Source organism: Runella aurantiaca (genome assembly GCF_003339505.1).
GTDB lineage: Bacteria > Bacteroidota > Bacteroidia > Cytophagales > Spirosomataceae > Runella > Runella aurantiaca.
Genome location: NZ_QPIW01000006.1, coordinates 115,343 through 173,013, shown reverse-complemented (window position 1 = coordinate 173,013; position 57,671 = coordinate 115,343). Strand labels below are relative to the sequence as shown.

Annotated in this window: 44 protein-coding genes (1 of these 44 cut by a window edge); 14 read left to right on the top strand and 30 right to left on the bottom strand. The window is 45.6% G+C overall.

What is annotated here, in order from left to right; translation table 11 throughout:
* The 8 genes from DVG78_RS10035 to DVG78_RS10000 form a co-directional block, all read right to left on the bottom strand.
* A protein-coding gene (locus tag DVG78_RS10035; protein WP_114460948.1) for a TlpA family protein disulfide reductase crosses the window boundary here: on the bottom strand, positions 1–981 show its 5' portion. Its footprint begins 294 nt before the window's first position; the window shows 981 of its 1,275 coding nt (coding positions 1–981); the start codon lies at positions 979–981; its stop codon lies off the left edge, out of view.
* A 73-nt stretch (positions 982–1,054) separates the two neighbouring features.
* Positions 1,055–1,858, bottom strand: coding sequence for an SDR family NAD(P)-dependent oxidoreductase (locus DVG78_RS10030; RefSeq protein ID WP_114460947.1), 804 nt, complete (start codon positions 1,856–1,858; stop codon positions 1,055–1,057).
* A complete protein-coding gene (locus tag DVG78_RS10025) occupies positions 1,855–3,960 on the bottom strand; it encodes an alpha-glucuronidase family glycosyl hydrolase (protein WP_114461026.1) in 2,106 nt (701 codons plus the stop codon). Before DVG78_RS10025 ends, DVG78_RS10030 begins: the two co-directional genes overlap by 4 nt.
* Positions 3,961–4,301: 341 nt before the next feature.
* Positions 4,302–4,742 carry an IS200/IS605 family transposase gene (gene tnpA / locus DVG78_RS10020; protein WP_114460946.1) on the bottom strand — a complete coding sequence of 147 codons (441 nt, stop codon included), beginning with the start codon at positions 4,740–4,742 and terminating at the stop codon, positions 4,302–4,304.
* A gap of 53 nt (positions 4,743–4,795) precedes the next feature.
* On the bottom strand, positions 4,796–6,016 hold the full coding sequence (uxuA, locus tag DVG78_RS10015) for a mannonate dehydratase (RefSeq protein ID WP_114460945.1): 1,221 nt from the start codon (positions 6,014–6,016) through the stop codon (positions 4,796–4,798).
* Positions 6,017–6,098: 82 nt separating this feature from the next.
* A complete protein-coding gene (locus tag DVG78_RS10010; RefSeq protein ID WP_114460944.1) occupies positions 6,099–6,995 on the bottom strand; it encodes a DUF6807 domain-containing protein in 897 nt (298 codons plus the stop codon).
* A gap of 119 nt (positions 6,996–7,114) precedes the next feature.
* Entirely contained in the window at positions 7,115–8,272 is a 1,158-nt protein-coding gene (locus tag DVG78_RS10005; protein WP_114460943.1) for a Gfo/Idh/MocA family protein, read from the bottom strand.
* A 90-nt stretch (positions 8,273–8,362) separates the two neighbouring features.
* Positions 8,363–9,769, bottom strand: a complete 1,407-nt coding sequence (locus DVG78_RS10000) for a Gfo/Idh/MocA family protein (RefSeq protein WP_114460942.1) — start codon at positions 9,767–9,769, stop codon at positions 8,363–8,365.
* A 487-nt stretch (positions 9,770–10,256) separates the two neighbouring features.
* Between DVG78_RS10000 and DVG78_RS09995 the strand changes: the two genes are divergently transcribed.
* Positions 10,257–11,312 (top strand): LacI family DNA-binding transcriptional regulator, encoded by a 1,056-nt coding sequence (locus DVG78_RS09995; RefSeq protein WP_229598184.1) that lies wholly within the window; start codon positions 10,257–10,259, stop codon positions 11,310–11,312.
* Here the strand turns inward: DVG78_RS09995 and DVG78_RS09990 are convergent.
* The 3 genes from DVG78_RS09990 to DVG78_RS09980 all read right to left on the bottom strand — a co-directional run bounded on the left by DVG78_RS09990 (position 11,299) and on the right by DVG78_RS09980 (position 14,599).
* Positions 11,299–12,873: an NFACT RNA binding domain-containing protein gene (locus tag DVG78_RS09990; RefSeq protein ID WP_114460940.1), complete on the bottom strand. Its 1,575-nt coding sequence runs from the start codon at positions 12,871–12,873 to the stop codon at positions 11,299–11,301. The genes DVG78_RS09995 and DVG78_RS09990 overlap by 14 nt on opposite strands.
* A gap of 141 nt (positions 12,874–13,014) precedes the next feature.
* Positions 13,015–13,689, bottom strand: a complete 675-nt coding sequence (locus DVG78_RS09985) for a ClpP family protease (RefSeq protein WP_114068901.1) — start codon at positions 13,687–13,689, stop codon at positions 13,015–13,017.
* A gap of 421 nt (positions 13,690–14,110) precedes the next feature.
* Complete coding sequence (locus tag DVG78_RS09980) at positions 14,111–14,599, bottom strand: hypothetical protein (RefSeq protein WP_114460939.1); 489 nt, start codon at positions 14,597–14,599, stop codon at positions 14,111–14,113.
* A gap of 433 nt (positions 14,600–15,032) precedes the next feature.
* Between DVG78_RS09980 and DVG78_RS09975 the strand changes: the two genes are divergently transcribed.
* The 3 genes from DVG78_RS09975 (at position 15,033) to porV (ending at position 20,423) form a co-directional block, all read left to right on the top strand.
* A complete protein-coding gene (locus DVG78_RS09975; RefSeq protein ID WP_114461025.1) occupies positions 15,033–15,629 on the top strand; it encodes a SprT family zinc-dependent metalloprotease in 597 nt (198 codons plus the stop codon).
* 182 nt (positions 15,630–15,811) lie between these two features.
* On the top strand, positions 15,812–19,132 hold the full coding sequence (gene porU, locus DVG78_RS09970) for a type IX secretion system sortase PorU (protein WP_147277037.1): 3,321 nt from the start codon (positions 15,812–15,814) through the stop codon (positions 19,130–19,132).
* Between the two features lie 118 nt (positions 19,133–19,250).
* Positions 19,251–20,423 carry a type IX secretion system outer membrane channel protein PorV gene (gene porV, locus DVG78_RS09965; RefSeq protein WP_114460937.1) on the top strand — a complete coding sequence of 391 codons (1,173 nt, stop codon included), beginning with the start codon at positions 19,251–19,253 and terminating at the stop codon, positions 20,421–20,423.
* A 52-nt stretch (positions 20,424–20,475) separates the two neighbouring features.
* Here porV and DVG78_RS09960 read toward each other — a convergent pair whose 3' ends face one another.
* Together DVG78_RS09960 and DVG78_RS09955 are read right to left on the bottom strand one after the other, a co-directional pair.
* Complete coding sequence (locus DVG78_RS09960; protein ID WP_114460936.1) at positions 20,476–21,420, bottom strand: hypothetical protein; 945 nt, start codon at positions 21,418–21,420, stop codon at positions 20,476–20,478.
* A gap of 70 nt (positions 21,421–21,490) precedes the next feature.
* Complete coding sequence (locus tag DVG78_RS09955) at positions 21,491–22,012, bottom strand: hypothetical protein (RefSeq protein ID WP_114460935.1); 522 nt, start codon at positions 22,010–22,012, stop codon at positions 21,491–21,493.
* 42 nt (positions 22,013–22,054) lie between these two features.
* Here DVG78_RS09955 and DVG78_RS09950 point away from each other — a divergent pair, with 42 nt between their 5' ends.
* On the top strand, positions 22,055–23,086 hold the full coding sequence (locus DVG78_RS09950) for a LuxE/PaaK family acyltransferase (RefSeq protein ID WP_114460934.1): 1,032 nt from the start codon (positions 22,055–22,057) through the stop codon (positions 23,084–23,086).
* Between the two features lie 80 nt (positions 23,087–23,166).
* On the opposite strand, the gene DVG78_RS09945 is transcribed toward DVG78_RS09950, so the two are convergent.
* The 8 genes from DVG78_RS09945 to DVG78_RS09910 all read right to left on the bottom strand — a co-directional run bounded on the left by DVG78_RS09945 (position 23,167) and on the right by DVG78_RS09910 (position 35,468).
* Positions 23,167–24,546 (bottom strand): hypothetical protein, encoded by a 1,380-nt coding sequence (locus tag DVG78_RS09945; RefSeq protein ID WP_114460933.1) that lies wholly within the window; start codon positions 24,544–24,546, stop codon positions 23,167–23,169.
* Between the two features lie 32 nt (positions 24,547–24,578).
* Complete coding sequence (locus DVG78_RS09940; RefSeq protein ID WP_114460932.1) at positions 24,579–25,367, bottom strand: nucleotidyltransferase domain-containing protein; 789 nt, start codon at positions 25,365–25,367, stop codon at positions 24,579–24,581.
* A 133-nt stretch (positions 25,368–25,500) separates the two neighbouring features.
* Positions 25,501–29,022 carry a nitrate reductase gene (locus tag DVG78_RS09935; RefSeq protein ID WP_114460931.1) on the bottom strand — a complete coding sequence of 1,174 codons (3,522 nt, stop codon included), beginning with the start codon at positions 29,020–29,022 and terminating at the stop codon, positions 25,501–25,503.
* Between the two features lie 31 nt (positions 29,023–29,053).
* Positions 29,054–30,358, bottom strand: a complete 1,305-nt coding sequence (locus DVG78_RS09930; protein ID WP_114460930.1) for an MFS transporter — start codon at positions 30,356–30,358, stop codon at positions 29,054–29,056.
* 453 nt (positions 30,359–30,811) lie between these two features.
* A complete protein-coding gene (locus tag DVG78_RS09925) occupies positions 30,812–31,669 on the bottom strand; it encodes an ABC transporter ATP-binding protein (RefSeq protein WP_114460929.1) in 858 nt (285 codons plus the stop codon).
* A 97-nt stretch (positions 31,670–31,766) separates the two neighbouring features.
* Entirely contained in the window at positions 31,767–32,549 is a 783-nt protein-coding gene (gene ntrB / locus DVG78_RS09920; protein ID WP_114460928.1) for a nitrate ABC transporter permease, read from the bottom strand.
* A 41-nt stretch (positions 32,550–32,590) separates the two neighbouring features.
* Positions 32,591–33,796 (bottom strand): CmpA/NrtA family ABC transporter substrate-binding protein, encoded by a 1,206-nt coding sequence (locus tag DVG78_RS09915; RefSeq protein WP_114460927.1) that lies wholly within the window; start codon positions 33,794–33,796, stop codon positions 32,591–32,593.
* A 127-nt stretch (positions 33,797–33,923) separates the two neighbouring features.
* Positions 33,924–35,468: an alginate export family protein gene (locus tag DVG78_RS09910; RefSeq protein ID WP_199563224.1), complete on the bottom strand. Its 1,545-nt coding sequence runs from the start codon at positions 35,466–35,468 to the stop codon at positions 33,924–33,926.
* 545 nt (positions 35,469–36,013) lie between these two features.
* Here DVG78_RS09910 and DVG78_RS09905 point away from each other — a divergent pair.
* Positions 36,014–37,255: an anthranilate phosphoribosyltransferase gene (locus DVG78_RS09905; RefSeq protein ID WP_229598183.1), complete on the top strand. Its 1,242-nt coding sequence runs from the start codon at positions 36,014–36,016 to the stop codon at positions 37,253–37,255.
* A gap of 130 nt (positions 37,256–37,385) precedes the next feature.
* On the opposite strand, the gene mnmA is transcribed toward DVG78_RS09905, so the two are convergent.
* The gene (gene mnmA, locus DVG78_RS09900) at positions 37,386–38,489 is read right to left on the bottom strand and encodes a tRNA 2-thiouridine(34) synthase MnmA (protein WP_114460925.1); all 1,104 of its coding nucleotides are present in this window, start codon (positions 38,487–38,489) and stop codon (positions 37,386–37,388) included.
* Between the two features lie 915 nt (positions 38,490–39,404).
* Between mnmA and DVG78_RS09895 the strand changes: the two genes are divergently transcribed.
* The 5 genes from DVG78_RS09895 to DVG78_RS09875 all read left to right on the top strand — a co-directional run bounded on the left by DVG78_RS09895 (position 39,405) and on the right by DVG78_RS09875 (position 42,744).
* Positions 39,405–39,794, top strand: a complete 390-nt coding sequence (locus tag DVG78_RS09895) for a T9SS type A sorting domain-containing protein (RefSeq protein ID WP_114460924.1) — start codon at positions 39,405–39,407, stop codon at positions 39,792–39,794.
* Positions 39,795–39,822: 28 nt separating this feature from the next.
* Positions 39,823–40,230, top strand: a complete 408-nt coding sequence (locus DVG78_RS09890; protein ID WP_114068924.1) for a T9SS type A sorting domain-containing protein — start codon at positions 39,823–39,825, stop codon at positions 40,228–40,230.
* A gap of 51 nt (positions 40,231–40,281) precedes the next feature.
* Positions 40,282–40,674 (top strand): T9SS type A sorting domain-containing protein, encoded by a 393-nt coding sequence (locus DVG78_RS09885; RefSeq protein WP_114460923.1) that lies wholly within the window; start codon positions 40,282–40,284, stop codon positions 40,672–40,674.
* A 272-nt stretch (positions 40,675–40,946) separates the two neighbouring features.
* Entirely contained in the window at positions 40,947–41,942 is a 996-nt protein-coding gene (locus tag DVG78_RS09880; RefSeq protein ID WP_158549997.1) for a sensor histidine kinase, read from the top strand.
* Positions 41,943–41,988: 46 nt separating this feature from the next.
* On the top strand, positions 41,989–42,744 hold the full coding sequence (locus DVG78_RS09875; RefSeq protein ID WP_114460921.1) for a LytR/AlgR family response regulator transcription factor: 756 nt from the start codon (positions 41,989–41,991) through the stop codon (positions 42,742–42,744).
* 3 nt (positions 42,745–42,747) lie between these two features.
* Here DVG78_RS09875 and DVG78_RS09870 read toward each other — a convergent pair whose 3' ends face one another.
* The 4 genes from DVG78_RS09870 to DVG78_RS09850 all read right to left on the bottom strand — a co-directional run bounded on the left by DVG78_RS09870 (position 42,748) and on the right by DVG78_RS09850 (position 48,186).
* Positions 42,748–43,830, bottom strand: coding sequence for a GNAT family N-acetyltransferase (locus tag DVG78_RS09870; RefSeq protein WP_114460920.1), 1,083 nt, complete (start codon positions 43,828–43,830; stop codon positions 42,748–42,750).
* A gap of 90 nt (positions 43,831–43,920) precedes the next feature.
* Positions 43,921–45,000, bottom strand: a complete 1,080-nt coding sequence (gene fbaA, locus DVG78_RS09865) for a class II fructose-bisphosphate aldolase (RefSeq protein WP_114068929.1) — start codon at positions 44,998–45,000, stop codon at positions 43,921–43,923.
* Positions 45,001–45,111: 111 nt separating this feature from the next.
* Positions 45,112–46,644, bottom strand: a complete 1,533-nt coding sequence (locus DVG78_RS09860) for a glycosyltransferase family protein (protein WP_114460919.1) — start codon at positions 46,642–46,644, stop codon at positions 45,112–45,114.
* Positions 46,645–46,821: 177 nt separating this feature from the next.
* Positions 46,822–48,186 (bottom strand): dipeptidase, encoded by a 1,365-nt coding sequence (locus tag DVG78_RS09850; RefSeq protein WP_114460917.1) that lies wholly within the window; start codon positions 48,184–48,186, stop codon positions 46,822–46,824.
* A 109-nt stretch (positions 48,187–48,295) separates the two neighbouring features.
* Here DVG78_RS09850 and DVG78_RS09845 point away from each other — a divergent pair, with 109 nt between their 5' ends.
* Entirely contained in the window at positions 48,296–49,243 is a 948-nt protein-coding gene (locus DVG78_RS09845; protein ID WP_114460916.1) for a hypothetical protein, read from the top strand.
* Between the two features lie 39 nt (positions 49,244–49,282).
* Here the strand turns inward: DVG78_RS09845 and DVG78_RS09840 are convergent, their stop codons facing one another.
* The 3 genes from DVG78_RS09840 to DVG78_RS09830 form a co-directional block, all read right to left on the bottom strand.
* A complete protein-coding gene (locus DVG78_RS09840; protein WP_114460915.1) occupies positions 49,283–49,996 on the bottom strand; it encodes a hypothetical protein in 714 nt (237 codons plus the stop codon).
* 104 nt (positions 49,997–50,100) lie between these two features.
* Entirely contained in the window at positions 50,101–50,799 is a 699-nt protein-coding gene (locus DVG78_RS09835) for a TIGR04283 family arsenosugar biosynthesis glycosyltransferase (protein WP_114460914.1), read from the bottom strand.
* Between the two features lie 97 nt (positions 50,800–50,896).
* Positions 50,897–51,988, bottom strand: coding sequence for a BamA/TamA family outer membrane protein (locus DVG78_RS09830; protein ID WP_229598182.1), 1,092 nt, complete (start codon positions 51,986–51,988; stop codon positions 50,897–50,899).
* 62 nt (positions 51,989–52,050) lie between these two features.
* Here DVG78_RS09830 and DVG78_RS09825 point away from each other — a divergent pair, with 62 nt between their 5' ends.
* Together DVG78_RS09825 and DVG78_RS09820 are read left to right on the top strand one after the other, a co-directional pair.
* Positions 52,051–53,058, top strand: coding sequence for an aminodeoxychorismate synthase component I (locus DVG78_RS09825; protein ID WP_114461023.1), 1,008 nt, complete (start codon positions 52,051–52,053; stop codon positions 53,056–53,058).
* Positions 53,036–53,641: an aminotransferase class IV family protein gene (locus tag DVG78_RS09820; RefSeq protein ID WP_114460912.1), complete on the top strand. Its 606-nt coding sequence runs from the start codon at positions 53,036–53,038 to the stop codon at positions 53,639–53,641. The genes DVG78_RS09825 and DVG78_RS09820 overlap by 23 nt, the downstream gene beginning before the upstream one ends.
* A gap of 79 nt (positions 53,642–53,720) precedes the next feature.
* On the opposite strand, the gene DVG78_RS09815 is transcribed toward DVG78_RS09820, so the two are convergent.
* A complete protein-coding gene (locus tag DVG78_RS09815) occupies positions 53,721–56,702 on the bottom strand; it encodes an SdrD B-like domain-containing protein (protein ID WP_158549996.1) in 2,982 nt (993 codons plus the stop codon).
* Between the last annotated feature and the right edge of the window lie 969 nt (positions 56,703–57,671).

The window sequence follows — 57,671 nt, the reverse complement described above, 5'->3', positions numbered from 1 at the left end:
ATACGGAAACTCTGCCCGACAGGGGCCGCACCAACTCGCCCAAAAGTCTACATAAACGACTTTACCTTTGAAATCAGACAGGTAAAAATTCTTCCCGTCGATTGATGAAAATGCAATTTCATCCCCTTTTTGGGCGGCTTTGGTTAGCTCAGGTGCTGGTTTTTTCTCTTCTACTCGTGTGAGGACTTCGTAACATTTTTGAGTAGCCAATGCTGCATAACGCTCGGTTTGGGGCAGGCTTTTTAAGACATCAAGGGTATTTGTTACGGCCTCTTTGGGGGTAGTTGTGCAGTTGTCGCGCAGCAATCGACAAAGATAAAAAGGGAGCAAATTGCCCGTTAGGTATCGTTTTGCAAAAGCTACTTTATCATTCATGGCCGCCGACAAGTCGGCGTATTTATTGAAGGCGTGTTCTCTTGAATTAAAATAAGTGACAAATACGGGCAAAAAATCTCGGAAAGGGGCGGTTAAAAAAGCCTCTTCATCGGCGATTTTTTTGGGGTCTAGCGCCTCGGTCATTACGTTGGGCAGCGCCGACATTTTAAGGTTTTTGGTATCGGCATTGCTACGGGTTACGGTGTAGTTGAGCAGCCAATACCAATAATTCCAACGGGCGGTATTTTCGATGTAACGTTTGAAGGCATCGGAAAAAGCCGAAAAGTTGGGATGGGTTTTTAAAAATGTTATCTGTTGGTTTCGGGCCTTAAACAGTTCGATTTCACGGCTATCGACGGTTTGGGCAAACAGGAGTTCGTACTGTTTTTTTTGGTCGAAATCATTGGCAAATTTTTGCTGAAATTCTGCCCAAAAGGCTTTTTGCTCGGCATTTTCCCACAATGCATTGTACTGCTTAATCACACTTGGAGCTGTGCCCTGTTGGAAAATATCAACCGAATCCCGGCTGGCAAAAGCAGTTATGGTTTGGGCCGAGAGATAACTTGTCAGCAAAAAACATCCGAAAAACAAAAATAAAAACCTCATCTTAATAGGTAGTTAACTGGGTTGGTGGTGCGATAAGTACCTTTGTTAGAAAGCATTTATCGTACCACAAATGTTAAAACCCGATAGAATTTCCTCCATCGACTGGCAATGAAGCGCCCGTGATGTAAGCAGCGGCCTCGGAGGCCAAAAAGACGGCGGCCCAGCCAATGTCTTGAGGCTTACCAAATTTGCCCATGGGTGTTCGGTTGAGGGCGCGGTTCATGCGGTCGGGGTCGCTGCTCATGGCGGTTTTCATCATGTTGGTTTCGATGAAACCCGGCGCAATGGCGTTGACCCGAACGTTGTATTTTGAAAATTCGGAAGCCAACACTTTCACCATGCCTTCTACACCCGATTTGGACGCGGCATAGGCCACCACGCGGTCGATGCCGTAATAGGCCGCCATGGACGAAATCATCAAAATAGAACCGCTTTGGCGGGCGATCATGCGTTTGGCACAGGCGCGGGTCAGGGCAAAAACGGCGTTGAGGTTGGTATGGATAATGCGGTCAAAATCAGCATCGGTAACTTCCAACGCAGGTTTTTTCATGTTGATGCCCGCATTATTGACCAAAATGTCAATTTCACCGTAGGTGTTTACAATGGTTTCAACCAAGCCTTCGAGGGCATCCAGTTCGGTCACGTCATTGACCACATAATGGGCCGACTTGCCCAACGCCGCCGTGGCCTCCTGAAGCGCGTGCTCGCGCCGGCCGGTGATGATGACCGTCGCACCGGCGTGGGTCATGCACTGAGCAATATCATAGCCAATGCCACTGCCGCCGCCCGTTATCAGGGCAATTTTTCCCTCCAATGAAAAAACGGATTGGGGGCTTACTAAGGTGAGTTCTTCGGTTAACTGTTCTTTCTCTGTCATCGCAAATGATAAATTTCCACTAATTTTTTAACTTCATTTAAGGTTCTTTGCGGAGGCGTTAAGGGCTTTGGAAGGGGCATTTTTGAATGTTCTCCAAAGTATAACACGCACGCATCTCGCCACCACAGGGCTTCTTTTTCCTGTATTTTCAATCTTCCTTTTACGTTCTCAAAGATTTCGGGGTCAATGTCTGCTTTGAGGCTCTCCCAGGTTTTTTGCAGATTACCGACCTGCACCACGCCATCGTAATAACGCACGCACAACTCGTCCCACAGACTGCGACCCGTGCTCAGTTTTTTAGTCCAAGGTACATGATGAAACCAGAGGAGGTAATCCAACGGACATTGGTCCGGATTGCCCCATTTTTTCTGCACTTCAGGACTGTAAAGTTGCAGGGCATTGCTCACTTTGCCCGTTCGGTCAAACCCTAAGCCGATAGAATCAGCGCGGTGGTAATACACCGATGTCCAATCGGGGCGGGCACTTTTGGCGAGCCAAGGCTCGGGGCCGTAGTGATGACTTTCGCCCATCATGTGAGACGTTCCCAAGGGGTAGGTATAACTCACGTAGATAGGATGTGATTTCAACATCATGTCGGAAATTTTCTGCTCCGTTGGTTTGGTTTGGGTCAGAGTCATCCGAATCCATTCTGAAGCTATCTGCTCAGACGACAGCGTGTGATCCCACGCCAAACGGCCAAAAGCGTACCAATTGCTTTGGTTAAACGGATGTCCGCACCAGTTGTCGTCTGAGCCGGTATTGGCTACGCCGGCCATGAGCGAATTGGAAGCATTGTAAAGACTTCCGTCAATGACTTTGGCCACGGTAGAGCCCTGTCCTTTGGCGTAAGTATCGGTATCCAAACACTCTTTGAACATCGGTGCGAGATACGTCAAATGCGTTGATTGACCCAGATATTCCTGCGTAATTTGAAATTCCATGCCCAACGTCGTTTTGGGAAAAGCCCCAAACATGGGGTGAAAGGGTTCGCGAGGCATGAAATCAATGGGACCGTTTTTGACCTGAACGATCACTTTGGGGTCAAAGGCTCCGTCGAGGGGTTTGAATTGGGCATAACCTTCTTTGAATCTATCTCCGTTGGGGTCGGCATTGTACACGAATGCCCGCCAGATGACGATGCCGCTGAACGGACGCATGGCTTCGGCCAGCATGTTGGCGCCGTCGGCGTGGGTGCGGCCATAATCCTGCGGGCCGGGTTCACCTTCTGAATTGGCTTTGACCAAATACCCACCAAAATCAGGAATGTATTGGTGAATCTCTTTGGTTTTGTCGTTCCACCATTTACGCACTTCGGGGTCGAGCGGGTCGGAGGTTTTGAGTCCGCCGAGGGTGCGCGGCGAGCGGAAATTGACCGAAATAAAGACTTTGATGCCGTAGGGACGAAGTACATCGGCAACGGCTTTGATTTTTTCCAAATATTCAGCGGTCAAAAACCGCGAACTGGCATTGACGTTGTTGATGGACGTGGCGTTGATGCCTATCGACGCATTGGCACGGGCATACATTACGTAGCGCGGGTCGACGCGGTGGGGCAGTTCGTTCCATTTCCACATGGACGAGCCTGCATAACCACGCTCCACGGTGCCGTTGGCATTGTCCCAGTGGTTGAGCATCCGGATCTTTACCTTAGGACTGCTCGTGATGGAAAGTTTGGCGAGTGATCTGCCCGTTTGAATGGCTCTCAACAATTCAAATGTCCCGTACAATACGCCCGCTTCGGTTTTGGAAGAAATGATGATGTTGCCTTTTTCGGTATAAATCTCATATCCTTCGTTGGAGATATTCGTACTTGAAGGAGCATTTTTGTTGACGTTCAAAATGATTCCTCCGCTTGCTGTTGCCGTTTTTACAGTAGCAATTTTTTTGCCCAATAAACCCTGTAAACCCGTCTGAAGTTCTTCCGCCGCGATTTTAAGGGTTTGATTGTCGGATGCAACAGCAATGAATTTTGTGAACGGAGCATAGCTTTCTCGCTGCTTGGCATCTTTGATTAAATCATAGTTTAGCCAGAGCTGCGAGCCATCATCTGCGAAAGCGGCGGTGGAGAGTAGCAGGAGAAATAGAAATAAATATCTTGTCATTGATTTCATTTGGCTAAAGCCATTATTTGTTGTCCTCCAGCTAAAGCAGGAGGCAATTCAATTTTTAATTTTCCTATTTTTCAATAGGGATTGTTTGGAATCATTCATTTATTGCCACTAAAGCAGGAGGCAATTCAATTTTTAATTTTCCTATTTTTCAATAGGGATTGTTTGGAATCATTCATTTATTGCCGCTAAAGCAGGAGGCAATGCAATTTTTAATTGTCCTATTTTCAATAGGAATTGTTTGGAATCATTCATTCATGAATTACCTCTGAATTGCCTCCTGCTTCAGCTGGAGGACAAAAAAGAATTCCATGGCATTGGCTTTAGCCAAAATCCTATGTGTCCCTGAATTTCTCAAATCCATATTTTTCAATCAACTCATCATATTCCTGCGCATAGGTCTTTTTTTGATGATGTTCCTCCTGCCTTTTGATGTAATTTCGTACCCTATCTACAATGGATTCAGAGACAGAAATGGCGAAATATTCATCCTGCCACTCAAATTTTTCTTCACAAATACCATTTTTATTGACCCAAAAAGAGGATTCTCCTTTGAGCAATTGCATGATTTTGCTCATGCTTTGGTCAATGCCAAGGGAAATAAGGCAATGAACATGGTCAGTGTATCCATTGATAAAGTCAATATAAATGCCTTTTTCTTTGGCGTTTTCTCGGATATGGTTAAAAATAGTTTGCCGCATTTCGCGGGTTTTCATAAAGGGAATTCTATGCTTGGTTGACCACACAAAATGAATCCAAACTTTGATGTAGGGCATGATTTAATTTATTTATCTCCAGCTAAAGCTGGAGGCAATTCAAAACAGGCAATTCATAAAACAGACATGCCTTTTTCAATGGCAAGCTCCAAACCCCGCAATTCGGCCAGACCTTTTAAGCGCCCGATGGCCGAATAGCCCGGATAAGATTTATCTTTTCCTGTTTTGTGCAAATCGTCCAGCATTTGATGTCCGTGGTCGGGGCGCATCGGAATCATCGCGTCCTTTTGCCCCTGTTTCTGCCTTCTTTTTCCTTCCAGCACAAAAGCTTTTACCACTTCGTACATGTCTACATCGCCCGCCAAATGCGCTGCTTCGTGAAAATTCAGGGGATTCCGTTCTCGTTTGGTTGTTCGCAAATGCACAAAATGAATTCGGTCGCCGAAGCGCTCAACCATTTTGGGCAGATCATTGTCGGCACGTACCCCCAATGAACCGGTGCAAAATGTGATACCGTTGGCTCTCACTTCGCAGGCATCCATCAATTGCGCCAGATCAGCCTCAGTGCTAACCACTCGCGGTAAGCCCAAAAGCGGTTTTGGCGGGTCGTCGGGATGGATGCAGAGATTTACGCCCACTTCTTCGGCCACGGGAGCTACCTGTTGAATAAAATAATACAGATTCTCGCGCAACTCTTTGTCACCGATGTGTTTATAATTATTCAGTAATCCCTGAAACGTGGCCAATTCAAAGGCTTCATTGGAGCCTGGGAGGCCCAACAGCACCGTATTTTGCAGTGTGGCGATTTCCTCCACTGTCATGGCGGCAAACTTGCGCTTGGCAGCCTCCTGTACTTCGGGGGTATAATCGGCTTCGGCATTGGCTCGTTGGAGAATGCAAAGGTCAAACACCGCAAAATCTTCCCACACGAACCGCAGCGCCAAGGAGCCGTCGGGCATTTCGTAGTACAGGTTGGTCCGTGACCAATCCAGTACTGGCATAAAATTATAACACACCGTTTTGATGCCGCAGGCTGCTAAGTTGCGCAATGAAACTTTGTAGTTATCAATGTATTGCTCCCGGCTCGGCAGGCCTTTTTTGATGTCTTCGTGCACAGGCAGACTTTCCACCACCTCCCACGTCAGCGGGGTGTAGCGGTCATTGTCTGCTTCAATAAGTTGAATGCGTTGTTGGATGGCGTCGATCGGCCAAACGTTTCCTACCGGAATTTGATGTAAGGCGGTGACAATGCCCTTACATCCCGCCTGACGAATGTGCATCAACGAAACGGGGTCGTTTGGCCCAAACCAACGCATGGTTTGAATAAATGTCATTTGTTATTTTTTTAACACAGGGCTGCAGCGGTTTCACAAAGGGTAATCATAACTCGGTGTAAATCTGTGGTTAAATAAAAATTTACTCTCCTTTATATTTTTCAAACAACTGTGCTACATTGGCCGTTTGGTGGTTGCCTGAATGAACCAGTACTCTATAACGCAATACCAGCTTTTCTCCTTTTTTCATCACCGTTGCTTTGTCATCCTGCGGCCAATACATGGGCGTTGGTGAGAAGAAACCATAATCGCGCGTAAACCAGGGCGAAGGATACCAAGGGTTGGAAGGGTGCTGCATAATGGTCATGCCTTCCACTTTGTCGCCTCTTTTGCCCGAACAGTCTATCCAAGGTGATTTGATGCCAAACGTTCCTTTTTCGGCTTGGTTTCCTTCGGCATTAATCATGGTACCGCCGTTGATGACCGCCAGATCGGGGTCCATGCGCCCGCTGAAAAGCGAGTGATTGGTTTTCAAAATGGTCACATCTATGAGGGTTTCCATGGTGACGTCAAAATCAATTTGGTACAGGTCTTTGGAAGGTGCCGTAATGGTGATGGTGCGAAAGTCCTTGATTGGTGCGTTGGCCCCGGGCCGACGCCAAATGCACTCATTTTCAATGACTACCTTCTCGCCACCTGATTGGGTAATATCGGCACGCAGTGAAATGATTTGTCCTTTTTCCAACCCTTCCTGCCAATAATTGCCACCGTTTACTTTATCACAACCAAAAAATAAAGAGCTGTGGTGGGGATAATTTCCATTACGCATGGAGGTCACGCTCGCGTTGGAAGGCCCGTTGAGGGGGTAGAAAAAAGGATACTTTTCATCCTGCGAAAAAATGTAGCTTGTAAAAAAGTTATTGTTGATCGTGATGTCAATCTTGGAATTGAGCTTTTGAGCCGTAATTTTTGTTTGGGCTCGGCCTGCCATACTTGAAAATACGGCTGCGAAAAAGAAAATCCGTTTAAAATAATACATGGATTAATGGATTGTGTAAATCATTTGTTTTGTCATACCCGTAGGGGCGGGTCTTGCGTCCGCCCGCCTCAAATATTAGTTAATGGATGTACAAGATTGGGCAGACGCAAGGCCTTCCCCTACGCTTTCAAATGAATTTGCTGTGCCTGTTTCTGTGCTTTGATAGATAATTCAGCTGCCAACAAACAATGGACTTGCGGCATGGCGGTTTCGGTACGGTTCACAATATCGTCGACGAGTTGACGGCCATAAGGCAATTCCTGTTGGGTGCAGTCAATGTAGCGCGTCTCTTTGTGGTCGGTCAAAAACAAGTGATTGCCGCCTTCACGCCCGCCAATGTCGATGTTTTTGCGAATTTCAATGAAGCCGTCGGTGCCCAAAATCGTCAGGCGACCGTCGCCCCATGATTTGAGTCCGTCGGGCGTAAACCAGTCTACCCGAATGTAGCCCATGCCGCCGTTGCCGCGAAGCATCACATCGCCGAAGTCTTCAAAATCAGGGTATTGAGGGTAGTGCGTATTGCCCACCTGCGAGGCTACGATTTCGGCTTGGGTAGAGTTGGTGAAGAACAAATATTGGTCAAATTGGTGAGAGCCAATGTCACAAATGATTCCCCCAAATTGCTCTTTATGAAAAAACCACTCAGGACGCGTTTTGGGATTCATGCGGTGCGGCCCCATTCCGATGGTCTGAATAACTTTGCCAATGGCGCCTGCTTTGACCAATTCTCCCGCTTTTACGGTCGCGCGGTTTTCGAGGCGCTCACTGTACATGATGGAGTAAATGCGGCCCGTTTGTTTCTGGACCTTCCGTACTTCAGCAAGCTGTTCGAGGGTCGTAATGCCGGGTTTGTCTGACATGAAATCCTTGCCACTTTTCATGACCCGAACCCCTAGCGGGGCGCGCTCGTTGGCAATGGCCGAGCTTAGCACCAATTGGATGGATTTGTCATCCAAAATTTCTTTTTCGCCCGAAGCGAGCTTGGCTTGGGGATGCCGTTTGGCAAATGCCGCTACCAAATCAGGCTCTTTGGCATAATACGAAACCAATTGCCCACCGCCCCTGATAACCGCTTCCACTTGTCCGTAAATGTGGCCGTGGTTCATGCCGATGACCGCAAATTTAATGCGTGGGGTGTCGTAATGAATAATGGGCGAAGCAGCTACTTTTTCAGTTTTGATGTGGCCGAAAGAATCGGTGGAAAGCAGGGGAAGGGCCATGAGGCCAGCGGCCGATTCTTTCAAAAATGTGCGTCGTTGGTTATCGGAATTCTTCATGAGTGATTGGGTTAGGGTAGCGGTTTTGAGAAACCGCTACCACTTTCAATATTTTTTATGCGCGGTTTTGAGAAACCGCCACCATGTTTATTACATCTTAATATTTGTCGTACCGTAAGGCTTACGTTGGGGACGGCTCAGCATGGCGTTGGCCTCGCTGTCGTTGACAAAACGTTCTGCTTTAGGGTCCCACTGCAATTTGCGGGGCAATTTCATGGCAATGTGACTTACCAAACATACGCTGCACGCGCGGTGGCCAATCTCAACGGGTGAAATCGGCGGTTTACGCGTTTTGATACATTCGAGCCAGTTGCCGTGTTGCTCTTCGCTTTTGTACAAATGAATTTCATTTTCACCGATGACCGACGTGAGGATTTTAGGGTCGCTGGCATCGAGGGCTTTACTGCTCTTAGCTCTCGAAACAGGGTCGCTGGCCGAAGCCACATAGTCGCCACGCGATACAAAAATCCAACCTTCGGTTCCTTCGTAACGGATACCGTTGGGGAAACCTCCGCTGGTGTACATCGTGATGCCGTTGGCGTATTCGGCTTTGACCATGAAGTCGCCGTGAACATTCCAGAGACCTGATTTTGGAAATTCAGCCACGGCTTGTACCGAAATAGGCCCTGTCAGTTCGGTGTCCATTCCCCACGCGGCGGAGTCAAAGTGGTGTTGTCCCCAACCCGTAATCATTCCCGCGCCAAACTGTTCGAGGCGCAGCCAACCTGGGCGGCCGTAGCCTTGCTGTGGATGAACGCCAATTTCGGTATAAGGCATTTCGGGCGTAGAGCCGAGCCACATATCATAATTAAAGCCTTTGGGAACGGGCATTGTGGGGGCCGAAGGGCCTGAAGGGTCGCCGGGAAGACCTACTTTGACGGTATGCAGCTTTCCGATGCGACCGTTGCGGACCAGTTCTGCCGCGATTCTGAATTGAGTAGAAGAGCGTTGCTGTGTTCCTACTTGGAGAATTGTGCCCTTTTTCTGGACAACATCGCTCAACATCCGGCCTTCGGCAATGGTCAGCGATGTGGGTTTTTGGAGATAAACATCCTTGCCAGCGAGGGCGGCTTCGATGGCAGGCTGCGAATGCCAGTGGTCGGGGGTACTGATGATGACAGCGTCGATGTCTTTATTAAGTAGCATCTCACGGTAGTCATCGTACATTTTGGCGTCTACGTAGTTGGCGTTGCCCGTCTTTTTGGCGTAATAGCCTTCTACCAGTTTTTTGCCGTCCACTAAGCGGTTTTTGTCAAGGTCACAGACCGCAATCATGCGTGCTACGTCGTGTTGGAGGGTGCCGACCATATCGTGGTCGCGGCCGATACGCCCGCAGCCGATTTGCCCGATGTTGATTTTATTGCTGGGTGCATTTTTGCCAAATACGGAGGCTGGAACAATGGTCGGAACGCCAATGACGGTGGAGGCTACCGCGCCTTTGGCCGTCAGCGAGAGAAATTCTCTTCGCGAAACAGCGGTTTTTGGTTCTTTTGACATAGAAAGGTTGAGGTTACTTTTAACGTAAAAGTTGAAAATGAATGTCTTTTAAAATAACTATGTTTTTGATTTAGAAACAGGGTATTTAAATTGTACAATTTTTGAGTTAGATTTCTTGCTAAGTATTTAAATTGTGAGGGAAGATAAAGGTCAAAACATGGTTAATGTTAGACTAAGAACTCTGAATTTCAAAGATATTACCTAATTTTTTCGATTAAAATACTAAAAAAGTCTATCGAAAACGTTTTCGGAAACGCAACCGATAGATATAATTAAATAAGATATTTTATATATTTTTGTGAAATTGTATAAAAGAAAACGTTTATATTTTTCGATTAAAGAAAATTGATTTTACTTACAAACTTGGAAAAATGTAATTTTGATGGTACTGTGTGAAAAATGCGGCAGCGATAAGAATGTCATAAAATCGGGGTTTATAAGAGGTCAGCAGCGACTGTATTGCAAGGCTTGTGAGGTTCATTTTACCATGAATTTACCTCAAAAGGGTGTAAATAAACCCATTCGACAAGTTACGATTGTCGACATTGCCAAGGCTTTAGGGGTGGCACCCTCTACGGTGTCGCGGGCGTTGAATGGAAGCTCGGATATAAATCCGCAGACGCGTCTGGAGATTTTGCGGGTAGCAACCGAAATGGATTATCGGCCTAATCTGCTGGCACAGAGCCTTCATCGTGGCGAAACCCACACCATCGGCGTCGTAATTCCCGACATTGAGCGGCCTTTTTTTGCCGCAGTCTTGGCAGGTATTCAGAAAGTGGCAACCGGGGCGGGCTATCGTGTGATGATTTGCCAATCGAACGAGTCGCACTCTACTGAAACCCTTAATGTGCAGGCATTAGTGGCTAGTAGGGTGGATGGATTACTGATTAGTCATTCTAAAGAAACAACCTCGTTTGAACACATTAAACTTCAACTCAAAAAAGGGTTGCCAATTGTCCATTTCGACCGGGTTTGTTACGACATCGAAACCTCAAAAGTGGTTCAGGAAGATTTTGACGGGAGTTTTGCCTTGGTCGAACACCTCATTTTGCAGGGGTGCCGGAGGATTGCGGTATGTGCCGGGCCTCGGGAATTATTGATAAGCACGACCCGCCTGAATGGCTACAAAGCAGCATTGGCCAAATACGGAATCCCGCTGGATGAAGAGTTGATTTATCATAGTAATTTTAAGAAAGGTGAGCCGGTACTTGCCTTGAAAGCTTGGTTGGAGTTAGACCAAAAACCAGACGGGATTTTTGCAGTTCATTACGCGAATGCGGTTGATATGATTATGGAGCTGAAAAGGCTTAGAATCCAAATCCCAGAACAAATTGCGGTGGTGGGTTTTGGTGATGAACTTATTGCTTCGCTGATTGAACCATCTCTGACGGTTTTCCACCTTTTTCCGTTTAATGTTGGCGAAACCGCCGCCACTTTGTTGATTGACAACATCATCCACAAAGACACGTTTGAGCCAGTTGTAAAAAAAGTCAAAGGCGAGTTGATTATTCGGGAGTCTTCCCTGCGAACTACATCCCTTTAGGTTCAATCATTACGACTTCCTCTTTGTCCAGAATCACCTCGCCTTCGGGCAAGCCTTTGGGTTTGCGCACATACTTTTTGGGCGTTACAATGACGGGGCAAAGTGTCTCGTTGCGGCGTTTGGAATACCACGCGGCGATTTGTGCCGCTCGTTCAATGACGCTGTTCGGGAATTTTTTGCCCGCTTTGTATTTCACCACCACGTGCGAGCCTGCCACGTCGCGGGCGTGGAGCCATAGGTCTTCTTTGTAGGCGTATTTTTTGGTCAGCAAGTCGTTGTTTTTAGCGTTTTTGCCAATCAAAATTACGTAGCCTTCAAACTCGGTATGTTTGAAGAGTTGAGTAGGTGACAGAATGGGAGCGTCGCTCAGGAGGTTATTGGTTTTTAAATATTTGCGCAATAGTTTAAGTGATTCAAATTCTTCAATGGTGCTGACATGATTTTTGAGTTCTTCCAATTCGCCTTCCCGTAGGGCAATATTTTCCTGCAATTTTTCGATTTCAATGCGCTCGTTTTTGGATTTTCGATAATACGTTTCTGCGTTTCGTTGGGGCGTCAGGTCGGGTTTTAATTTAATTTCGATGTCTTGATTTCGGTAAAAATCAAACAGTGTCACGCGCTCGGCGCGCTCGGGAATTTGGTGAAGATTGGCCATCAAAATGTGCCCGATTTCTTCGTTTTTCACCTCGCCGTCAATGCCCAATAATTTCTGAAAAGCTTCTTCGAGGTAATGTTCGGTTCGCTGAATGCGTTTTTGCAAAATTTTGAGCGCGTCCCCTTTTTCTTTGGCAATGACCCCAACGCGGTTGTAAGTAGTGTAAAAATCATTGAGTGCCGCAATGGCGCTGCTGTGTTCGCGCATTACTTCGCCCAGCGCAACGAGCGTAAGCGTGGGCTGATGATGCCACAGGCTGATTTTAAACGCAGGGCGGGAGAGAAGATTTAACGTTTCCTGAATGATTTGCCAACGTTGCTCAGAAGCTTGGGCAGATATAGCGTCGAACTGCTCTGCTAAATACGCATTGATTTCTTTGCCAAACGTAGGAAACACTTTGCGGTGGTCGTAATTCGCGGCTTGGTAGGCTTCCCAGGTCTGGTCGATTTCCCGGTCGAGTTCTGATAAATGCAGGTTATTGTCGGAAACGAGCCGGTTGTGAAATAAATCTATCACCTCATCTCCCTGAAACACAACGGCATTGGAACGATTGCCGAATAATTTAAAAACGACAGTGTAATTATTCTCTAAAACCAACCCAAAAGCCCGCTCATTCTTGAACTGACGTACATCAATGACGGCTAAATCATACAGATTTTCGAACAAATCGGCGCTATTTTGACGGGCGCGGTTGAAGTCTTCGGGAAAGTTGAGGCAGGCAAAATCGGGGCGGAGCGTGGCACGAATGAAAAAAGGACGATAGTAATTGTTTTTGCCACGAGCGTGTGCCAGAATGATGACCAACTCATCTTTTTCCTGACTAAAACATTCCATAAACTTCAAACCCGTAGCTTCCTGACGAAGGGCTTCGGTCAAGTGCCGTAAAAAATGGTAATTCTGATGCATGGCACAAAGGTAGTCAGCAGTTCAGAGTAGGCAGTAGGCAGTAAGCAGTATTTTTCAAAATAAAAGGCAGTACGGATTTTCGCACTGCCTTTTAAAAGAACTTAGACTGCCTACTGTAAACTGTCGCACGGGCGGGCCCCGCTACTTTTCTCTGGTCAGTACCTCGTCGATTAAGCCGTATTCTTTGGCTTCGAAGGCCCGCATCCATTTGTCGCGGTCAGAATCTGCCTCAATTTGCTGAATGGTTTGACCAGTGTGGTTGGCCAGAATTTCGTAAAGTTCTTCACGTAATTTTACGATTTCACGCGCCGTGATTTCGATGTCAACGGATTGACCCTGAGCGCCGCCAGAAGGTTGGTGAATCATAATACGGGCGTGGGGAAGCGCCGCACGTTTGCCAGCCGCACCACCTGCCAACAATACCGCACCCATCGAAGCCGCCAAGCTGGTACAAACCGTGGCTACATCGGGACGAACGTACTGCATGGTGTCATAAATTCCCATCCCTGCGTATACTGAGCCGCCGGGGCTGTTGATGTACATCAGAATATCTTTTTTAGGGTCTGCTGATTCCAAAAATAATAATTGAGCTACCACAATGTTGGCGATTTGGTCGTCAACGGGCATTCCAAAAAAGATAATACGGTCGGCCATGAGGCGAGAAAAAACATCGACCTCACGGAAGTTCATCGGGCGCTCTTCGATGATAGCGCGTGTCATGTTTTCAACGGTATGATTTACGTAGCCATCTACTGTAAGGCCACTCATACCCAAATGTTTAACTGCGTACTTTCTAAACTCTTGTCCGTGATTCATGGTTACTGATTTATGTGCTTAGGCACAGTTAATGGTTAATGATTGTTGTTAAGGTCGTCTTTGATACATGAGCGATACTCTAATGAACACGAAAAAATGGTCACTTGGTTCGACGGACAAAAATGCAGAATTTAGTCTTTGATTGTTGTCAGTTTAGCCAACAAATTATCAGAATTACCCATATCGGTCCAAAACGATTGAAATTCAGCCACTTTCAAAGTGAATAATTGGACATTCAATGGCCTAGAATTTTAAAAATAGAGGAAGAAAGCAAAATTTTGTTTTATAAAGTAACGTTGATAAAGCAACAGAACAGGTTTGGTAAAAAGGATGGAATGGAAAAACAACATCCTCTGCATCCATAAAACTTGTTTTATGGATGCAGAGGATGTTGTTAATAAAATAGACCCTAGTTTATCGCTTATTCGGCGTCTTTTACTTTTGGTTTACGTCCGCGTGGTTTTCCTGTATATGGTTTTTTTGCTGATTCTTTGGCGCCTTGATCTTTGACTAATTGTAATTCATAAGCCGTTACACCTTCATATTCAAATGAATTGATGATGAAACTGTATTTAGTGGTAGCATAATCAACGCCCCCTGAATTTAAAATAACGCCCAAAGGAATACTATAACTCTTTGCAGCTTTGGTCATTTTGAATACATCCGACTCATCAGAAGAAGCAGGCACTAAATAAAGGGCTGATAATTTGCGTTTTCCAGCTTGCGATCCAATTTTGAAATGAGTATTTGATGGGTCAAATCCTAATTTATCAACCGTCTTGTCGGGAAAAACAAGTTTCCCTGCTGGAGAAATGTACCCTTTAAGAATCGTAGGTTTACTTACTTTTTTTTCAACAACAGGCTTACTGTTTTCCTTTGGTGAAAAAAATTTGAGTGATGTGAGTTTCATGAAAAATTATATTTTAGTGTTAAAAGTATACAAACATACAAGCAATTAAGAATTTGCCGTATATTTTTTGAAAAAATATAGTTGATAAAATCAAATAGATATAGTTTGCTTCTGGATGAAAATTAAAAGTTGGCCCCTTAAAAGTGTACTTTATGAACCTTTGAATGGTAAATGTCACAGATTACAGCGCCTTATCTTTTTTGAATTTTAATCGAATTTTAATTTCGTTTTATCGTCATTTTTTCCCCATTTTTCAGATTTAAAATAGATGTATTTTGTTGAATACTTACTCTTGATAGCTTATTTATTGAAACGATTGATTAAGCAAAATATTTATTTTTAACTGATATGGATATGTTTTTTTTAACTTTTATGAAAGGGTGTTTACTTTTGTTGCAGTATTAATGATAGAATAGCGGTGGAAGCAAAAATAATGATGAGAAAGATTTTGGAGGGGCATGTTCCTGCCGCCTCGGTTTCCTATTGTTACGGGTTATGGGAACGTTATCAGTTCGATTTCGTGGCCTCTAAGCCTCGGCGGACACGTTTGGGCGATTTTAGGGCGCAGACGGGTTATCGTGAACGAATTACGGTCAATGTGAATTTGAATCCATATAATTTTTTAATTACGTATTTGCATGAAGTGGCGCATTTGGAGGTGTATCGTAAATATAAACGCCGTCAACCACCGCATGGAAAAGCGTGGAAAAATCATTTTTCTGGATTACTTATACCCGTAATGAACGAAAATAATTTTCCGCTTTCGGTCTTGACCCCGCTCCTGAAATATGCCCAAAACCCAACCGCTTCTACTGGAACGCACTTGCCGCTAATGCAGGCGCTTAAAAACATTGATGCGCCACAAACAGATTTGGTCATGGTCAGTCAAGTGTCAGAAGGGCAGCTTTTTCGCTTAAATCAAAAAGTTTTTGTTCGGGGTACACTACGTCGTACACGCGTTGTTTGTGTAGAAGAAGCTTCTCAAAAAAAGTATTTGGTGGCTGCCCATGCATGGGTAGAAAAAATATAAAATTTTAAAGCGGAGCGAGCAAAGTGAAGAAAACCACTACACAAAATTGTATTAAAAAAACAAAAATAAAAAAAGTAGATATATGTCTTTCTACTCGTCGTTATTTTCGTTTTTTGTCGTACTATTTAGCTTTTTATTTTACGACACAGACTTCTTTTTTAGCCTATTCACAAACTTCCGTTTTGAGCGAAGGACGCTGGCTTAAAATGGGAGTTATGCAAACGGGAGTGTACAAGATTGATGTCGCATTTTTACGCAAAATGGGCATTAACCCAACCGAGGTAAACCCTAAAAATATGCGTTTGTTTGGCAATGGAGGGGCGATGCTTCCGCAGTTGAATAAGGCGTTGAGGGTGACTGATTTGATTGAAAATGCAGTGTTGGTAAAAGGGGGAGATGATGGTCGTTTTGATGAAGAGGATGTCCTGGTTTTTTTTGGCAAAAGCCCGCACGAAATTAACTATGATTCTACCCAAAATCGTTTTTCTCATCAACTGAATACATATTCTGATACTACCTTTTATTTCCTTCAAATCGGCACACAGCCGGGCTTACGTATTCAGACGCAAAAATCTGGAACGACTGGCCAATTGTTGACTACTTTTGACGATTATGTATTTCTTGAAAGTGAACTCTATAACCGCGTGCAGTCGGGTAGAGAGTGGTGGGGCGAATATTTCGGTACGCAGACACGACAGGAGTTTAATGCTGATTTGAGCGGTGTTGTACCCGACAGTCCCTTGAAACTAACGGCTGCCACTGTGGCGTCGGCGCAAGTGGTAACAAAATTTTTGTTTGCTATCAATGGGCAGGCCATAGGCGAACAAACAATGGGTACGGTGTCGGCGATGAGTCCCACAAACCGATACGATTTGAGAGGGCAAAGAACATCCCAAACCCATGCGGGTAAACTGACCCTAAACGCTACCAACCCTGCCCGCGTGACAATCGCGGCCACGTTTGACAAAGCGGGCCAATCCAATGCCGACGGTTACTTGGATTTTATTGGGTTGCAAGTGCAGCGCAACTTGCGACTCAATGACCAAACAGTCGTCTTTCAAAACCTCAGCTCACTTACGCAAGATTCCGTTCGGTACGTTATCAGCCAAGCCAACACGCAGATTCAGCTGTGGGAAATTACCGACCCGTTGCGCCCGCGGGCGCAGGCGTATTCCTCAAATGCTACGGAAGCTACTTTTGGGGCGGCTGGAAAAACCTTGAAACGGTTTGTGGTGTTTACCGAAAATCAATTGAAAACACCCGTTTCTTTTCAGGCGGTTCAGAATCAAAGTATCAGAAGCCTGTCTACCCCCGACATGGTTGTGGTGACGGCGCCTGCGTGGCAAAAACAGGCCCAAAAACTGGCGGATTTTCGTCGACAAAATGATGGCTTAGACGTACAGGTGGTGACTACGGTTCAGGTCTATAATGAATTTGCTTCTGGCCAACCCGACCCAACGGCCATCCGTGACTTGGTAAGGTATCTTAGCGATAAACAGCCCGAAAAATTGAAGTATTTGCTGCTTTTCGGTGATGCGAGTTATGATTTCAAAAATAACCTAAAAGCCATTGCTCCCTCCGAATTGGCCAATTTTGTGCCGTCGTATGAGAGCAGGGAGTCGGCGCATCCCGTACGTAGTTTTTCTTCCGACGATTATTATGGATTCTTGAAACCCGATGAGGGAGAATGGAAAGAAGATTTTACAGGAAATCATACGTTGGATATTGGCATCGGGAGGCTGCCCGTCAAAACCATTGCCGAAGCCGAAACGGTCGTGAGCAAAATCATGCGCTACAACGCCAAACGCTCGAAGGGAGATTGGCGCCAACGAATAGCTTTTGTGGCCGATGATGGAGACGACAACCTTCACCAGAAAGATGCCGATGATTTGTCTAAAATAGTGGCAGAATTGGCCCCCGCGTATGCCCTTCATAAAGTGTATGTAGATGCTTACCCTCAGTCGGGTTCTACTATTCAACGTGCTCCGGGTGCGGGCCAAGCCGTTGACCGCTATGTAAATGAAGGTGCATTGATTGTAAACTATACTGGACACGGAGGCATTTCTACGTGGTCTGACGAACAGATTGTGACCTTGCAAAATCTGTTTAATTGGCGCAATTTGGACAATATGCCCCTGATTATCACGGCCACCTGCGAGTTTGGTCGTTATGATAATCCCGGGGAAGCATCTGGTGCAGAGATTTCGGTGCTGAGCCCGCGTGGTGGGGCCATTGCCATGCTTACTACCTCGCGCCCAGTGTATGCCAATACCAATTTCTTGGTAAACGCTGCGTTTTACCGTGCCGTTTTTGAACCCCAGAATGGAAAAATGCCTCGTTTGGGGGATGTCATCCGCATGACCAAAAACAAAAGTGTTTATGATGTACTCAACCGTAACTTTACCCTCTTGGGCGACCCATCGCTACAATTAAATTATGGAGATTATCGGGTGAGTATAACGGCAAATGATACCCTTAAAGCGGGTCAATTGGCCAAACTGTCGGGAGAAATACAACAAGATGGGGCAACGGTAGCTGATTTTACGGGAACGGCCTTCGTCACCGTTTATGATAAAGAAAGTCAGCTTTTGACGCTCGGCGATAAAGCGCGCGGAGAGGCTCCCAATATCATTCCTGCCAATCCAAAAATGCAATATGGCTTGTACGACAAAAAATTGTTTGAAGGAAAAGTAAGCGTAAAAGCAGGAAAGTTTAATGTACAGTTTATTGTTCCAAAAAACATTGGGTCGCCGTTTGGCAACGGAAAAATCGAAGTATACGCAGTAAAAGCCGACAGCCTCCGCGATGCCGTCGGCGGAACTAAGCACGTAATGGTGGGAGGAAGCGGGCCGTTGCAGAACGATACCCAACCGCCGCAGATGCAACTGTACCTAAACGATGAGTTGTTTGTAGACGGCAGTCAAGTAGAAGATAGCCCCCTTTTTGTGGCCAAATTAAGCGATGAAAATGGCCTAAATTTTGCAGGGAATATGACATTAACCCTGAACGATACGTTGAGTATCGCGGTAAACGATTATTTTTTAGCCGAAAAAGACGATTACCGTTTGGGCCGAATTTTGTTCCCTTTTTATCGGTTGCCTACGGGTGAGTATACCGTTAAATTGAAAGTGGAAGATACGTACAATAATACGGCGGAGGGTGCGTTGAGGTTTAGAGTAGGCGAAGAAATAAAATTGATTAAGACAGTCATTGCGTATCCTAATCCATTTGTTGAACAGACTAAGTTTCAACTTGAGCTCGTTGACGAAGGGGATGATGTAGAAATAACCCTTCAGATTTTTGACCTAAATGGGAAAATGATTTGTACCGCAGCGCAAACAATTTATAACTCAGACAAGCTTTTGGAGGTGTTTACGTGGAACGGAAAAAATCAATCAATCCAAAATGTTCCAGCGGGCGTATATATTTACAGAATGGAAGTACACTCACTAACCCGCCAACAAACTCAGCGTCAAAGCGGTAAGTTAGTAATGGTAAAATAGATTTTGAAAATAGTAATTAATATCTTTGCACAATCTTAAACAGAACTCTATTTTTGAAACGCCCTTATCGTGGTTCAGCGCAGAAAGGTACGGGTAGTAGTGGCAAACAAATTTCCTTATGACAAGAAAAATTTCTCCCCTTTTTACAATTGTGGGTTTTTGCGTTTCCTTCAGTTCAGTAGCACAGATTACGCCGGGTGGCCAAGATAGCACAGGCTCTCGTCCTGTAATAGCCTCCGTTCCCTTTGCCGCGTTTACGCCCGATGCGCGTAGTGCCGCCATGGGAGATGCGGGTGCTGCCTTGAGTGCCGATGCCAACTCGGTGTACTGGGGTGCCGCAAAACTGGTTCATGCCCAAAAAGAATATGGAGTAGCTCTCTCTTATACGCCATGGCTTCGCAATATTACCGAAGATATGTCTTTTGCGTATTTGTCGGGTTTTAAGAAAATCGGTAAAAACCAAGCCGTCGGATTGAGCTTGATGTATTTTGACCACGGAAAATTTGAAGCCCGCAACAACTTCGGTACCTCATTGGGCGATTATTATTCCAATGAATTTTATGGATCAGTGGCTTATTCTCGAAAATTGACGGATAAATTTTCGATGGGCTTGAACGTAAAATACATCGTTTCCAACTTAGGCAATGGCGTTCAACTGCTGGGCGGTTCGGCCCTAAAAGCGGGGCAGACGGCAGCAGGGGATATCAGCGCCTTTTACCAAACCGAAAATGTAGACGAAGGCACTGGAAAAGGCTGGAATTATTCGGCCGCGTTGATGTTGCAAAACATTGGTGGTAAAGTTAATTACGGAGGTACCACGAGCGGTTTTATTCCAACCACCTTCAAATTGGGCGGAACCGCAACGCGTCATATTGATCCGTTAAATAAAATTACGTTTGCATTGGATTTGAATAAACTCATGATTCCTACGCCAGGCGGTACCGCTTCTGGTCAGGATGTGGGGACTATTTCGGCCATGTTTAAATCTTTCGGCGATGCGCCGGGTGGTTTCAGCGAAGAAGTTCGTGAGTTTATGATTTCTACGGGGGTTGAATACTGGTACAACGAAGCATTTGCCTTCCGTTTTGGGTATTTCAACGAAACCAAAACCAAAGGAAATCGTAAGTATTTCACGGTGGGTTTTGGCGCTCGTATCCAGCAGCGCTACGGCATCGACTTTGCTTACCTGATGCCCCAAACGCAAGGAAGTCCTTTGGCCAATACCTTCCGGGTGTCATTGGTAGTAGATGTATTCAAAAAGGCCGCTGAGGTGGTAGAAGATATCGAATAAGCGTAACTAAAACATAGTTGAAAAGGCAGCCTGCACCCGCAGGCTGCCTTTTTTATTGCAGCTGCAACGTATCACGAAGCGGACGATTCTCTGGGGTATTTTGCGTCCAATAGGCCGATAAAAGCGTCTTTTTATGAATGGCTCGGGTGGTGAGCAATTTCCCTCTACTTGGGTAGGTATCTTCCCAACCCGTAATGCGGTGCGGGAAATTTTCTTCAAACACAATTTGCAGAATGCGTCCCTCTGCGTAAGTTATTTTGTAGACCTTCATTGATTTGCCCAGAAAGCCGTTGCCTTTATAGGGCTCCATAGACGCAATAGCGGCCATCGGTGCTATTTTTTGGTGGCGTAGCCGGGCCGCTTTGGTACTCGGAATGATGTTGATAGAACCGATGGGCAGTCTATTGGGAGTAAGGCGCAGACGCGTCCAAAGTTCGTCTTCTAGCAGTGCTTTTTCGGTGGTATAGTCTTCGGTTGCATTGTCTTCGAAGTACGAGCGTCCCGTTACATTGTACCCATTGTTTTGATAATTAAGCTGCGTGAATGTATGCCCGCACCAGTCCTGACTTGTGGTCGAAACTTTGAGGGTTTGAGGAAAGAGCGCAGGGTCAATCGGGGTAAAGACAGACGTATAAATAGAATAGTCATAAATACCCGTAACAAAGCGATGAATGGCATTCAGTTTCAAAACAGGCGTTGATTTGTGACGGTTTTCCTCTTTGTCGAGTTTTACCTGCGTGTCGGTTCGGAAGTCTTCGGTAACAAAAACTAGCACGGCTTCGCCGGGGTTTAATGCGCCATAATGAGCTTGTTGAAGCGTGTATGTGCTGATTTCAGCTTTGCCTTTAAACCAATACTCCCCGAAGGTTTTGCGGTCAAAATCGGTTGAAGAGGTGGCGGGTGGTGGTGTTTTCTGAAAAACAGTAGACCCAGTCAGCAATGCCGTGGCCACGCACAGAATGACCACAATTCCGAGAAAATAGGTTTTGACAAACATAAAAAAGTGTTTTAGTAAAAATAGATAATTTTACCAAAACACTTTAAAAAAGCAGCGCAATTGCCCCTTTTTAGAGCAACAAAGGCACCGAAATGGTATCGCTTTCTACGGCATTGCTCACGTTTAGGGCACGGTCGCGTATGCGTATCTGAAACTTAACGGTTGTCAAGCGTGCGTTTCTTGCGTAAGGAAAATACACCGCGTAGTCTAATTTACCTTCAATGGGACCTCTTTTGCGGTCTGGCTTCAAGACAGGAAAAAATATTTTAGAGTTGGCAGCCAGAACGACCTCTTCAAATTGATTGCCGCTTACTTTTCTAAACGTGCGCAGTTCATAATTTCCCCATGCGCCGTAGCTTGGATTGTCGCGGTTGTCGGTGCTTTCGCCCAAATCACCATCGCCGTCTTTGAAATCAATGGTAATGACTACCGAATCTTGCTTAGATTGAGAGAAGGGCTCAATGACCTCAAATTTGTCCATGCTGTTGAACACAATTTCTGGAACGGGACTGTAATCGGGAGGTGTCCAACAACTGGTGGTTGCCGCAGAAAATATAAGTAACGTAAGGAAAAAACGAATGATAGTCTTCATGGTTGGTAAAGTTATCCGTAATTTGTAAAAAAGTCAAATTTGATGAATCGTCGTCAAGAGTTAAAACAGTTAGTAAAAAATGTCACGCCTGATACCTTCGAGGACGTTACATTAGCGGTTTTTCGTTGGCAAGCCGTTTCCAATTTTATTTATCGGGAATATTTAAGTCACTTACGCTGTCATCCTGACAAGGTACAGTCGCTGACTCAGATTCCTTTTATGCCGATTGGATTTTTCAAAAAACATACCGTGCTCACAGAATCGCCCGTGGTTCAGACCACTTTTGAAAGCAGCGGAACAACTGGCGCTCAAACCAGTCGGCATCATGTAGCAGACTTGGATTTGTACACCGACATCAGCATCCGTATTTTTGAACAAACGTACGGCCCGTTGTCGAATTGCCATTTGTTAGCCCTTTTACCTTCCTATCTTGAACGAAATAACTCGTCTTTGGTGTATATGGTTCAACAATTTATTGCGCAGACCCATTCGTCGGTTTCGGGTTTCTTCCTGCACAATGTGGATGAATTGTTGATAACGCTCAAAAACCTCGCTCAAAACTCCGACGGGCGTACCGTGATTTTGTGGGGAGTTACTTTTGCACTGTTAGATTTAGCCGAATCTGAGATGCTGCAAGACTTGAAATGCCTCCAAGACATTCCAAGTCTGATGGTGATGGAGACGGGTGGCATGAAGGGACGCCGCCGCGAAATGCTCCGCGAGGAAGTACACGAAGTGCTGACAAAAGCCTTTGGGGTGAAGGTCATTCATTCGGAGTACGGCATGACCGAGTTGCTTTCACAGTCTTACTCAAAAGGGGATGGTATTTTTGAAGCTTCGGCTACGATGCGCATTTTATTGCGGGATATCAACGACCCTCGGGCGGTGTATGACAACCCCCACTCGGGGCTTCGTTATGGCGGTATCAATGTCGTTGATTTAGCCAATCTGGATTCTTGTGCTTTTATCGAAACGCAGGATTTGGGGCGTTTTGTGGGCGAAAAAGCCATACGGTTTGAAGTAATTGGTCGTTTTGATAATTCAGACGTGCGGGGGTGTAATCTATTGATTTAGAAAAGATTAAATGGTGTGTGTCAGGGCGGTACGCCGCTGAGATTCTCAAAGCCTGAGCAAGAGAAGGCACAGCTCGCACATTACGTGATGATCTCCCACGTCACTTCCATGAAATCACTCGCGGGGGCATTACACGTAGAACATACGTACAGAGCAGGCAAAGGTGAGGCAACGTCGGCCACGGTGAGGCAATGTTTGCACCGCATCACTTTTTCGGTTATCACGGGTTTGAGGGTGGCCGTTGTTCGCATAATCCCTGCTTTTTTTTCGGTGGATAACTGCTCGTAATATTTTTGGGTCAAACGCCTCAACACTTCGGGGAGATTTTTGCGCGCTACATCGGCCGCAAAGGTTTCCCATTCCGTATTCCCGATAAAGAAATCTGGAGAATGGACAATGCGAAAGCGCTGATAATCGGCCGAAAGCGGCTCAATGACAATTGTGGAGGTGGTGTCGGCATTCCGTTGTCCGATGCTGAAACTCAAACTTGAGGTACGAATCCGGGTGCGCTCAAAGGCATCGACGAGTTCGGTTTTGAGGCGTAGTGCGGCGGCATCGGCATCAGGCAGCTGCCAGTTGAGTTCAAGCGACGAATAATGCGTGTGAATGCCCCAAAGACCCAATAATTTCTCCCATTGATAAATCGTTTCTTTCGGAATATCGCGAACAATAAACGTTTTGAAAGGAGTAGGGTAGAGACGGCCGATTTTGGTGTCTTTGCAAAGCTGACAGAGGGCGTCAAGAAACGACGCTTCAAACTCATTGTCGCGCTGATAAAGCCCAATCCAGTAGCGTTCGTCATAACGATAAATGCCCTCGTGGTGCGGATATGGCTTGGGCGTAAGTTTTAATTCTTTCTGAATACGGCGCGTTCGTCCCGAAAATCGGGCCGTAACGGTTTGAAATAATGCATCAAAACTATCAATAGGCTCGGGAACATTTAAGGCATTTTCGATGGCGCGGACCCAGTCGGGGATTTGTTCGCCGTCAACCAATTCTGGCCATACCTGTAAGGTGCCCAAAGCGGGTAAATTGACTGCTAAATACCAAAAAGAAGGGGTAGGAGAAGCTACAAAATTGAGTTCCCCCGTCAAAGGACGAATCAGCTCCTGCGTTGGGTCAATGAGGTTAAGTTTGAGAGTAGGTAGAAAGTCAAACGAATCCAAAATATCTAGATAATCACCTGAGCGTAACCACGATAATTTAGGAAAAATGTTCTGCGCCACCACCGACGAAACAATGTTGGGGTGAGTGGGAACAGCTTCTTCTACCTGAAATCCCTGCAAACCAAGTTGCAGACGGAGTGCAGATAGTTGGGAATCAGTGCATGGAATCAACAGATCTTGCCGAAATCCTACTTCCATTTTGCTCAGTGCCCATTGCCGCGACAAAGCCGCCAATTGTTGAAGTTCGTCGGGAGTTACTACACCGCCGGGGGTTAAAATGCGTAGGTAAGCCATTGGTTTTGGATTATTTATTCGGACGCCTTGTGCTACATTTTTTCCACTTTCTGCAAATATACTTTGACTTCTTGAGCGGCATCTTCTTTTAGCATAATATTTGTGTCGAAAAGGTGCTTCCGTACATCTTCATAAAGTTGGATAGATTTCCACAGCGCCGCCACTAAATCGGTTTTGGTCATGGGGACTACCGTTTTGCGCAGTTCTGCAAAGTCCTCTAGAGTCAGTTTTGTTTCCACTTTTCGGACACCGCGCGGTTGATTGCCGTTTTTGATGTGTAATAAAGGCCCTAAAACCACCATTCGAATAAAGCCAAGAAAATCAAAGGCTTCAAACAATTCTCCTCGGCCAATCTTCAGCGTGGCATAATGTATCCAAACCCAGAATCGGTCTTCAATCCATTGATAATCAGGGTAAGGCCATACTGCTGGCGTTTTTAGGATGATATTGGTCAGTTGATGATTGCGCTCCCATACGACCACGGGATTTTCTACGCGATGATGAAATTCATCTAGCGTCAAAAATTTGATGTCTACGTGCAGAAGCGGATTGCTGTATAAACAAATTAGTAACCGCGTCTCGCCCACATGCTCTCCCGTGAAGGCGGAAAGAACCGTCCCGAGTTGATTGGCTACGGCTTTCATTTGCTCAGGGTTATCAGAAATTTTGGTGGTAGAAACCAACACAAGGTCTAAATCTGAAAACGAATCTGTTTCATGGGTAATCCAAGAACCAGCAATCGCAAGGCCGAGCATATCTGTTGATTCCTGTAAAACCGCAATGGCGTTGTTAATAAATGATTGAAAAATAGTGTGTTGCATAGTTGCGTTCGTTTTGGGCAATTATTGCAAAACCTTTTTCAAAAATTGAAAGTTCTCACTATACAATATTTATTTTTTATACTCTTACTTCCAATTTTGAACCTCCTACCTCCTCGCTTCTGACCTCTCACTTCTACCTCCTCGCTTCTGCCTTCTCACTTCTCCTTTCAAGCATTGCTTTCACCTCTGGTTTACAGCTCCCGCAGCCCGTTCCAGCCCCTGTTTGTTGACAAAGCGTCTGAAAATCGGTACAACCGCCCGCGATGGCGTCGCGCAGGTTGCCGTCGCCTACGTTGTTGCATGAACAGACCGTTTTTCCTTTGAGTGCAGGGGCAGATTTGCCGCTTCTGAGCAATTTGAGCCTTTTTTCTGAAAGTTCGGTTTGGTGCTGAATCAATGATTTGAATTCTGTAAATTCCGATTTATCTCCCAACAAAATGGCCCCGACGAGCTTATCGCCGTGAATGATACATTTTTTGTAATATCGTTTTTGTTTGTCCATAAACAGGACTTCTTCGTACTCGGCACCAGCCCCATTGGCGGGGATTTCGGTCATGCCCAACGAGCACAAATCCAAGCCTTCCATTTTTAGAATATTCATGGAAATGGTAGGCCGATAATAACTTTGAATATCGCCATTGAAATAGGCGCACAATGCTTCGGCCTGCTCCTCAGCGGCGGCCGTAATGCCAAACTGCTGTCCCTCAAATTCGGCTACCTCGCCGATGGCAAAAATGGCTGGGTCGGAGGTTTGGAGATAGGCATTCACTACCACTCCGCGTTGTACATCCAACCCTGCTTTACGGGCAATTTCGACGTTGGGCGTCGTGCCAATCGTTAGTACAACGGCATCACAGTCAATGACTTGGCCTGAGGTGAGGCGAACGCTACCGACTTGGTTATGTTGACCCGATAAGTATTTAACTTCGTCGTTGTAATAAATATCAATGCTCCGGTCTTTGAGTTCTTCGTGCAGAAGGGTACTCGCCGTGGCGTCCAATTGACGGTTCATTAAGCGTGAAGCCCGGTGAATGACGGTAGCCTGATGGCCCAGTTGGCGCAATGAAGCCGCCAATTCTAGGCCCAATAGACCGCCCCCCACGATGACGATGTGTTTTGCCTGACCAATGCCCAAATGACGCGTTAAACCGTCGGCATCTTGCCGCGTACGCATCGTAAAAACGCCATCTAAGGATACATCATAATCTTTGGGCGTGGCCGACCGACTGCCCGTGGCGATGATGAGGCGGTCGTAGGGATGGAGATTGCCTTTTGAATCAAGTACGGTTTTTTGAGTACGGTCAATGTGCTCAATGCTGAGGCCTTCGTACAGATGCACCAAGGCCCGCTCGTCGTCCTGCATTTTGAGCAATTTCTCCCAACGCATGGCGCCGCTGATATAGTCGGGCAGCATCACGCGGTTATAAAATGCAAACGGCTCTTTGCTGAATACGTGAATTTCGTCGGTAAGGTTGTGCTGGCGGTGAGCCGTTACGAATTTATACGCTGCCGCTCCCGCCCCCACGACGATGATACGCTCCCAGATTTTTTTGAATTTCTTTACTTCAACCGCCGCATATTTAAAGTCAGGTTCTTTGGAATAAGGGTCAACCAAATCGCTCGTAATGTTGTTGGCGCGGGCGGCTGTACTTTGAATTATTTTTCCCCAGTGCATGGGTAAAAACACCACTCCCTGCCGAATATCCTCCGTGATTCTGGCGGGTACTTGCACCTGTCCGCGTGGGTTTTGAATGGTGACAATGTCGCCTTCTTTGATGCCGCGTTCGTGGGCATCAGCGGGGTTTATTTCCAAAAAAGCCTTCGGAATGTGCTGATTCAGTTTATTAACCCGACCCGTTTTGGTCATCGTGTGCCACTGGTCGCGAATACGGCCCGTGGTCAACACCAATGGAAAATCATCGCTGAGCGGCTCGGATTGGTTGCCGTCGGGGATGGTTTTGATTTGCGCTTTGTGAGAAGGGGTATAAAATTGATGATCCGCAAACAGGCGCGGTGTGCCGTTGGATTCCATCGTTGGTACGGGCCATTGCAGGGTACCTTGGGTGCGTAGCCGCTGGTGTGAAAGTCCGCTGATATCTACGTTGGTTCCTTTGGTAAGGCGAACGTGCTCGTCGTAAATTTCTGACGCATTTCGGTAATTAAAGGCGTGACCAAAGCCCATTTTATGGGCAAATTTGACAATGATTTCGCTGTCGGGGAGGGCTTCTCCCACGGGTTCGTTGAATTGACTGAGGTACGAAACTCGTCGCTCTGAGTTGGTCATGGTTCCCGTTTTTTCGCCCCATGCGGCAGCGGGGAGAACTAAGTCGGCGTAAGCAACCGTATCTGAACGATTGGAAACATCCTGCACCACCACAAACTTGGCGGCCTTCAGGGCTTCTTCTATGAGGTGCGCGTTGGGTAGGCTCACCAGCGGATTAGTACACATGATCCAAATGGCTTTCATACGGCCATCTTTGAGCGCCTCAAACATCTCGGTAGCGGTCAATCCTGGTTTGGGGTTTAGCGCAGGAACTCCCCAAAAATCGGCTACTTCCTGCCGGTGAGCAGGGTCGGCTAAGTTGCGATGCGCGGGCAAGAGATTCGACAGCCCGCCTACTTCCCGGCCGCCCATGGCGTTGGGCTGACCAGTCAATGAAAATGGCCCTGAGCCTGCTTTTCCGATGTGCCCCGTAATCAAATGAAGATTGAGTAACGCCAGATTTTTGTTGACTCCAATCACACTTTGGTTGAAACCCATGGCCCACATGGAGATAAATCCCTTGGATTTTCCGATGTATTCCACGGCTTGGTGAATGTCGTGGAGGCTGATGCCGCATATTTTGGCCGCTTCGCGCATGTCACGCTCGCTGACCTGTAAGCGGTAGGTATCGAAGCCTTCTGTGTGGTTTTTGATAAAATGCTCGTCAATGTATCCTCTCGAAATCAGGCCTTTGGCGATGGCATTGAGCAACACCACGTCGGTTCCGGGCTTGATTTGCAGGTGAAGGTCGGCCATGCGAGCGGTATCCGTGCGGCGTGGGTCGACCACAATAAATTTCACCCGTGGGTTGGCAGCTTTGTGGGCCTCCATGCGTCGAAATACAATGGGGTGGTTCCACGCAGGATTGGAGCCGGCAATCAGAAAGCAATCCGCCAATTCGATGTCTTCGTAGCTGCATGGTACGGAGTCTTCGCCCAAGGCCATTTTGTACCCCACCACCGCCGACGACATGCAAAGACGCGAGTTGGTGTCGAGGTTATTTGAACCGATAAAACCTTTGATGAGCTTATTGACTACGTAATATTCTTCGGTTAAACACTGCCCGGAGGCGTAAAAGCCTACCGAATCGGGACCGTATTTTTCGATAAACGTTTTAAAAACCGCCGCTGCTCGCTCCAGTGCCGTGTCCCACGTAACCCGTTGCAGGGGGGCTTGACGATTGCGGCGCATTTGAGGATACAACAATCGGTCTGTGGTATCCATGACGGTATAGTGCAAATTTCGCCCTTTAGAACAAAGCATCCCTTTGCTCGATGGGTGGTCAGGGTCGCCTTCCACGGAAATATGTCCGTCGCGGGTTTTCTGAACCACTACCCCGCAGCCGACGCCGCAGTAGCAGCAAGTGGTTTTATGTGCCGTTGTTCCTTTCATAATAGGCTTACAATAAACAAGGTGGTTAGCGTTACGCCGTTTGTAGCTCAGTTTCGACCTGTTCAATGGTCACCGTTCTACCGAAATTAACTAAAAACAATAACAAGCCCACCACCGCGACGATACCGCCGATGTACATAAATGCTTGTCCGTAAGAAATGGACTGTGATTTGAACAAAAAGCCCATAAGCATCCCTCCCACGTTGCCACCAGCACCGACCACGCCCGATATTACCCCGACGGCTTTGGGGTTGATGAAGGGAACAATAGCATAAGTACCGCCGTTGGCCATTTTCAAAAACATCGCAAAGGTGAGCATCGAAACAATGGCCATGGTCAGATTTCCTGATTGTGCAAAAAGTAAAATTCCTAATCCTTCCAGCAATAACATCGAAGCCAGCAGGATGCCTTTGCCCCGCATACCGTATTTTTGACCTATTTTGTCGGCCACAATTCCGCCCACTGCGCGGGCAAAAATATTCATAAATCCAAACAGCATGGCCCAAAAACCAGCTTCGGTTTCTTCCATGTGGAAGTTGTCAAAGAAATAAAGTGCTGCCACGCCATCAAAGGTAATTTCCATGCCAAAACAGCAGGCATAGGCGATGGCCAAGGCCCAAACGCGTACGTCGGCGCAGGCTTGCCAAAACGGTACGCTTGATTTGGCAGCGGCGGTACGGTTGATTTCGTCGTAGTTGCCAGCGGGGGTATCTTTTGTGTATTTCCAGTAAATAAAGGCCATTACCAACATCATCAGCCCTGGAACAATCATGGCCAAACGCCACGCATCGGCTTTGACAAACCCAAATCCGATGATGGTTGCCATAATGAGTGGCATGGCCAACTGTGTGATGCCACCGCCAAGGTTACCCCAGCCACCAGCTACGGCATTGGCCGTTCCTTTGATGCTTGGGGCAAACATGGCCGAAGTATGAAACTGCGTGATGACAAACGACGCACCAATGACGCCGATGGCCAAACGAAAAAGTAAAAAGGAAGTGTAATCATGCGCCAAACCGATGAGCATTACGGGTAGTGAACCAATCAACAGCAAGGCTGTATAGGTTTTGCGCGGCCCCCAACTGTCGCAGAGCTTTCCGATGATGAGGCGGGCAAAAATAGTGGCTGATACCGCCGCAATGATGGTGTTTCCTACCTGAGGCTTGGTCAATCCCAAATCGGCCCGAATGGCGGGCATCAGTGGAGCTATGCCAAACCAACCAAAGAAACAGACGAAAAAAGTCATCCACGTAATGTGGAACGTACGCATTTGAACGCCGCTGAAACTGAATACGTTTAGCTGAGGAAGGGGTTGATTGTTAAGTGGTTGACCCATGACGCTTGCTTGTTTGAGTTTAAAACATAAAGCCGGCGTAAAGGCGTGAAGCGATGCAAAAGTAGAAAGCCGCCTACCACAATCCGTGACAAATGTTCACCCGTCTTTTCCTCCCAAAGAAAAGGCTTGTTACAGATCACTGACTGTGATTTGGACTTGGATACCTGCATCGGTTGAGCGCCGCCACGCTGCACCGATTTGGTATATCAAACGTACAAAATAAACGAGTATACTCAAAGTAGTTTATGAGTATTTTTCACTAAAATAACAAAGTTCTTCAAAATTTTATACTTAATTTTGCTCATAATGCAAAATTGATTTTCAAATTGGCTGGTTTTGAAACTAGTATTGCAGAAATTACTCAATTCTATAATTTATCAAAAAATGCAAAACCTGTCAGGTTTTGAAGTCCTGACAGGCTTTGCGCTGCTTCTGTTGTGGTGTACTGGCCGATTAATCGTCTTCAATCGAAAACTTATCGAACAATAAGCCCATTAGACGGTCGTGAATCTCCATGTAGGCGGGGTCATGTACAATATCCTTTTTGTTGCGGGGCCGTGGAAGTCGTACATCAACGATTTCTTTGATGGTGGCGGCGGGGCCGTTGTTCATGACCACCACGCGGTCGGAAAGAAAAATCGCTTCCTCGATGTCGTGCGTTACCATCACAATGGTTTTGTTGCGGTTGTCAAGGTTCCAGAGTTTGAGCAGTTCAATGTGCATGGAGCCTTTGGTCAACGCATCCAACGCCCCAAACGGCTCATCGAGCAGCAAAATACTCGGATTGATGGCAAATGCTCGGGCAATGGCTACGCGTTGTTTCATCCCGCCCGAAAGTTGACCCGGAAGCTTGTCTTTGTGCGGCCAAAGGTTGACCATTTTGAGGTTTTCTTCGGTGATTTCGCGTTTTTCAGCCGATGTTTTCCCCTTAAATACGGAATCAACGGCTTCGTAAATGTTTTGATAAACGCTGAGCCAAGGCAGCAAAGAGTAGTTTTGGAAAACAATACCACGGTCGGGACCAGGCCCTTTTACGACGTTACCATTGGCCATCACCGTGCCGTTAGTGGGCTGGGTCATCCCCGAAATCGTGCCCATAAGCGTGGATTTACCACAGCCAGAATGACCGATAAGTGCCACGATTTCACCTTTTTGAATGGTCAAATCAATGTCTTTGATGGCCGTAAACGTGCCTTTGGGGGTTTTGAACGCCACCGAAATGTCTTTTACTTCAATGGAAGCGGGGCGTGATTGGATTTTATGAAACTCACTCGCGGAGTCGACGGGAGCGGAGATAGGATGAATAGTCATGTTATGAGTAGTTAGTGAATAGTGGAGTGTGGTTGGTGACGGTACTTTTGAAATGTAATTTACTAAGCACCGGTCACTGACCACCAACTACCATTTATTAAGCAAATGCAAATCGTTTTTGAAGCCAATCAAAGCCTTTGTCGAGCAGTAATCCTACCGTGCCGATGATTAAGATGGCCGAGAGGATTTTCTCTAAGCTGAGCGCGTTCCAACTGTCCCACACAAAAAAGCCAATTCCGACGCCTCCAGAGAGCATTTCGCCCGCTACAATCACCATCCACGCCACGCCGATGCTTAGGCGTAACCCCGTGATAATGTGCGGTAAAGCAAACGGGATGATGACTTTGGTGATGTATTTCCAACGGGAAAAACCGTAGGCCTTCGCCACGTTTTTGTGGTCTTGCGGAATCGAGGCCACGCCAAAGGCGGTATTGATTAATGTAGGCCATACGCTGGTGACAAAAATGATAAAAATCGTTGCACCCTCGGCGGCTTTGAACGCCAACAATCCCAACGGAAACCACGCCAACGGCGATACTGGGCGCAAAATCTGGATAATCGGATTGATGAGTCGGAAGGCCGTTTTGCTGGATCCGATGAGCAACCCAAGGGGAATGGCTACGAGGCTGCCCAATCCAAAGCCGCTGAATACGCGGATAAGTGAACTGACCAATTGGTTTCCTATGCCTTTGTCGTTGGGACCGTAATCGTAGAAAGGAGTGGCGAGCATTTCATTAAAGACCGACCAAGTCATCAGAGGCGAGGGAATTTCGCTGTTGGTAAGGAGGGAAATGCCCCACCAAGCGCCGATTAAAATGATCGTACTTCCTATGCCAAACAGCAATGGGAGGTAGGTTTGTAGATTGAGTAATTTCTTCATTTTTGTAATTTTAATGATTGATATTCAATGAGATACCATGATTATTTCTTAGCGGAAGCCAGATACGCAGAGATGTTGCCTGGGTCAAACATCACATCATAAGTGGTTTTGAAAGCTTTCATGTCGTCGGTCATGACGGGGACTTTGGCTTCGCGGGCTACTTCGGCGTAGAGGTCGTCCAAGATGAGTTTTTCGGCAATACCCTTAAAATCGGGGTTGGATTTCAACATTCCGAACCGAACGTACTGCGCCAAAAACCACATTCCGTGAACTTTGCGGGGCGTGTTGACAAAACCTTTATTGTAAAAAGTCATGTAATCGTCTTTGTATTTCTGAACGCCCAATTCGCAACCTAAATCGTTGGAACCCAATAAACGGGCTTCTATGACGGGCAAAGCGGCGTTGACGTAATAAGGTTTGGAAAGCCAGCCAGCCGCTTTTTTGCGGTTGCTCATGTTGTCGAGCCACTGACAGGCTTCCAAAACGGCTTTCATGACATTTTTGAGGTTTTCGCGCTCTTTGGCGGCAAATTGCTTATTGACAACCAACGCTTTTTCGGGGTGGTGTTTCCAAATATCTTGACTGGCAATCTCCGTAAAGCCGATGTTTTGGGCCGCCGCCATTCCATTCCAAGGTTCGCCCACGCTGAATCCTTCCATGTTGTCTACGCGCATATTGGCAACCATTTGCGGCGGTGGAATCGTGATAATCCCCACTGATTTTTGGTTAATGCCTACTGCGGCCATCCAGTTGCGGAGCCAAATATCGTGCGTGCCGCCTGGAAAAGTCATGGCAAAAGTTACTTCTTTGCGGGCTTGTACTTGCTTGACGGCAGCGGCTACTTTGTTCATTTCTTTGAAACCGACCAGTCCGCAAAAATCTTTGGAGAGGGTGATGCCTTGGCCATTGTTGTTCAAAACCATCGCAATCTGCATTTCGGAGCCTGCTTTTCCGCCCAAGCCGGTGTAGACCGAGAAAGGCATCCCAAACAAGCAATGTGCGCCGTCGAGCTCGCCGTTGAGTATCTTGTCGCGAATGTTGGCCCAAGAGGCTTCTTTGGAAAGAACCACATCGACGCCGTATTTCTGAAATAGACCCAACTCTTTGGCGGCCACCAGCGGGGCGCAGTCGGTGAGGGGAATAAAGCCTAATTTTACTTGGGGCAACACGGCTTTGCGCATCGACATTCCAGCCAACAAAATAAGGGTAGCCAACGACGCGAGAACAATTTTATAGGTAGTTTTCATTGGATAAAGACATGGGAAGAGCAGTCGCTGGGCTATTGCCCGCGTGATTTGCTTTTGGTGAAATTGATTAAGTGATTTTTAAGACCTGCCAAGTTTCAAAAACTTGGCAGGGTCTGTCCTGCCGTAATTATTGTTTAATCGCTACGGGTTTGGTATAGAAGAAATCGGGCCGAATATTGAGCATCAAATAGGCCCAATTGGCACCGTGTTTGGCTTTGTCCATCGTGCCTAATTTCGCATATTCCAGGCTGTTGGAGCCTTTTAGGTAGCAATAGCCCAACTCTACGTTGGTGAACTTATTGAGGTTGTAGTTGAGGATAAAATCAAATTCGTTGCCCAACTGACGGCTGATTTTGCCACCTGCGGCGTCCAAGCCGTTTTTCATGTCATTGGCCAAGGCAAAATTGTGAATGTCGAAGGTAAAGTATAGGTTAGGATTAGCCACGTACTTTGTCTTGAAGAAAGCATTTCCTAAACCACCAGCAGGTGCGCCAGTACCCACGTAGAAATAATCCATGTAGCCCCAGTGCTTGTGCGGAGTGCCGTACAGAGGGTCAAATCGGTGGTCTTTGCCGTCGGGCGAAACGGTGTTGTTGCCCGAAAGGACTTCATAACCTGGCCCAAAGGAGAATTTGCCTTTCTGAATCGAAACATTGGCCCCGTAGTGGTAGGCGCTCAGGCTTTGGCCGTCGCGATTTTTGCCGCCCTGCTTGTAAGCAAACGCCTGCCAAGCAATTTTACCTAATTTTGAAGAAGCATTTCCAATCAATCCTGTGAGCATGGCTCCATAAGTAATGCGACTATTAACGCCCTCTACGTCGTACCGACGGCCATACACTACACCGTTGGCCGTGCTACCGAGGCTGTCTATACGGTACTTCTGAAAATCGTCTTTGAAGAAAAGCCCCGAGAATTTTGTTTGTCCAAACTTACGGCTTACGTAAAGCATTTGCATGGATTTGAACATTTGATTTTGGCCGTTGGTGCTGAGTGGAGACGCCAACACTGGTGCGCCACCTTTGCCTGAAGTCGGAATAAAATCGGCCGGAATACTCACAAAAGCGCCTTTAGAATTGGCGACCGTGGCGGGGACATTGCCAGCCGCGTAGAAAGTGCCCGCTCGACCAAAGGCGTCGGAGTTTTGGTTGAAGGCCGCGCCCAAGTCGATTTGCCAGCCGTTTTTCATGGCTTTGAGCAGGGCCATGTCAAATCGCCGCCCCTGTTGGAGCCAGTCCAAATTGCCGAGCAAACGTACATCATCATAGATTAATTCCTGACGTCCTATTTTAAGAGATAAGTTATCGAATGCCTTGAATTTGAGGGTTGTATCGGCGCTGTTGGCCAGAATCACTTCGGCCCAAGCTTCGTGCAGAAATAACTTTGAGCCGTCGGTGTTATTGATAGAAGCGGCATCTTGTCCCCAGACCCTTACATCACGAACGTTTACACCAAACGTTAGTCGATCCCATTTGTAGCCGAAAATGAGGCTGGTGCGTTGGGAAGTGAAGGCCGCAGGCTTTGCGCCCGCTTTGGGAAGGTTGCCTACTCCGTCTCTGAGTTCGGTCCGTGTTCGGAGTTGACCTTGCAACGAAAGTTGCGCATGAGTAGTTTTGCTTAACGCAAAGATTAAAAGAACCGCGCCAAAGCACTTGACGTGTAATGGTTTTTTCATAAATTTGTAATGTTTTAAGTTAATCCCTAATTTAAAACTGCTAATAGCCCCGTCAGAACCGCCATTCTGCGGGGTTTTTCTTTTTCCTTACCAACGAGCGTCCGCCAACGCTGCTGTAAGTTTACGTAAGAGCTACCGATGTTTATGAGGTGGGAATGAATGTATTTCTTTGAAAAGTACTATTTAAAAAAGAGGTGTTTCTGTAAAGGTAAATTCCTGTAAAAAACTTAATCAAAAAATATAGTTCTTTAAAAAAAGATTATTAGAAAAGTTTATACATTTACTTTTGATTTTTATCAGAATAATATTTGCCTTTCTTGTCTGCTTAATAATTTTACTTAAAGGTATGTTGAAAATGAACTTTCTCCAAATATTACATTCATTTTTTAGGTTAAAATCTAAAAGTTCTTTATTTTTTATAAAAGTTTCTTTTAAAAAGTACTATTTTTAGGTTTGAAAGTTGTAAAAATTGAAATTTTAGTTTTTTTAAACTAAGTAATTTTTAAGTAATTGTGACAGATCTTAATTTCGCTATAAAATACAATTTGAATACTGCGCTTGCCAAAGGAATTAAGCAGGCGGGTATTGGCAAGCATGGTAGCAAGCCACTCTCTTCAGAGTTGGTGGAGGAGTGTTTGCAGGAATTGCACGGCGGTCAGGCCAATGACCTACAGAAAGGAGCGTTTTTTGGCGCTCTGATGATGAAAGGCCCCACTGAGGCAGAACTCAAACTGGAAGCGTACATTGGCAAGCACGCGTTTGGTAATCCCGTTTTTTTTCTCAATAAGCTGTGTCCTGATTTACCTCAGCACCTGTTTCCGATTGGCGTAAAGTTGTTGAACGGAAAATCGTTGCAAGTATCGGAGGCGCATCAGTTGGGCGACTTCCTAATGTCTGACGAGCTGTGCGAAACGTTTCGGGGGATGGCAGTAAGCATTTTGCGGGTTCGTTATGAAACAAATGACGAATACCAAGGCTTGCATAACGCCGTCATGAGCACGTACGCGCCGGGTTTTCAGCGGCACGTCAAAACGAAATTTCCGATTGTTCAATTAGCGGAGCCTTTCGACGGTGTAGAACATTCGTACATGATAACTCCGTTGCTGGCGTATTTTTTTCAGGAACGAAATTACAACGCCGTCACGGCCATCGGACGCTCTTCTGGACCGAAGTATACTTTCAATTCCCACGACCTGTATCTTTATTTGGGCAGTTGGTTGTTGGCGGATAATCATGAGTTGTTGGAAATGAACCCGACGTTTGGGTGGGTGCTTGACCAAAAAGCGCTCTCTCCCCCGTTGGACAAGTGGGTGGAGCGTCGCCGAACCACGATTAAGCGCCCGTTTTTGGCTACCCTCGAAAAAGTCTTAAACCCGTGCGGAGCCCGTATTCTGGTTACGTCGGTATTTCATATTACGTACCAGATGAAAATGGCGGAGTTGGCCCTTATGGCAGGATTTGATGGGGTAATGGTGCTGAAACGCGGGCTGGAAGGGAGTCTTGCGCCTGCTACTTCCAAAGCAAGCGGGTTGCTGTGTGCAGTACGTAATTCCAACGGTCACTTATTTTTTACGCGTTTGGAGCATGATTTTCCTGCTTTTGAGCAATTTCGCACGGAAACCGACGACGAAATAGCATCGCCTACGGCCGAAATAAATGCTGCCTTGATTCGAAAATACTTGCACAACGGTCGTACTGATTACGCCGATTTTGATAACAGGGTAAACTTCGCCAAAGCCCTGTATATGCGTGGCTTAGATTGGATTGAAAGCCAGATTGGATATTGAGAAGAAAAAAATGAGATTATATGAATTTCAGTTACAGTCTGACTATCGTCTGACCTTTCTACCTACAGTTAGACATTGAAAAGTAGACGAAGGACAGTTTAAATTCATTGTCCACCGTCTACTTTCTTCACTACTGCCTAAAGCTCTTGCTGATCCAGCCGCCGCCCACTACGTCGTCGCCTTCGTAGAAAACCGCCGCTTGTCCGGGAGCAATGGCGCTGACGGGGTCATGAAACAACACCTGAATGCGGTCGTCGCTTTCCTGTATAATGGTAGCAGGTGTACCTTCGTGCTTGTACCGGACTTTGGTCACGGTTTCTAGCGGGCCTTCGATACGGGCGTATTTTTGAAGATTAAGCTTTGAGACGTACATGCCGTCGCGTTCGAGGTCTTTGTCAATTCCCAAAACTACTTCATTGGTATCTTTGCGGATTTCGGTCACAAATACAGGATAGCCCAGCGCAATGCCCAAGCCTTTGCGTTGGCCGATGGTATAAAAAGGATAACCTTCATGTTTGCCCACGACGGTGCCGTCTTGCATCACGTAATTGCCGCCCATTACTTGGCTTTCAAGCTCAGGCATACGACGTTTGAGAAAGCCCCTGTAGTCGTTATCGGGCACAAAACAGATTTCGTAGCTTTCTGATTTATTGACCAAATCCATGAACCCTCGTTCTTTGGCCATTTCCCTAATTTCGGTTTTGCGCAAATGCCCGAGCGGAAGTTTTGTCCGCGACAGGCTTTCCTGCGACACCCCCCACAGTACATAACTTTGGTCTTTCCACGTATCTATACCTTTAGATACAATGAATCGGTCGTTTTCCTGACGCATATTGGCGTAGTGGCCAGTAGCAATAAATTCACAATCGAGGCGGTCGGCGCGGCGCAGCAGCGCGTCCCATTTGATGTGGGTATTGCACAAAACGCAGGGATTGGGCGTGCGACCTTCGAGGTACTCACCCGTAAAATGGTCGATGACGTAATCGCCAAACTCCGTTCTGATGTCTAATATGTAATGAGGGAAGCCCAGTTCAACGGCCACGGTGCGGGCGTCGTTGATGGAATCAAGGGAGCAGCAGCCTGTTTCTTTTTTGGAGCCTCCGCTACCGGCATAATCCCAGGTTTTCATGGTCATGCCGATGACTTCGTAGCCTTGTTCGTGAAGTAATACTGAAGCCAGTGAACTGTCGATGCCGCCGCTCATGGCGACCAAAATGCGTCCGTGTTTGCTCATAATTGTATCTGACCGAGGTTCAAAGCCTCGCGATGATTGGTTTGATATGTATTTGTTTTACTTGTTGTTTTAGCCTGCTTTATCCGGCCAATTTTTCATTAACAAACTTTTGAGTAAATCCATTCAGCCGTGAGCCGATAATTTAGAGAGTCGTTGGAGGAGACCGGCGTTTCGCAGCGGATAACGTCGATTAGGGTGTCACTAAAAGTAGATTTTTTTAAATTATAAATCGAAGCTGTCTACGTCCCGAACGATATTTCGTGCGTTTCATCCCTTATTTAAGATGATTTAACACTTTTTTATTCTTTGATGCAACGTTTGATTATACATTTGCATCATTAAGTTGTATTTGTCGCAAAGCAAAGTTTACCCATGATTTAAAAGAATGCTGATTGTCCGAAATTGTTGAATAGTGTGTTCGAAATCGGACAGTTGTTTAAAAAGTAAAAAACATTAATTGTCTGATTATTAAATGTTTATTACTTTTATTTTGACTGGCACAGCATTTGAAATAAATACATTGAAAATTATTTGTAACCTTTTGTACCAACGCAAGTATTCACTAACAGCCATCTTAAAAACATTTTCTTACAGTCATGAAAACAATTTTTTGCTCTACGCACTTCCATCACAAACCAAGTTCATAAGGTAGTTTGCCATTCATCCAGTTTATGTGCCTCTCATGTACTTTGTATTGCATAGTACCAGATAAAACAAGCAACTTTGTATCATCATTCAGGAAAAGAAATACCAACAGCCATTAAGAACAGTTCTCGTTTACCACAAGTAATTAACAGCCATTAAAAAGTAATCAGTAGTTCAGCATCAGTACCTTACAGCATTAGAAAACAAATTAATCACAACAGCCAATTCAAAACAAAACGGTGCGGCGATCCGCAACACAGCCAAAACATCATGAAAACGCTCATCACCTCGCTCGCCTGCGCTTTAGCGCTTACTTCATCCGTTGCTTTTGCATCAGATCCAACCGAAGACAAAAAAGCCAAGCCTTTGCAAATAGGCGTATTTACGACCAAAGAATCCAAAATTCAGTTGGCAGTTCGCAAAGGCACGGGCCACAATGCAGTCATTACCCTGCGCGATGCTAAGAAAAATGTAGTCCATGAAGAATTTATGACCAAGAAGTCAGAAAAATTTGATGGTCGCTTTGATGTAAGCAATCTCAAAGAGGGAGAATACACTTTGGAGATTGTTTCGGGTAACGAAAAGATTCAGAAGCAGGTAAGCATCAAGTCCTCTACAGAAGAAGTTGCTCTTCAGCGTAGTGTCCAATTAAACAAATAATTTACATCACAGCCATTTAATCAAGACCATGAAATCGTTCGCCATATTGCTCGTAAGTGCATTGTCATTTGCCTCAACCGCCGTCGTTGCTAATCCTGGAAATACCCCAGCCGTTGGAAACAAAAAAACGGAAAACCGTACTGCCATTACTTTTGAAACGAGTGCATACATTACCAAAGATGCGGCCATTCGGTTAGCGGTCAAGAAAAATGCCCCCGAAAGAGTATACATCACACTCCGTGATGCAGGCAACACTGTTCTCTACAGCGAAACTATTAACAAAAATGAAATGTCGTACGCCGCCAAAATCAACGTAAATGACTTGACCGACGGCGCGTATAAACTGGAGATTTCGACGGGCAAAGACCGCGTAGTAAAACGCCTAAACCTGTCGTCTTCTAAAATGGAAACGCAGCGCTCCATCACCGTAAATTAATTCCCTTTTTTTTATATCAATTACAACAGCCAATTTTTAAAAACAAAAATCATGAAAACAATCATCAAATCACTCGTTTGCGCTTTGGCGCTTGGTACTACGGTCGCTTTTGCTCACCCAACCGATGAAAAATCGAAAGACAATCGCCCCGTACCCGCTTTTGAATCAAGTACTTACGTTTCTGCCGATGCCAACCTCCGTGTCGCCATTAAGAAAAACACCACCGACCGAGTATACATCACCTTGCGCAATACAGAAGGAGTGGTGCTTTTTACCGAAACCATCGGCAAAAAAGAAACAGCGTATGCCGCCAAAATCAACGTGAAAGACTTGAATGATGGCGTGTATCACTTAGAAATTTCTTCGGGCAAAGACCGCGTGGTGAAAAAACTGAACCTGACTTCTCAGAAAGTTGAAACCCAGCGCGTAGTGACGGTTTTGTAAATTTCAGCACCCAACAATCATATCTTGCGAGAGGGCGATGCGTTTGCATCGCCTTTTTTATTGGCCTCACTCTGGTCATCCGTTGTTTCGTCAGAATTTGATTTCTGGGACGTGTTACTTGGGCTTCCTTTGTGGTGAAATCAAAGGGTTAGAGATGGCTAAAAATTTGGGGGGATGCTGCATCGGCCAACTTTTAATGCTTACTGACCACGAATAAAAAGATAAATCGTTTACTTTCGCTTCAAATGAATGTTTTCTCAAGTGAGTCTTCCATGAAAATTAATGTAAACTGGGTTGAAGTAGTTACTTGGTCGGTCAGTGCGTTGCTTATCTTGTTTTTGAATACCAATCTAAAAACGGGGGAAATTCGTTGGGAATGGGTGATTGCCATTACGGTTTCTTCTTTCATGATTGGGTCGGTGCAGAGTTATTTGATGCCATTGCTCATTCGTCAGGCAACCGATTGGACCGTCCAAAAAACGCTCGGAGTCTATGCGTTGTGTGTGGTGGCAACGGCCCTTGTGGTGGGAAGCAGCATGATGTTTTTGATGCAAACACTTAAAGGTGAACGCTATCCCTTGCGAGCGTACCTATCGAGTGGGATGATTTACATTCTGATGACGTTTGCCTTTACTTCCGTTTACATGATTCGGGCGCTGGTGGACCGTTGGCGAAGCTCTCTGTTGAAAGAACAACAACTCAATCAGGCGTTGTTGAAGGCCGAATACGACACGCTCAAAAATCAGGTAAACCCGCATTTTCTGTTTAATTCATTGAATATTTTGAGCGCTCTGATTCCCGAAGATCCCGAAAATGCCGTCAATTTGGTCGAAAGGCTTTCCAAGGTTTTTCGGTACAATCTCCAGAACAACGACCGTGTTACGGTGGATTTAGGAACGGAACTTAAGATTGTGGAAGCTTATCTTTTTATTCATAAAATGCGTTTTGGGGATAATTTATCCTACCGCATTGACGTCCCGAAGGACGAATGGCCCCGGCAAATCGTGACCCAAGGGCTACTGACATTGGTCGAAAATGCCGTAAAGCACAATGAATGTTCTTCCGAGAAACCCCTCAACGTAGAAGTATACGCCGTGCAGGATGGCGTGGGGGTGCGGAATAATTTCCAACCCAAGAATAAGCAGTTTCTCGATTCGACGGGTATCGGACTCAAAAACTTGAAAAGCCGCTATGCCTTGCTTACCTCCCAAAAAGTGCAAGTAATCGAAGACGACCTAATCTTTGAAGTTAAGATTCCTTTTGTTTGACAAAGTGCTGTGAATCAACTCTATAAAACGAACTTATTCTCACAAAATGAAAATATTAATTCTTGAAGACGAGCCGTTGGCGGCCAAACGTATCGAATCATTGGTGAAATCACTGGAGCCGACGGCCGAAATTCTGGGCAAGTTGGAAAGTGTACGTAGTGCAGTAAAGTGGTTGAACGAACACCCGCAACCCGATGTGATTTTGATGGATATTCAACTGGCCGATGGCCTTTCATTTGAGATTTTTCAACAGGCCGATGTCTCTGCGCCGATTATTTTTACTACCGCCTACGACGAGTACGCCATACGGGCGTTTAAAGTAAACAGCGTAGATTATTTGCTCAAACCAGTGGAAAAAGACGAATTAGAAGCCGCGCTGGAAAAGCTAAAAGCCCAAAAAGGAGCCACTTCTCAGGCCCAAATTGGCAAAGCATTGGATGCTTTACTGAGCCAAAAAACGGATTGGAAAACCCGATTTTTGCTGAAAGCAGGTGCTCGATTTGACATCGTAGAAACGGGCGATGTGGCCTACCTGTACGCCGAAGATAAGGTCGTATTTTTGGTGACGAAAGAACAAAAAAAATATTACGTAGACGAAACGCTTGATGAATTGGAACAAAAGCTGAATCCTGCGCTTTTTTTTCGAATCAACCGCAAATACCTAGCCCAATTGCCGTCCATCGAGCGAATCGAGCCGCATTTCAACGGACGGCTGAAAATCAAACTACGCCACAGAGAAGATGACGATATCTACGTGAGCCGCGAAAAAGCGGAGGTATTTAAAAAGTGGCTAGATATGTAAAACTTAATTCATCAAACGGGTTTTGGCCCACCAACTCACTTCCTGATGCGGGAAAGTAGTGTCCCACACAAACCGACTCATATCGGCTGCGCTGGAGGTTTTGTGCGATATTTCCACCACGCGCATCACGTCAATGTGGTGCATCGAAGGGTCAAAATCAGGGGCGAGGGTCATTTGGATGTCTCTGAAAGGTACATAAATTTCTAGCTTAGCACAGATGTACTGGTCTTTCTCCACATCGTAAGCCACGGCCCGGCCATCGGGCAAAAGAAGCATCAGCGGGCAATGAAAAAGCTGCTCGTAGAGGGAATTAAAATAGTGCCACCCAAAAAATAGGTATACTTTTCGCTGAAACCCAATACCTACCCTTTCAAGAGCTTGCTCAAGGGCAAAGGTTCGGTTTTTGATATGATCGGCCCAGTTAGGTTGTTTGTGCGGGTCAACGTGGCGTAACCAACGCTTGGTATTCCAGTCATAAATTTCCGCTTTTCCAAGCCTAAGTTTATAATCATAAATCGAAGGACGCTCGTGAACGTATCCTGGATAGTACCACTGGCGGTCGGTCGCTTTGGAATATTCTATTTCGAGCAACATGGTATATATTCCCAAGCTGTATGATGAATATCCAGGGTCAAAAAGCCCCAACAAACTCATCAGACTGTTTTCGCCTTGGTCAAAATAACTGATGGCCACAAGCCGGTCGTCGTCGTAAACGGCCACTTCGTAGGTCTCAAAACGAGGCGTTAAAACCAGAAATTCTTCCAAAGAATTACTCAAAAAACTTCTAAAGCGGCGTTGGTGCTGGTGAAAAAGTTCTTCTTTCTCCCGCGTAATGGTCGCTTTGCGAATTTCGTGCCGAAAAAGTTTTTCATTGCGGCTCAACAACTTACGTAAACGCTTGGAATGCTCGTGTTCTGACAGTTTTATGCGGATATTGATGGGCGCGCAAATATCGTTGTCGAAGCATGTCACCTTAGCTCTGAACAGCATATTTACCGTCCGAAACCAGCCTGACGCCAAGTAACGGTCGAGTCGTTTAGGAGAAAGTTGATGGGGTAAATAATACTGGAGTATAGGGTCGTTCATGCACTAAAATAAATGAAATTTGAGAAAAGAAAAAAGGCGGTAGAAAAAATAATTTCTACCGCCTTTTTAGTGCAAAAATCGCACCATAAATTATACCAATCTGTTGATACAATTTAGGTCTTCAAAGGCTACCATGAGGCGTTGAGACATACTCTCTTCTCCTTTGCGAAGCCATACGCGTGGGTCGTAATATTTTTTGTTGGGGGAATCGGGCCCTTCTGGATTTCCGAGCTGTGTTTGCAAGTATCCTTCTTTGTCTTTGTAATATTTCAGGATTCCTTCCCACGTTGACCACTGCATATCGGTGTCGATATTCATCTTGATGGCACCGTATTGGATGGCCTCACGAATCTCTTCTCGCGTACTGCCCGAACCTCCGTGGAATACGAAGTTGACGGGAAGTGCCCCGGTGTTGTATTTTTGCTGAATATAATCCTGTGAGTTTTTCAGGATGATGGGTTGCAATTTTACGTTGCCGGGTTTGTACACGCCGTGGACGTTTCCGAAAGCCGCCGCAATGGTGAAACGACTAGAGATTTTGCTTAATTCTTCGTACGCGTGTGCTACTTCGGCAGGTTGTGTGTATAATTTAGAGCTGTCTACGTCTGAGTTATCAACGCCGTCTTCTTCGCCGCCTGTTACGCCCAATTCAATTTCGAGGGTCATGCCAATTTTGGCCATGCGCTCAAAATACTTGGCGCAAATCTCGATATTTTCTTCAAGTGGCTCTTCCGACAAGTCTAACATGTGTGAGCTGTACAAAGGCTTACCGTGTTGGTCAAAATACTTTTCGCCCGCATCGAGCAAACCGTCAATCCAAGGCAATAGTTTTTTTGCGCAGTGGTCAGTGTGCAGAATCACTGGAATACCATACAACTCAGCCATTTGGTGTACGTGCATCGCGCCCGAGATAGAACCTGCAATAGCGGCCTGTTGATTGGCGTTTGAAAGGCTCTTGCCAGCGTAGAAAATACCGCCTCCGTTGGAGAACTGAACGATGACGGGGGAGTTGGCTTTCTTGGCGGTTTCCAATACGGCATTGATGGAGTTGGTACCTACGACATTGACCGCGGGGAGTGCGTAGTCGTTTTCGTTGGCATGACGGAAGATTTCACTGACACCTTCGCCCGTTACTACTCCTGATTTAAAGCGGGTTATGATTTCGCTCATGGTAAAATTGTCTTTTTTGGGAAAAAATTTTAGTTAAACAAAGATATGTTTCAACTTAGGTGGGTTGAGTTTGCAAAGTAGCAAAATTTTGAGGAATTTTTTACATACCTATTACATTGAGGTTGACGCCCGTCTTCGATAAATCAAGACGCTGTCAACAGTTTGAACCAGTTGGTAATGTTGTGAAATATATGTCTTTAACGCTGGAAAACGATAGTGGCGGTAAGTAGTGTCGCATTGTGATGATAAATGTTGAACGGCAATATCAACAAATAAAGCGGGGCGATTGTCTTCCATGTCTTTGATGACCTGTTGCAGACGATACGGCTGGTGTGGGCCTGGCAGATAGGCATTGAAGGTGTGAGCGGTTCTGATTCCCTGAGGCATACCCGTACTTAAAAAAAAGCGGTCGGCCCATCCCCAGAGCACTAATTTATCCCCTTTTTGTTGGTGTTTTTTTAGGGCTTCTGTAATGGAGGACTCGGGCTGTCGGTGATAAATATGCTGGTACGACAGCAGATTGGCAATGCTTTGAAGTCCCGCAAATAAAAGCAACCAACGTACTCCAAAGGTAGGATTAGTGGAGAGAAACTCCACGACCACAAAGGTTAGAAACAGCAAGGGTACTACCAAGAAAAGTAGATAGTGCATAAACATATTGCCCGATTGTAGTACGGCATAAATGGCGGCTAGTAAGTACAAAAAGCCGAAAGTAATCAGTCGAAAAGGAGTATTTGCTTGTTTTCGCGAAAACATAATCAAACTCATCAACCCGCCGATAATCAAGGTAAATTGTCCCAAAAAATAAAGAGCGACGTGTTTGCTGTAAAATATAAAGTGAAGCCCTCGGCCCAAATTAAAACGCTCACTAAGCGGGACTTTTGAAAACGTGGTGGTGTACGAATAAAAGAAAAGATTCCAGAAGTAATCCTGCCAAAATGAATTAATATCGTTGTGAAGAAAATAGAAAATGTTGACCAAAAGCGTCGGGAAAATTCCGCCAGCGGTCAACAACGCGACGTACCGCCATTGTTTTTTGTAAATGAAGAGGCCCAACGCAAAACCTGCCGTGACTAGCCCCAAAGGAATGGCCTGAAATTTAGCAAATGGTAATAGCCCAAGACTGAACCCGAGTAGGCAAGTTTTCCACGCATTGAGGTGCCCGGTCTTTTCTAATTTACAATAGAGCCACAGACCCAACGTCAATAAAAAAATGCAGAAATGCTCAGAATTGTAAGAAACAAAACCAGGGTTCCAGGTGGTGCCGAAATAGAGGGCTAGCGGCAAAACATACCATACAGCCTTATTGGGCTTGATATATACTGAAAATGCTTTGAATAAAAAGAAGAGACTCCCCGCCCAGAAAAACACACCGATGAGTTTGGCCATCAGGTATCCTTGTTGTATTCCTAACAAGCCAGCGGCCACCAAGGGTAAGACGGTCAAAGGACGGCTGTCGCTGTAGTTGAAAAGGGTCCACCATTTTTCAGACGACTGCAAAACCGTGAGCGCCGAGGCAATCCAGGTACTTTCATCTTCGTCGTATTCGCCTTCGCTTACGATAAGCCATCTTCCAATAATCAAACAGGCAATCAGACAAAAAACAATCCAATTTGTTTGGTAATGTTTGGCAAAGAAGTTCATAACAGTTGGGAGATTTGGCTGCTTCAAAGAGGTAAAATGTATTGAGTTTAAACTAAAAACAGGACTTAGGATTGACAGAATAAAATTTCTTGCTATTCTATCAATCCTAACTTTTTACGAAAAAATAAACGGCATAATGTTTAAAGCCCGGTCAGGGATAGACATTACCAAAAAATCTTATTTTTTCAATTCGGTATAGTATTTGAAAAACAAAGGAATGGTTTCAATGCCTTTGTAGAAGTTAAAAAGTCCGTAGCTTTCGTTGGGCGAATGGAGGGCGTCGATGTCGAGTCCGAAGCCCATCAGGATTGATTTTACGCCTAATTCCTGCTCAAACAACGCCACGATGGGGATGCTTCCCCCGCCGCGTGTGGGTACGGGCTGCTTGCCGCCCCATGCTTCTTTCATGGCCAATTCGGCCGCCTTGTATTCTACCGAATCTACGGGTGTGACGTAGGGAAGTCCACCGTGGTGAGGTTTGACCACCACTTTGACCGAAGGCGGCGCAATCGACAAAAAATGCTTGGTAAAAATATCAAGGATTTCGTCGTTGTTTTGGTCGGGAACGAGGCGCATACTGATTTTGGCGTAGGCTTTTGAAGGCAACACCGTTTTGGCACCTTCGCCAGTGTAGCCGCCCCAGATTCCGTTTACATCAAGGGTAGGACGAATGCCCGTGCGCTCAATGGTGGTGTAGCCTGTCTCGCCCTCTAGCTCATCGATGGCTAAGTCGCGCTTGTATTCGTCAAGGTCAAACGGAGCTTCGTTCATCAGGCTGCGCTCTTCGGCGCTGAGTTCTTGTACTTTATCATAAAATCCGGGAATGGTGATATGATTGTTTTCGTCTTTCATCGACGCAATCATTTCACACAGCACGTTGATGGGATTGGCCACCGCACCCCCATACACCCCTGAGTGTAAATCGCGGTTGGCACCTGTCACTTCTACCTCCAGATAAGTGAGTCCGCGCAAGCCCACCTCGATAGAAGGCACATCGTTGGCAATGATGCTGGTGTCTGAAATCAGAATTACGTCTGCTTTGAGTTTTTCTTTGTTTTCACGCACAAAAGTTCCTAGATGGTCGGATCCTACTTCTTCTTCCCCTTCAATCATGATTTTGACGTTGCAGGTCAGCGAGCCAGTAGCCACCATGGTTTCGAGGGCCTTGATGTGCATATAAAATTGCCCTTTGTCGTCGCAGGAGCCACGCGCATAAATGCGCTCATTTCTGATGGTAGGCTCAAAAGGAGGCGTTTCCCACAGTTCGTACGGGTCGGCGGGTTGTACGTCGTAGTGACCGTAGATTAGTACGGTGGGCAGGGCTGGGTCAATGAGTTTTTCACCGTACACCACCGGATGACCGGGAGTTTCGTGAATTTCGGCCAAGTCGGCCCCGGCTTTCAGGATGGATTCTTTCACGGCCTCCGCGCAGCGGCGCATATCGTCTTTGAATTTGGGGTCAGCACTGACGGATGGAATACGCAGCAAGTCAAACAACTCACTCAGAAATCTATCTTTGTTTTGTTCGATGTATGTTTTCATTTGGTTTGAATAGATAAAAAGACCGTTCTTCTTTGGTTGAATCCGTTTGCCCCAAAGTTAGCGGGGTAAACGGATTTAAACGAGTTATTTTGAGCAAAAAATAACCAATATGGAAGAATACACTCGTCTCAACAAAGAACTTCAACACCTGCAAACCCAAATTGCAGAAAAGCAGTGGGTTGAAGCACGTTTGATTGAAATGGAAGCAAAAATCGTATATCAAAAAGCGCAGTTGACTCATTTACAAGAACAACTAGCAAAGGAACGCGCCGACATAACGATGCTGGAAGGACTTTCGTTGGTGGGTTTGTTTTATTCGATACTGGGAAACAAAGACCAAAAGTTGGAAAAAGAACGTCGGGAGGCACTGATGGCGCAGTTGAAATACGATGAAGCGCGGCAATCGTTGGCACTCAGTGAAGCGGAGGTAGAAGGGCTGAAAATCCGAATGCAAAGAATCCATGAAGCCGAAGAAATGTTGGAGGCTAAATTGGAAATCAAACTTTCCCTTTTGTTGCTCGAACCTATCCCAGCCGCTCAGGCATTAAAACAACGGCATACGCAGTGGCAAGCGTTGAAAAAACAGAAATTGGAAATCTCGGAGGCACTTGAAGCAGGAAAATTGTACCGAGAGATTTTGGAATTATTGACTAGACAACTCAAAAGCACCCAAAATTGGGGTACGTTGGATGTGATGGGGGGCGGGATGTTGAGTAGCTATGTAAAGCAGCAGCGTTTGGGGGACGTCCGCAAAACCCTAAGCTCATTGCGGCATTATGAATTGAATTTTCGCCGTGAATTGGCGGATATAAAGCAATCGCTTGATTTGGACGTGGAGCTGACGAGTGTTGAAGGGTTTTTGGATGTATTTTTTGATAATCTGATTACCGACTGGATTGTACAACAGCGCATTAACCGCTCTTTGGCGGGCGCTCAGAAGGCATTCAGTCAAGTTGGGCAGGTTTTGATTATGCTGGGGGTTCGGTGTCAACAGGTTGATAATCAGATAGAAATAGAAGAAGATGAACTCAAAAAAAAGATAGTTGAGGCCACGTAGAGACGCAATATATGTTGCGTCTCTACGTATTGTATTGGTTTATGGACATTCAAACGAAAACTCATATACGTGCTTCGCAAACTCCGACCAGCGGAGTTTTTCGCCGATTTTCTTTACCAGTGCAGGGCAGCTTGCGTACATTACTTTGATTTCGTCCTCGTATTCTTTCTTCTTGAGTTTTTTGGCGGGTAAATCGCCCGTCTGTACATAATACGATTTGTCGTCGCCGCCGGCCATGGTCATACCACCAAAACCCACGCGCATGGTTTCGGCCGCAAAGGGGTCATGAAAGACCTTTATTTTGCTGTTGAATCCAGGATTTAATAACTGCATCAGCAGCATTTCTTGGTCTTTTTTTAGGACAACCTTAGCCTTCTCAAAATACGCGTAGCCTTTTTTAATGATTTCACTGTCAATGTATTGTGCATCCCATTTTTTTACTTTTGTGCCCACATCCATATTGGTCGAGAGTTTCGAAAGTCCGCTGGGCATTAGGTACATGGACTTGATTTGGTCGGGTTTGAGGGTGATTTTTTTGCCACTGGCATCTTTAATAACCACTTCTTCAATGAGTCCTTTGCGGCGGTCTAAGTCTTCTAGCGTGCCCTCAAGTTTGGTCCCGTTTTCGAGGGTGATGTATGATGTTTCCTTGCCCGAAAATCGGTCATAAGCAGGAATAAAGTCTTGTGAAAAAGCCGTGCAGCTTAGCAGAAGGCAGCCCGCTAAGGCAAGTAGGTACGTAGGTTTTTGCATAAAGGTTGGTTTTTTTTGTAGAGGAGACAAATGTAATAAAAACCCCTTTCTGCCGTGCGATAATTGATTTATCGGGAGCTGTGGCCCAGAAAATGGCGTGTATGTTATTGGTAATGAAGCATTTTTTTGTACGTGGCGGCAATGCGGGCTGGTTTGGCCCCCAACCGAAATAAGGTCATGGCGACCAGATTGGCTACTTGTACGCGGGCCCAACTGTTGGTGTCGTATTTGCGGGCCGATACACAAACCTCTTTGGGGATGATTTTAAACGCGCTTCGGTTTTTTCTCCACAATCGGCGTAACAAATCGTATTCTTCCATGATGACATAATATTCATCAAAACCGTAGAGTTCATCAAACAATGGGCGGGTGATAAACAGGGTTTGGTCGCCGCCGCGCGCCGAAAGAATGTTCAAACGCGTTAAATAACTGTTGAGTTTGAGCAGTGTTTTGTCAGAATCAAAACGGAAACGATAGCAGCCCGATTGATAGCCTTCGCGTATGGCGCTTTGAATATCGTTGACAAAACCGCTGGGAGGGCGTGCATCAGCGTGAATGAAATACAAAATTTGGCCCGTGGCAAAACTAGCTCCGTAGTTCATTTGAGCGGCACGGCCTTTTTTTTGTGAAACTACGACTTTTGCACCTGCCTTTCGAGCCATTTCGGTGGTTTTGTCTTCGCTACCGCCGTCGACTATGATGATATTGGCCAATGCTTCCCCGCCCTCTTCTTGGAGGTATTTTACCAGTTTGGTAATGTTTTTTTCTTCGTTGAACGTTGGTATAATGACCGATATACGCATAAAATTTTAATGCTTCCGTTGATTGTACTGAATGGGTTTGTTTTTATTCAACTGATTGGTTTTTAGTTACTTTGTAAATTTTGTTGATTAGATATTGTCAGAAAGCTTCGCCGATGGTGAAATAAAAATTGCCGCCGTCTTGGCCAATGGCATAGTCAAACCGAATGTTGAGGTGGTCGCGGCGATTGGCCGTAAATCGTATTCCTGTGCCGTAGGCAAACTTAGGGTCATGCCACCGCACAATGTCTTTTTGGTTGCCCAGCACCGCTGTTGACCCAAAAAATACGCCACCGAAGCGTTTGAAAATCCCGAAACGTACTTCGCCCTGAGCCAGCAAAACATTGTCGTCGCGGAGGCGGCCTTGATAATACCCGCGCATTCGTTTGCCGCCACCGAGTTCAGATAGCATATTAAAAGGAGCGTTGCCCCACGTAAAACTACTGAATAGGTTTCCTGCCAAAACCACTTTTTTAACTAAGGTTTGGTAACCTGAAAAATCGCCCGTCAAGCGGTTGAAAAGCGCATTTCCACCCCAAAAAGGGGCATTGTTGAAATAAGCAATGTCGGCTGCAATGCCTTTTGACGGAAAAAAAACAATGTCCCGTGTGTCGTAAAATAGACCTAGTCCCGCTCCCGAAGTGATGCTGCGCGGCGTGCCTGGAACGCGCTCACTAGCAAATTCGCCGTTAGGAACGGTTTGTGTGATGCGATAATCTTCGTATTGATACCGAACGCCTGCGTACAAATGAGGATAGATTTTTTTGAAAAAATTGAGCCGAACGCGCGGAAAATCAACCCCGAAAAGCTCCTTCGGCACGGATTGATTGCCAATGCCGAAATAATAATAGTTGTACTTATAAAACCCGAGTTCGCCATTGAAATAATACCCCGCATTTTTGAGAAACAACTGGAACGGTAAATAGTAAAGCGATTGTTTCTCTTGGGTAAACACAATGCCCAAACTCATTTGCGAAGGACGAGCTTGGAGGGAATCATTTTTGAAACGAAACGTAGCGGCCAAGGCGGCGCCGTAGGCCCAACGCGTTTCGGGTGAATAATACACCGCTGGAAAAGGCAAAATACTCAATCGTTTTTGCTGAGAGAAAGCCCGTTGCGCAAGCATACACCCCAGCAAAAGGGTTTGTAATAACGTAAACAGTATTCTTGACTGGAATTTTTGACGTGCCAAAACGGTTAAAATTTCTTTATAAACGTGAACAAGCTGACGAAAGTTATGAATTTTGTGGTGAAATGATACCAATCCTCCCCCCGCTGGATGCCATCCACCAAATGAACGAATACGGGCGTGCGCGCATCCCGTTTTTGTTTATCATTGATTTTTTAGCCCAACACCCCGTCGTTTTACGCTTGGATGAAGTAAATGCCGAGGAATTGCTGTACGAATTCAACGGCCTGACCAACACCCCAAAAAAAGGGGAACCCGCTCACCCCCGCGCTCAATTCCACAAAAGTGTACTCTCATTTGAGCAGTATTCCCCTAAATTTGATTTTGTCCTTCACCAGATAAAACGAGGTAATTCGTTTTTGGTAAATCTGTCGGTATGTACGGAAATAACGACTGATTTGGATTTAATGACGATTTTTAACCAGACAAAAGCCAAATATCGCCTGTGGTGGCGTGATAAATTTGTGTGTTTTTCGCCCGAAATTTTTGTGCAAGTTCGCGGCAATCGTGTGGCGTCTTTTCCGATGAAAGGCACCATTGATGCTGATTTGCCTTTGGCGCAGGAACGGATATTGGCGGATGTAAAAGAAGCCGCCGAGCACGCAACGATTGTGGATTTGATTCGCAATGACCTGAGCATGGTGGCCCAAAAAGTATGGGTAGAGCGCTATCGGTTTATCGACAAAATAGAGACAAACCAAAAAACATTGTTGCAGGTCAGCTCCGAAATTGCGGGAACGATGCCCGATGATTGGCGCGAAACACTGGGCGATTGGTTGTTTAAGTTGTTGCCCGCAGGCTCCATCAGCGGCGCACCTAAACCCCGCACCCTTGAAATAATTCAGGAGGTAGAAGGCTATGAACGAGGTTATTATACGGGAGTGGCGGGTATTTTTGACGGCGAAAACCTGGACAGCGGCGTATTGATTCGGTTCATTGAAAAGATAAATGATCGATTGGTGTTTAAAAGCGGCGGCGGCCTTACCGCCCGTAGCGAAGCGCAGTCAGAATACCGCGAAGTGATTGACAAAGTTTATTTACCCCTCGTCCATGAATTTACCCCTATGTATTGAAACAATTCGTCTGGCTGATGGACAATTGTCAAACCTTCTGTATCATAACGAACGGCTCAATCGTACAAGATTAGCGTGTTTTGACGCTACGAAAGAGTGGGATTTGAATCAACTGATTGATATTCCGCAAGAGGTAGCCCAAGGGCTTTATAAGTGCCGGGTAACGTACGGCCGTGAGATTGAAAAAATTGAATTTGAGGCTTACCAGCCCCGCGTGATTAAGAGTCTGCTGTTGGTGGTCGATGATGCGATTGAATATGGGTTTAAATTTCAGAATCGTGTGACTCTTCAACAAAATTTTGAAAAACGAGGCAAGGCCGACGATGTATTGATGGTTAAAGAAGGATTAATCACCGATACGTCTTATGCCAACGTGGTATTTTGGGATGGCAGTCAATGGGTTACCCCCGATAGACCATTGCTAAAAGGAACAAAACGGGAGAAACTATTACGCGAAGGGGTGATTGTTGAACAAAAAATTCGGGTGGAGGATTTGCCCGCATTTACCCACGTTCGGTTGGTCAATGCTATGTTGGATTTTGAATCTACTCCCATGATTGAGGTCAGTCAAATCAGTTTTTGAGTATCGTTTATCAGTAATAACCAAGAGCGAAGCGAGACTTGTAAGTTGATATGCAAGTCCAGCTTCGCTCTTGGTTTAGTTAGGGGGAGGTACTTTGGGATGCTTTTATTTTTTTCAAAATGACTGGAATGCAGGGTCTGGCGGGACATTCGCAATATTCTCTAACGACAATCGGGCAGCAGTTGTTGGTTGGACATTGCCCCGAGTCTACTTCAACAGTATAGTTTCCAGATTCATGTACTGACAAAGTTTGGGTAGTTGCTCCTGTGATTTCAACCCCATCTTTAAACCATTGATAAGACGTAAAACCGTCAGGGGCCTTTATAATCAGGGTGTCTTGGCGGGAGGTACAAATGGGTATTGGTACACTTAAATAGGCAATGGCATAATCATCTTCGGTTTTGTCGGAATTGTTGGGTTCTGAATCCACATCGGTTCCTACTGCTTTGATTACTTCTGCCTGATTGCTCAGAAAACCGCCTTGGAAGCTATTGATTTTGGCCGTAATGGTCAAGGTATCAGATTCGCCGGGCTGCATTGAGAACGGCCCCCACAGATGCGTTGAGGAATCGTAGGTTCCTTTGCTGGTGGTGAAATTGATGAAGGTTAAATTATTCACCAAGGTGTCGGCTATCATTACGCTATCGGCAATGGCCGTTGAGGCTGTAGCAACATTGCGAACCACTATTTCAAAAATAACTTCATCGCCTACTTCATGTACGCAATTTCCGACAACCCGTTTTGTGATTTCTAAATCATTGTTTTCTTCTATTATGTTGTTGATTGTCAGGCCTATATCAAATGTAAAGTTGTTTTGAGAGTTATCGCCTGTGATTACTTTTACAATAGCTTGGGTCGAATCAATGTTGAACTCAGCATCCGAATCACGAAGGATGTTTTGCGTATCTCCCGTTACCCGTAGCGGCGAAATAGTCAAAGTATCAATGAGTTTTACAGTTTGTATTTGTAGCCTTCCATTGGCAGGAATGGTGTCCAGCACCGACGTTTGAATTTCCTGATTCAGGTCAATCCGGATTTCGTAGGCGTGGTTTCGTTTTAATCTTCCGGGCACGTTTGTGTCATTGAAATAATAATGTCCGCCGTTGGCTGTGGTGTCGCGGGCTACTTCAATACCACCATTTTGCATGTCGTGGAGGGTGATAACAATATTGTCAATGAGGGCTTCGTTGGGCGTCTGAATGCCATCTTTATTAGCATCAAACCATACTGTATTGCCGATTTCAAGCGGAGCTGGGTCGCATATTCTCGCTAAATCACCTACACCACCCGACTTGCCTAATGAGCCTGGGTTGAGTGAATAAACAGAAAAGCTTCGATTTCGTTTACCAGTTTTGGTGTCGTAGGCAACAAAACCAGTTGATAAATACAGGCCGTGTATGGGGTCCATGGCTGAAACCAATACTTCTGGTATGCCCGCTATTTTCAGCATTGCTCCGTTCGTAATTTCTTGGTGGCCTACTTCATTGAGACCATTGAGCCAGTAATCTTCGCAGAAAAACTCGCCTCCACCAGGACCTGAGTTTGTATTGATGCCGCACCCCTGCAAGTCGCCAGATTTGCCGTTGTTTTCTAGGATATATGTACTATCGGCATTGTATTGGGCTCTTACTATATCGCCGCTCATGAACCCATAATAGTTCAAGGTGTCATCAACGGCAATACCGGGTTGGTCTTGTCCAGTTTGCAAGCCAAGACGGTCCATAAAGGCGATGAGCAATGAGCCGTCGTCCTCAAATTCAATATCAGATAAAATAGCCTGTGGATAAATGGCAAATGCTGCAACTGGATCGGGACTCCCCGCGGGGTAATTGCATTGTTTTGGGAAAACATTAGTCCAAGGTTGCCATCCGTTGGTAGCATCGCATCCTGGTGTAGAATCAATGGCTCCACGAGGGTAATCCAGTCCAAATTCAAAGATGCTTTTAAAAGAAGTACTTTTTGGGTCAAATTCATAGATAGCCGCTTTTAAATCACTTTTCTTTTGTGATGTCTCGGCAGTACACACGACGCCTACGTAGAGTTTGCCACGGTAATATTTAAGCGCCCAGGGCACAAATTCATTGTTGGAACAGCCCGGATGCGGTATTTGAAAAGATTTGGTTTGTGCTTCTGCCATGTTGGCGGGAGCTTTCAGCGGTTTCTGAACCGAAAAACTGTAAAGTTTTCTGTCGTATAAATTAATTAAAAATAAGGTGTCCTGATAAATCGATAGTTGCGAACCGCCAATCCCTACCTTCGCCGCAGTATGAAACGCCAGTGAGTCGCGGCTTCGGGCCAATTTGTCGGCAGGAAGTATATTGAGTCCTGTGGCAGGGTCAATGTGCGGGTCGGGGCCAGTATCAATGCCTATGGTTTTGACATCAATAAAATTGGAGACCGCTCGGTTATTGAGGTCTACGGAGTAGAAACCTCCTGTACCCAGCGGGCCGAGGCCTACGTGGCGTCGGGTGATGGCTCCGACAAGTAAAGTGTTGGATGAACGCTGATAGGAGGCGATCCAAGTAGATCCGATTGTGCTTGCATTGGCTAGTTTTTCCATAGGAGAGCCCGATGGAGTTCCGCCTTCACCTTCAGCATTGTAATCAAATAAAACAAGCGCAGGGTCATCGCCAGCGCTTCCATTTTTGAGGGGGTCGCCCATGGAGTAGCAGGCCGTGATAATTTGAGCATTAATGTCTACGTTGCAGAACTCGTCATCATTGAAAATACCTAAGTTTACATTAAGTGCGGGAGCCTGCACAAATTGAACTTCTGTACCGTTTTGAGGGCCTGCTGAACTAACAGAAAATGTTTCGGGCAGATTGAAAAACTCTACCCGGGCAACCGAACCACTGGGCACCTGTTGGGCTGTAAAAGTATAATGACCAGACTTGTCGGTTTGAGTGATAAGGGGATAGACATTGCCACCCACAAAGATACGTACTCCAATCGCCGCAACTCCTGCTTCGGTGGGGGATACGGGTGTTTGAATGCCATTTGCGTCAAAATCGTAGAAAACTGTTCCGCTCACTTGAGCATCACATTTTATACTATAAGACATAATTAATAGGCTAATAACAAAGAGAGCTCTTAAAGTTCGGGATGTATAACAAACCCATGGTGACAATAGACGCATGATGAAAGTAAATGTTAAATGGTTCAATGAAACCTAATAGGTATATTATTTAAATTGTATAAAATTCAGATAAACAGGTAGTTATATGTTTTTATTTGCTTTAAAAAATCGATAAATATGCTTCAAGAAAGGGTATTTAAGGAATGTTCTGTCATTTAGGGCTAAAAAATACATTTTCATTTTCTTAGTTTTTTAGACAAAAAAGGTAAAATTATTGTACATTATTCGACATGTTTATATAGTTTCAAATACCCTGCCATTGTGCTGGATTGGCTTGGAAATAAGCCGTAGTGCGAAAGTGGAGAAGTGAAAAGTAGTGGTAAATGAGTCAAAAGTGAGAGGAAGTAGTTCTGTGGGAGGCAATTGGGTTGATTTTGATTTTTCTTTGTTGATGAACAGTCTTTTATAAGCTTTAGCAAAGTCAGATGCAGGAGAGCGACTTTAACAAATATGATGCCAAGGCTTTTGTTTTTGTTGATTTACAGAGCTGTTGTCATTTTTGTAAATTATTGAAAAAGAGAGGGTTTGTTCTTTGAGGTATATATTTTGGTCGTTTGTTACGATTGGACCTTACTTTCTGGGATAAAGATGTTTTTAGAAAAACAGATCAAAAATCATTCGATAGTGGAGGCTTTAATTGGGTACTTAAAATGAGAGAAACTATCCAGAGAGGTAGCAAAAATTGGGTAGGCGAATGAATAATCTATCTTCCCCTCATATCATAGCTGTTGGCTGTTGGTTTATAGAAAGGCGTTTAGCATTCGGAGGCGTTTTGATTTGGGAAGCACTTGAGAATGTTTACTTGAGATAGATTGTAGTAAACGTTTGACGAGGGACAGGGCCTTACGTCAAATATCCTGACATGCTTAAAAATATCTAACGAAAGCATTATCT

Excerpts from the sequence above, each read along its gene's own strand:
- DVG78_RS10030 (WP_114460947.1), bottom strand. The coding sequence starts at position 1,858 with ATGACAGAGAAAGAACAGTTAACCGAAGAACTCACCTTAGTAAGCCCC.
- DVG78_RS10025 (WP_114461026.1), bottom strand. The coding sequence starts at position 3,960 with ATGACAAGATATTTATTTCTATTTCTCCTGCTACTCTCCACCGCCGCT.
- tnpA (WP_114460946.1), bottom strand. The coding sequence starts at position 4,742 with ATGCCCTACATCAAAGTTTGGATTCATTTTGTGTGGTCAACCAAGCAT.
- uxuA (WP_114460945.1), bottom strand. The coding sequence starts at position 6,016 with ATGACATTTATTCAAACCATGCGTTGGTTTGGGCCAAACGACCCCGTT.
- DVG78_RS10010 (WP_114460944.1), bottom strand. The coding sequence starts at position 6,995 with ATGTATTATTTTAAACGGATTTTCTTTTTCGCAGCCGTATTTTCAAGT.
- DVG78_RS10005 (WP_114460943.1), bottom strand. The coding sequence starts at position 8,272 with ATGAAGAATTCCGATAACCAACGACGCACATTTTTGAAAGAATCGGCC.
- DVG78_RS10000 (WP_114460942.1), bottom strand. The coding sequence starts at position 9,769 with ATGTCAAAAGAACCAAAAACCGCTGTTTCGCGAAGAGAATTTCTCTCG.
- DVG78_RS09995 (WP_229598184.1), top strand. The coding sequence starts at position 10,257 with ATGAATTTACCTCAAAAGGGTGTAAATAAACCCATTCGACAAGTTACG.
- DVG78_RS09990 (WP_114460940.1), bottom strand. The coding sequence starts at position 12,873 with ATGCATCAGAATTACCATTTTTTACGGCACTTGACCGAAGCCCTTCGT.
- DVG78_RS09985 (WP_114068901.1), bottom strand. The coding sequence starts at position 13,689 with ATGAATCACGGACAAGAGTTTAGAAAGTACGCAGTTAAACATTTGGGT.
- DVG78_RS09980 (WP_114460939.1), bottom strand. The coding sequence starts at position 14,599 with ATGAAACTCACATCACTCAAATTTTTTTCACCAAAGGAAAACAGTAAG.
- DVG78_RS09975 (WP_114461025.1), top strand. The coding sequence starts at position 15,033 with ATGATGAGAAAGATTTTGGAGGGGCATGTTCCTGCCGCCTCGGTTTCC.
- porV (WP_114460937.1), top strand. The coding sequence starts at position 19,251 with ATGACAAGAAAAATTTCTCCCCTTTTTACAATTGTGGGTTTTTGCGTT.
- DVG78_RS09960 (WP_114460936.1), bottom strand. The coding sequence starts at position 21,420 with ATGTTTGTCAAAACCTATTTTCTCGGAATTGTGGTCATTCTGTGCGTG.
- DVG78_RS09955 (WP_114460935.1), bottom strand. The coding sequence starts at position 22,012 with ATGAAGACTATCATTCGTTTTTTCCTTACGTTACTTATATTTTCTGCG.
- DVG78_RS09950 (WP_114460934.1), top strand. The coding sequence starts at position 22,055 with ATGAATCGTCGTCAAGAGTTAAAACAGTTAGTAAAAAATGTCACGCCT.
- DVG78_RS09945 (WP_114460933.1), bottom strand. The coding sequence starts at position 24,546 with ATGGCTTACCTACGCATTTTAACCCCCGGCGGTGTAGTAACTCCCGAC.
- DVG78_RS09940 (WP_114460932.1), bottom strand. The coding sequence starts at position 25,367 with ATGCAACACACTATTTTTCAATCATTTATTAACAACGCCATTGCGGTT.
- DVG78_RS09935 (WP_114460931.1), bottom strand. The coding sequence starts at position 29,022 with ATGAAAGGAACAACGGCACATAAAACCACTTGCTGCTACTGCGGCGTC.
- DVG78_RS09930 (WP_114460930.1), bottom strand. The coding sequence starts at position 30,358 with ATGGGTCAACCACTTAACAATCAACCCCTTCCTCAGCTAAACGTATTC.
- DVG78_RS09925 (WP_114460929.1), bottom strand. The coding sequence starts at position 31,669 with ATGACTATTCATCCTATCTCCGCTCCCGTCGACTCCGCGAGTGAGTTT.
- ntrB (WP_114460928.1), bottom strand. The coding sequence starts at position 32,549 with ATGAAGAAATTACTCAATCTACAAACCTACCTCCCATTGCTGTTTGGC.
- DVG78_RS09915 (WP_114460927.1), bottom strand. The coding sequence starts at position 33,796 with ATGAAAACTACCTATAAAATTGTTCTCGCGTCGTTGGCTACCCTTATT.
- DVG78_RS09910 (WP_199563224.1), bottom strand. The coding sequence starts at position 35,468 with ATGAAAAAACCATTACACGTCAAGTGCTTTGGCGCGGTTCTTTTAATC.
- mnmA (WP_114460925.1), bottom strand. The coding sequence starts at position 38,489 with ATGAGCAAACACGGACGCATTTTGGTCGCCATGAGCGGCGGCATCGAC.
- DVG78_RS09895 (WP_114460924.1), top strand. The coding sequence starts at position 39,405 with ATGAAAACGCTCATCACCTCGCTCGCCTGCGCTTTAGCGCTTACTTCA.
- DVG78_RS09890 (WP_114068924.1), top strand. The coding sequence starts at position 39,823 with ATGAAATCGTTCGCCATATTGCTCGTAAGTGCATTGTCATTTGCCTCA.
- DVG78_RS09885 (WP_114460923.1), top strand. The coding sequence starts at position 40,282 with ATGAAAACAATCATCAAATCACTCGTTTGCGCTTTGGCGCTTGGTACT.
- DVG78_RS09880 (WP_158549997.1), top strand. The coding sequence starts at position 40,947 with ATGAAAATTAATGTAAACTGGGTTGAAGTAGTTACTTGGTCGGTCAGT.
- DVG78_RS09875 (WP_114460921.1), top strand. The coding sequence starts at position 41,989 with ATGAAAATATTAATTCTTGAAGACGAGCCGTTGGCGGCCAAACGTATC.
- DVG78_RS09870 (WP_114460920.1), bottom strand. The coding sequence starts at position 43,830 with ATGAACGACCCTATACTCCAGTATTATTTACCCCATCAACTTTCTCCT.
- fbaA (WP_114068929.1), bottom strand. The coding sequence starts at position 45,000 with ATGAGCGAAATCATAACCCGCTTTAAATCAGGAGTAGTAACGGGCGAA.
- DVG78_RS09860 (WP_114460919.1), bottom strand. The coding sequence starts at position 46,644 with ATGAACTTCTTTGCCAAACATTACCAAACAAATTGGATTGTTTTTTGT.
- DVG78_RS09850 (WP_114460917.1), bottom strand. The coding sequence starts at position 48,186 with ATGAAAACATACATCGAACAAAACAAAGATAGATTTCTGAGTGAGTTG.
- DVG78_RS09845 (WP_114460916.1), top strand. The coding sequence starts at position 48,296 with ATGGAAGAATACACTCGTCTCAACAAAGAACTTCAACACCTGCAAACC.
- DVG78_RS09840 (WP_114460915.1), bottom strand. The coding sequence starts at position 49,996 with ATGCAAAAACCTACGTACCTACTTGCCTTAGCGGGCTGCCTTCTGCTA.
- DVG78_RS09835 (WP_114460914.1), bottom strand. The coding sequence starts at position 50,799 with ATGCGTATATCGGTCATTATACCAACGTTCAACGAAGAAAAAAACATT.
- DVG78_RS09825 (WP_114461023.1), top strand. The coding sequence starts at position 52,051 with ATGATACCAATCCTCCCCCCGCTGGATGCCATCCACCAAATGAACGAA.
- DVG78_RS09820 (WP_114460912.1), top strand. The coding sequence starts at position 53,036 with ATGAATTTACCCCTATGTATTGAAACAATTCGTCTGGCTGATGGACAA.
- DVG78_RS09815 (WP_158549996.1), bottom strand. The coding sequence starts at position 56,702 with ATGTCTTATAGTATAAAATGTGATGCTCAAGTGAGCGGAACAGTTTTC.